This is a genomic window from Paenarthrobacter sp. NEAU-H11, assembly GCF_050573415.1.
Classification (GTDB): Bacteria; Actinomycetota; Actinomycetes; order Actinomycetales; family Micrococcaceae; genus Arthrobacter.
In genome coordinates, this window is the sequence record NZ_JBNZGA010000014.1 from 1 (window position 1) to 57,671 (window position 57,671).

General features: G+C 67.2%; 44 protein-coding genes (1 of these 44 running past the window's edge). 24 read left to right on the forward strand and 20 right to left on the reverse strand.

Features of this window, described 5'->3' with window-relative positions; all coding sequences use genetic code 11:
* Positions 1-137: 137 nt before the first annotated feature.
* Together ACQ3DC_RS16180 and ACQ3DC_RS16185 are read left to right on the forward strand one after the other, a co-directional pair.
* Positions 138-1,451, forward strand: a complete 1,314-nt coding sequence (locus tag ACQ3DC_RS16180) for a DUF222 domain-containing protein (protein WP_430752759.1) — start codon at positions 138-140, stop codon at positions 1,449-1,451.
* Between the two features lie 233 nt (positions 1,452-1,684).
* Complete coding sequence (locus ACQ3DC_RS16185) at positions 1,685-2,107, forward strand: universal stress protein (protein ID WP_104999110.1); 423 nt, start codon at positions 1,685-1,687, stop codon at positions 2,105-2,107.
* 606 nt (positions 2,108-2,713) lie between these two features.
* Here the strand turns inward: ACQ3DC_RS16185 and purU are convergent.
* From purU to lipB, 5 genes are read right to left on the reverse strand one after another with little or no spacing between them, the layout of a single operon-like run.
* Positions 2,714-3,658: a formyltetrahydrofolate deformylase gene (purU, locus tag ACQ3DC_RS16190; RefSeq protein WP_430752760.1), complete on the reverse strand. Its 945-nt coding sequence runs from the start codon at positions 3,656-3,658 to the stop codon at positions 2,714-2,716.
* Positions 3,655-5,121 (reverse strand): D-serine/D-alanine/glycine transporter, encoded by a 1,467-nt coding sequence (gene cycA, locus ACQ3DC_RS16195; protein ID WP_430752761.1) that lies wholly within the window; start codon positions 5,119-5,121, stop codon positions 3,655-3,657. The genes purU and cycA overlap by 4 nt, the downstream gene beginning before the upstream one ends.
* Positions 5,111-5,962 (reverse strand): methylenetetrahydrofolate reductase, encoded by an 852-nt coding sequence (locus ACQ3DC_RS16200; protein WP_157240936.1) that lies wholly within the window; start codon positions 5,960-5,962, stop codon positions 5,111-5,113. The genes cycA and ACQ3DC_RS16200 overlap by 11 nt, the downstream gene beginning before the upstream one ends.
* Before the next feature lie 54 nt (positions 5,963-6,016).
* Positions 6,017-7,036 (reverse strand): lipoyl synthase, encoded by a 1,020-nt coding sequence (lipA, locus tag ACQ3DC_RS16205; RefSeq protein ID WP_157240933.1) that lies wholly within the window; start codon positions 7,034-7,036, stop codon positions 6,017-6,019.
* Complete coding sequence (lipB, locus tag ACQ3DC_RS16210) at positions 7,033-7,701, reverse strand: lipoyl(octanoyl) transferase LipB (protein WP_321215940.1); 669 nt, start codon at positions 7,699-7,701, stop codon at positions 7,033-7,035. The genes lipA and lipB overlap by 4 nt, the downstream gene beginning before the upstream one ends.
* Before the next feature lie 164 nt (positions 7,702-7,865).
* Between lipB and ACQ3DC_RS16215 the strand changes: the two genes are divergently transcribed.
* Entirely contained in the window at positions 7,866-9,536 is a 1,671-nt protein-coding gene (locus tag ACQ3DC_RS16215) for a serine/threonine-protein kinase (RefSeq protein WP_430752762.1), read from the forward strand.
* A gap of 40 nt (positions 9,537-9,576) precedes the next feature.
* On the opposite strand, the gene ACQ3DC_RS16220 is transcribed toward ACQ3DC_RS16215, so the two are convergent.
* Positions 9,577-10,503, reverse strand: coding sequence for a TIGR01777 family oxidoreductase (locus ACQ3DC_RS16220; protein WP_430752763.1), 927 nt, complete (start codon positions 10,501-10,503; stop codon positions 9,577-9,579).
* 73 nt (positions 10,504-10,576) lie between these two features.
* On the opposite strand from ACQ3DC_RS16220, the gene ACQ3DC_RS16225 reads away from it, so the two are divergent.
* Positions 10,577-14,074 (forward strand): S41 family peptidase, encoded by a 3,498-nt coding sequence (locus ACQ3DC_RS16225; protein ID WP_430752764.1) that lies wholly within the window; start codon positions 10,577-10,579, stop codon positions 14,072-14,074.
* A gap of 83 nt (positions 14,075-14,157) precedes the next feature.
* Here the strand turns inward: ACQ3DC_RS16225 and ACQ3DC_RS16230 are convergent, their stop codons facing one another.
* The 5 genes from ACQ3DC_RS16230 to ACQ3DC_RS16250 form a co-directional block, all read right to left on the reverse strand.
* Complete coding sequence (locus tag ACQ3DC_RS16230; RefSeq protein ID WP_157238487.1) at positions 14,158-14,586, reverse strand: OsmC family peroxiredoxin; 429 nt, start codon at positions 14,584-14,586, stop codon at positions 14,158-14,160.
* Between the two features lie 146 nt (positions 14,587-14,732).
* On the reverse strand, positions 14,733-15,083 hold the full coding sequence (locus ACQ3DC_RS16235; RefSeq protein ID WP_157238486.1) for a hypothetical protein: 351 nt from the start codon (positions 15,081-15,083) through the stop codon (positions 14,733-14,735).
* Positions 15,084-15,213: 130 nt separating this feature from the next.
* Positions 15,214-16,968, reverse strand: a complete 1,755-nt coding sequence (sucB, locus tag ACQ3DC_RS16240; RefSeq protein ID WP_430752765.1) for a 2-oxoglutarate dehydrogenase, E2 component, dihydrolipoamide succinyltransferase — start codon at positions 16,966-16,968, stop codon at positions 15,214-15,216.
* A gap of 114 nt (positions 16,969-17,082) precedes the next feature.
* On the reverse strand, positions 17,083-18,465 hold the full coding sequence (lpdA, locus tag ACQ3DC_RS16245) for a dihydrolipoyl dehydrogenase (RefSeq protein ID WP_321215945.1): 1,383 nt from the start codon (positions 18,463-18,465) through the stop codon (positions 17,083-17,085).
* A gap of 257 nt (positions 18,466-18,722) precedes the next feature.
* On the reverse strand, positions 18,723-20,249 hold the full coding sequence (locus ACQ3DC_RS16250; RefSeq protein ID WP_323057377.1) for a leucyl aminopeptidase: 1,527 nt from the start codon (positions 20,247-20,249) through the stop codon (positions 18,723-18,725).
* Between the two features lie 260 nt (positions 20,250-20,509).
* Here ACQ3DC_RS16250 and ACQ3DC_RS16255 point away from each other — a divergent pair, with 260 nt between their 5' ends.
* The 4 genes from ACQ3DC_RS16255 (at position 20,510) to ACQ3DC_RS16270 (ending at position 25,769) form a co-directional block, all read left to right on the forward strand.
* Positions 20,510-21,448 carry a proteasome assembly chaperone family protein gene (locus ACQ3DC_RS16255; RefSeq protein WP_321215947.1) on the forward strand — a complete coding sequence of 313 codons (939 nt, stop codon included), beginning with the start codon at positions 20,510-20,512 and terminating at the stop codon, positions 21,446-21,448.
* A gap of 35 nt (positions 21,449-21,483) precedes the next feature.
* Positions 21,484-22,836, forward strand: coding sequence for an MFS transporter (locus ACQ3DC_RS16260; RefSeq protein ID WP_430752766.1), 1,353 nt, complete (start codon positions 21,484-21,486; stop codon positions 22,834-22,836).
* A gap of 77 nt (positions 22,837-22,913) precedes the next feature.
* Positions 22,914-24,155 carry a DUF4192 domain-containing protein gene (locus ACQ3DC_RS16265; protein WP_430752767.1) on the forward strand — a complete coding sequence of 414 codons (1,242 nt, stop codon included), beginning with the start codon at positions 22,914-22,916 and terminating at the stop codon, positions 24,153-24,155.
* A 303-nt stretch (positions 24,156-24,458) separates the two neighbouring features.
* Complete coding sequence (locus ACQ3DC_RS16270; RefSeq protein WP_321215950.1) at positions 24,459-25,769, forward strand: RNA polymerase sigma factor; 1,311 nt, start codon at positions 24,459-24,461, stop codon at positions 25,767-25,769.
* A gap of 180 nt (positions 25,770-25,949) precedes the next feature.
* Here ACQ3DC_RS16270 and ACQ3DC_RS16275 read toward each other — a convergent pair whose 3' ends face one another.
* Positions 25,950-26,171, reverse strand: a complete 222-nt coding sequence (locus tag ACQ3DC_RS16275) for a DUF7455 domain-containing protein (protein ID WP_139028897.1) — start codon at positions 26,169-26,171, stop codon at positions 25,950-25,952.
* A 257-nt stretch (positions 26,172-26,428) separates the two neighbouring features.
* On the opposite strand from ACQ3DC_RS16275, the gene ACQ3DC_RS16280 reads away from it, so the two are divergent.
* Positions 26,429-28,537 carry a DNA gyrase/topoisomerase IV subunit B gene (locus tag ACQ3DC_RS16280; protein WP_321215951.1) on the forward strand — a complete coding sequence of 703 codons (2,109 nt, stop codon included), beginning with the start codon at positions 26,429-26,431 and terminating at the stop codon, positions 28,535-28,537.
* Positions 28,538-28,574: 37 nt separating this feature from the next.
* Here ACQ3DC_RS16280 and ACQ3DC_RS16285 read toward each other — a convergent pair whose 3' ends face one another.
* Both ACQ3DC_RS16285 and ACQ3DC_RS16290 read right to left on the reverse strand, forming a co-directional pair.
* Positions 28,575-29,567, reverse strand: a complete 993-nt coding sequence (locus tag ACQ3DC_RS16285; RefSeq protein WP_430752768.1) for a M56 family metallopeptidase — start codon at positions 29,565-29,567, stop codon at positions 28,575-28,577.
* A 6-nt stretch (positions 29,568-29,573) separates the two neighbouring features.
* Positions 29,574-29,960: a BlaI/MecI/CopY family transcriptional regulator gene (locus tag ACQ3DC_RS16290; RefSeq protein WP_157238481.1), complete on the reverse strand. Its 387-nt coding sequence runs from the start codon at positions 29,958-29,960 to the stop codon at positions 29,574-29,576.
* 271 nt (positions 29,961-30,231) lie between these two features.
* Between ACQ3DC_RS16290 and ACQ3DC_RS16295 the strand changes: the two genes are divergently transcribed.
* Genes ACQ3DC_RS16295 through cydD form a run of 3 tightly spaced genes read left to right on the forward strand, consistent with a single transcriptional unit; the run spans position 30,232 to position 36,412 of the window.
* Positions 30,232-31,836, forward strand: coding sequence for a cytochrome ubiquinol oxidase subunit I (locus ACQ3DC_RS16295; RefSeq protein ID WP_430752783.1), 1,605 nt, complete (start codon positions 30,232-30,234; stop codon positions 31,834-31,836).
* A 27-nt stretch (positions 31,837-31,863) separates the two neighbouring features.
* Complete coding sequence (gene cydB / locus ACQ3DC_RS16300) at positions 31,864-32,913, forward strand: cytochrome d ubiquinol oxidase subunit II (protein ID WP_157238480.1); 1,050 nt, start codon at positions 31,864-31,866, stop codon at positions 32,911-32,913.
* A gap of 1 nt (position 32,914) precedes the next feature.
* Entirely contained in the window at positions 32,915-36,412 is a 3,498-nt protein-coding gene (gene cydD, locus ACQ3DC_RS16305) for a thiol reductant ABC exporter subunit CydD (RefSeq protein ID WP_430752769.1), read from the forward strand.
* Here the strand turns inward: cydD and ACQ3DC_RS16310 are convergent.
* Together ACQ3DC_RS16310 and ACQ3DC_RS16315 are read right to left on the reverse strand one after the other, a co-directional pair.
* Positions 36,394-36,912: a DinB family protein gene (locus tag ACQ3DC_RS16310; RefSeq protein ID WP_321215954.1), complete on the reverse strand. Its 519-nt coding sequence runs from the start codon at positions 36,910-36,912 to the stop codon at positions 36,394-36,396. The two genes, cydD and ACQ3DC_RS16310, sit on opposite strands and share 19 nt — an antisense overlap.
* Before the next feature lie 19 nt (positions 36,913-36,931).
* Positions 36,932-39,451 (reverse strand): DNA gyrase/topoisomerase IV subunit A, encoded by a 2,520-nt coding sequence (locus ACQ3DC_RS16315; protein ID WP_321215955.1) that lies wholly within the window; start codon positions 39,449-39,451, stop codon positions 36,932-36,934.
* A gap of 88 nt (positions 39,452-39,539) precedes the next feature.
* On the opposite strand from ACQ3DC_RS16315, the gene ACQ3DC_RS16320 reads away from it, so the two are divergent.
* From ACQ3DC_RS16320 to ACQ3DC_RS16335, 4 genes are read left to right on the forward strand one after another with little or no spacing between them, the layout of a single operon-like run.
* Positions 39,540-42,224 carry a GNAT family N-acetyltransferase gene (locus tag ACQ3DC_RS16320; RefSeq protein ID WP_321215956.1) on the forward strand — a complete coding sequence of 895 codons (2,685 nt, stop codon included), beginning with the start codon at positions 39,540-39,542 and terminating at the stop codon, positions 42,222-42,224.
* Between the two features lie 42 nt (positions 42,225-42,266).
* Positions 42,267-43,007, forward strand: coding sequence for a DUF5998 family protein (locus ACQ3DC_RS16325; protein ID WP_157238476.1), 741 nt, complete (start codon positions 42,267-42,269; stop codon positions 43,005-43,007).
* 1 nt (position 43,008) lies between these two features.
* Complete coding sequence (locus ACQ3DC_RS16330) at positions 43,009-44,277, forward strand: alkaline phosphatase family protein (RefSeq protein WP_231754785.1); 1,269 nt, start codon at positions 43,009-43,011, stop codon at positions 44,275-44,277.
* Positions 44,270-44,995, forward strand: a complete 726-nt coding sequence (locus ACQ3DC_RS16335) for a thymidine kinase (RefSeq protein ID WP_321215958.1) — start codon at positions 44,270-44,272, stop codon at positions 44,993-44,995. The genes ACQ3DC_RS16330 and ACQ3DC_RS16335 overlap by 8 nt, the downstream gene beginning before the upstream one ends.
* A 42-nt stretch (positions 44,996-45,037) precedes the next feature.
* On the opposite strand, the gene sepH is transcribed toward ACQ3DC_RS16335, so the two are convergent.
* Positions 45,038-46,375 (reverse strand): septation protein SepH, encoded by a 1,338-nt coding sequence (gene sepH / locus ACQ3DC_RS16340; protein WP_157238475.1) that lies wholly within the window; start codon positions 46,373-46,375, stop codon positions 45,038-45,040.
* A gap of 212 nt (positions 46,376-46,587) precedes the next feature.
* On the opposite strand from sepH, the gene ACQ3DC_RS16345 reads away from it, so the two are divergent.
* Entirely contained in the window at positions 46,588-46,887 is a 300-nt protein-coding gene (locus tag ACQ3DC_RS16345; RefSeq protein ID WP_157238474.1) for a DUF4193 domain-containing protein, read from the forward strand.
* Here ACQ3DC_RS16345 and ACQ3DC_RS16350 read toward each other — a convergent pair.
* A complete protein-coding gene (locus tag ACQ3DC_RS16350; protein ID WP_157238473.1) occupies positions 46,863-47,363 on the reverse strand; it encodes a DUF3093 domain-containing protein in 501 nt (166 codons plus the stop codon). The two genes, ACQ3DC_RS16345 and ACQ3DC_RS16350, sit on opposite strands and share 25 nt — an antisense overlap.
* Positions 47,364-47,511: 148 nt before the next feature.
* On the opposite strand from ACQ3DC_RS16350, the gene dut reads away from it, so the two are divergent.
* From dut to ACQ3DC_RS16370, 4 genes are all read left to right on the forward strand, one after another.
* On the forward strand, positions 47,512-48,039 hold the full coding sequence (gene dut / locus ACQ3DC_RS16355; protein ID WP_370460321.1) for a dUTP diphosphatase: 528 nt from the start codon (positions 47,512-47,514) through the stop codon (positions 48,037-48,039).
* A 104-nt stretch (positions 48,040-48,143) separates the two neighbouring features.
* Positions 48,144-48,857, forward strand: a complete 714-nt coding sequence (locus ACQ3DC_RS16360) for a DUF3710 domain-containing protein (RefSeq protein ID WP_157238472.1) — start codon at positions 48,144-48,146, stop codon at positions 48,855-48,857.
* Positions 48,850-49,233 (forward strand): hypothetical protein, encoded by a 384-nt coding sequence (locus tag ACQ3DC_RS16365; RefSeq protein WP_231754784.1) that lies wholly within the window; start codon positions 48,850-48,852, stop codon positions 49,231-49,233. The genes ACQ3DC_RS16360 and ACQ3DC_RS16365 overlap by 8 nt, the downstream gene beginning before the upstream one ends.
* On the forward strand, positions 49,230-50,018 hold the full coding sequence (locus ACQ3DC_RS16370; protein WP_323057364.1) for a DUF3159 domain-containing protein: 789 nt from the start codon (positions 49,230-49,232) through the stop codon (positions 50,016-50,018). The genes ACQ3DC_RS16365 and ACQ3DC_RS16370 overlap by 4 nt, the downstream gene beginning before the upstream one ends.
* A 21-nt stretch (positions 50,019-50,039) precedes the next feature.
* Here the strand turns inward: ACQ3DC_RS16370 and ACQ3DC_RS16375 are convergent, their stop codons facing one another.
* Both ACQ3DC_RS16375 and ACQ3DC_RS16380 read right to left on the reverse strand, forming a co-directional pair.
* Positions 50,040-50,789, reverse strand: coding sequence for a potassium channel family protein (locus tag ACQ3DC_RS16375; protein WP_421093433.1), 750 nt, complete (start codon positions 50,787-50,789; stop codon positions 50,040-50,042).
* Positions 50,786-51,460 (reverse strand): potassium channel family protein, encoded by a 675-nt coding sequence (locus ACQ3DC_RS16380; protein WP_104997563.1) that lies wholly within the window; start codon positions 51,458-51,460, stop codon positions 50,786-50,788. Before ACQ3DC_RS16380 ends, ACQ3DC_RS16375 begins: the two co-directional genes overlap by 4 nt.
* Positions 51,461-51,578: 118 nt before the next feature.
* Here ACQ3DC_RS16380 and ACQ3DC_RS16385 point away from each other — a divergent pair, with 118 nt between their 5' ends.
* The 3 genes from ACQ3DC_RS16385 to ACQ3DC_RS16395 form a co-directional block, all read left to right on the forward strand.
* Entirely contained in the window at positions 51,579-53,555 is a 1,977-nt protein-coding gene (locus ACQ3DC_RS16385) for an APC family permease (RefSeq protein WP_321215962.1), read from the forward strand.
* Positions 53,555-54,925, forward strand: a complete 1,371-nt coding sequence (locus ACQ3DC_RS16390; protein ID WP_421093434.1) for a class I SAM-dependent RNA methyltransferase — start codon at positions 53,555-53,557, stop codon at positions 54,923-54,925. Before ACQ3DC_RS16385 ends, ACQ3DC_RS16390 begins: the two co-directional genes overlap by 1 nt.
* Before the next feature lie 165 nt (positions 54,926-55,090).
* Positions 55,091-57,671: the 5' portion of an aconitate hydratase gene (locus tag ACQ3DC_RS16395; RefSeq protein WP_157238469.1), read on the forward strand. 245 nt of this gene lie beyond the right edge of the window; only the first 2,581 of its 2,826 coding nucleotides appear in the window; the start codon lies at positions 55,091-55,093; its stop codon lies beyond the right edge, outside the window.

The window sequence follows — 57,671 nt, forward strand, 5'->3', positions numbered from 1 at the left end:
GGCACCCAAGGCTGGCACCAGGCACTGAACGCTTTCGCCGTTCAATTCCCCAACCGGCTTCCGATCTGACCACCCGGCAGACCGGATAACCGACCGGTCCCTTACACAGAAAACTTGACCCCCCCCTCCAGCACGCCATGATCCCGCCGAACGCCTCCCTGCAGGACAGGTCCTACCAGGAGATGTCCATTATCGAGGAAATCGCCGGCGTCCTGACCGTGAGCTCCCCGGCTGCCGGGGCGCTCATCAGCCAGGCCCGGCAGCTGCGCTCCCTCCCGATGGCCCTGGACGCCCTGTCCGCCGGGACCATCTCCTGGCAGCACGCCAAAATCCTCGCCGACGAAACCCATGGCCTCGGCCCCGCGGGCGCCGCCGCCATGGCCGCCCATTTCCTGGACGCGGACGCGCCCCACCCGGCCCGCGGAGCCGCACCCGGTGACCTCGTGCCCTCCCGGTTCCGGGCAAAGGTGCGGGCCTGGCGCGAACGCCACCACCCCGAATCCCTCGAAAAGCGCCACGCAAAGGCAGCAACGGACCGGCGGATGGAATATTCCCCGGACCGCGACGGCATGGCCTGGCTCTCGCTGTACCTCCCCGGTGACACCGCATCCGCCATCTGGAACCGCACCACCGCCCTCGCCCGCGGACTCCAGGGCCCCAACGAATCCCGCACCCTCACCCAACTCCGCCCCGACACCGCCGCAGCCCTGCTGCTCAGCACACCGGACACGCGCAGCGCCAACACCAGCACCAGGGACACAGCAGACGAGGACGCTGCGCCTGCAAACGCGGCCCCGGCAGAAGGGGACGCTGCGCGCCTGGGCAAGGTCCCGGCGCCCAAGGCGGACGTCCTGGTCACCGTCCCGGTGTTCTCACTCCTCGGCCTCACCGATGAACCCGCAATGCTGGACGGGTACGGGCCCATCCCCGCCTCCACGGCCCGCAAACTCGTCGCCGACGGCGCCACCTCGTTCCACCGCGTCTTGGTGGACCCGCGCGACGGTGCGCCCCTGGAAATCGGCCGTACCAGCTACCGCCTCACCAAAGCCATGAAACAAGCACTCCGCCTCCGCGACGGAAAATGCACCTTCCCCGGCTGCAACAACCGGACTTCGGACAACGAGGCAGACCACCTCCAGGCCTGGCACCACGGCGGAACCACCGGAATCAGCAACCTGGCCCAACTCTGCCCCAAACACCACCGCCTCAAACACAACAGCCGCTGGAAACCCACCCCCGGCACCAAAACCCAGCCACCCGGCTGGACCTCACCCACCGGCCGCCACTACAAGCCCGAACACCACGACTGGGAACCACCACAGTGGCCAGGGAACCCGGAACAACTGCAGACAGTTCCCGGTCGCCCACCTTGTTGCCCTCCGGACCTTGCTTACATCGGGCAGTCCCCAGCGGAAGATGCAATAGACAAGTTTTTGCATGCCCGTCCCTGACCTGCCGCCGGGCGGAGAGCTGCCCTGGAGCGGCCTGCGTCCAAGGCGGAAGCCCAAGCGGCCGCGGACGGGCCGGGGGCGTTCTTTGGCAAAGTGTTCGCCTGTGCCGGGCCCTAGCGTCCCCTGAACCAACAGGTCGCGCGTGCCCTCCGCAAATTGGCATGGGGGCGTCAGCCCGAACTTCCCTAGACTGGGCAGTGAACGCTGAAAGTACACGAGCAAAGGAGCCATGAATGAGTGGAGTAGTGGTAGTTGGGGTGGACGGCAGCCCCTCGGCATTGAAGGCCGCGGAAAAAGCGCTGGACCTGGCCAAAGCGCTGGGAGCTTCGCTTCACGTGGTGACCGCATTCGACGTCGACCGTTCCGAGACCTTCGGCGTCGGCTCGGACGAGGTGAGGGTCTGGAACTCCGATGCCTCCGAAAACGTCGCGAAGTCACTGGCCGACACGCGGCCGGGGGTGGAGGTCACCCACTTCGCCGCCCGCGGAAAACCCGCCGATTCCCTCATCAAGGAAGCCATGCGCCTGGACGCCCGGCTGATCGTGGTGGGCAACCGGAGGATGCGCGGCATCGGCCGTCTCCTGGGCAGCGTGGCCAACAGTGTGGCGCACAACGCCCCCTGCGATGTCTACATCGCCAACACGTACGAAGACTAGGCAACACCGCCGGGACCAGCCAAGGTACCGGGACCAGCGGCCAGCAAACGGGCGACGACGGGACCTCCCGCCCGTCGCCCGTTTGCTTTAAGGGAGCTTTCCTCAAGATTTGCGAAGTTTATCTTGTCGCTAGATAAACCCCCTTCCCCTGGTATGGCTGCCTGCCTAGGGTTGCTTCACAGGCACACCAAAGGGAAACCATGAAAAGCTCAAATGACACTCCAGGGGACAACGCGTTTGAGGACCCCCGGCAGCCGCTGATTCCAGACCCGCCCGATGACCGTCAGCGCAGTGTGGCCGAATGGACGGGCGACCTCCTGCTCGGAATCAGGCAGCCCCTACAGTTCCGCCTTGCCGACTGGCCCTAGCAACCTCCGGCGGGACCCGGGCCCCACAGCTCGAAAAGTGCGGGCCACCTGAATCACCGGTATGACTTCGAAAGCCATGCGCCCAACACGGCCAGCGCACTAATCCAGGTTGTTGTCCGCCGTTTCCGGCCCGCACCGAAGTCCGCCATACCCATCGTTGCGGACGACGGCGGGACCTCCCGCCGTCGTCCGCTTCCGTCAGCCTTCCGCCTTGGCCTGTTTCGGCGGAGGAACTCCCCTACCGCAGGACGACGGTCCGGTTGCCCAGCAGCAGGATCCGGCCCTCGCAGTGCCAGCGGACGGCGTTCCGCAGCGCCACGCACTCGGCGTCCCGGCCCACGGCCACCAGGTCATCGGCAGTGTACGTGTGGTCCACCTCGATGACCTGCTGCGAGATGATCGGGCCCTCGTCCAGTTCTGCATTGACGTAGTGGGCGGTGGCGCCCACGGTCTTGACGCCGCGCTCATACGCCTGGTGGTAGGGCTTCGCGCCTTTGAAGCTGGGCAGGAACGAGTGGTGAATGTTGATGGTTTTCCCCGCCAGCTTGGCTGAAAGGTCGTCGCTCAGGACCTGCATGTAGCGGGCCAGGACCACCAGTTCCACGTCGAACGCGTCCACGAGCTCCAGGAGCCGGGCCTCGGCGTCGGCCTTGGTGTCCTTGGTGACCGGCACGTGGAAGAACGGGATGCCGTGCCACTGGACCAGGCCCTCCTGGTCGCGGTGGTTGGAGACGACGGCCACGATCTCCACCGGGATATCGCCCGTCCGCGCCCGGAACAGCAGGTCGTTGAGGCAGTGCCCCATCTTGGACACCATCACCAGCACCCGGCGTTTCCGGCCGTGCGGTTCGAGCTGCCAGTTCATCTGCCACTTCTCCGCAACCTGGGCGAAGCCGCTGCGAAGCTCTTCAGTGCCGGCGGGCTGCCCGGCGGCCGGAGACCCGGAGGAGAAGTGCACGCGCATGAAGAAGTGCCCCTGTGCCTTGTCACCGTACTGCTTGATGTCGATGATGTCGCACCCCTGCTCCAGCAGGAATGCGGAGATCGCGTGGACAATCCCGGGTGATTCCACGCAGTCAACCGTCAGGACATGTTCGACGGCGGCGGCCGGGTCCGGCGCCGCGGCATCGTGTGCAGGGGCGGCTGCGGGAGTGTTGGGGGTGAGCGTGGTGGCCGTGCTCATTTCTGCACCTTCTCAAGTTCCCGGGCCTTGGACGTTTCCGCTTCCCGGGCAAGATCTGCCTGGAACTCCGCGTACCTGGCCAGGTGGGCCGGGCGGCGGCGGATGGCCAGCCAGGCAACGCCGAGGATGACGAACCACAGCGGTGTGGCCAGCAGCGCCAGGAGCGTGTCCGGCTGCGTGGTCAGGGCCCACAGGACAAAGGCGAAGAACGCGAAGACCACCCAGACCATCGGCACGCCGCCGGGCATCCGGTACTTCGATGCCTCATGCAGGTGCGGGCGGCGGCGGCGGAACGCCAGGTAGCTGGCCAGGATGATGGACCAGACGAACACGAAGCAGACGGCGGACACGGTGGTCACCATGTCGAAGGCCTTGCCGATGTCCTGGCCTGCGTACATCAGCACCACCCCGGAGAGCAGCAGGACGCAGGAGAGGAACAGCGCGTTCTGCGGGACCTTGCGGCGTGACAGGGCACCGAACGCCGAGGGCGCGTCGCCCTCCTGGGCCAGCCCGTACACCATGCGGGAGGTGGAGTAGATGCCGGAGTTGGCCGAGGACATGGCGGAGCTGAGCACCACCAGGTTCACCACGGTGGCTGCAGCGCCGAGGCCGGCCAGGGAGAACATGGCGATGAACGGGCTGTGGCCTGCCTGGAACTGGGTCCACGGGGTGACGGACATCAGGACGATGAGGGCGCCAACGTAGAAGAGCAGCACGCGGATGGGGATGGAGTTGATGGCCTTGGGCAGGTTCTTCTCCGGGTCCTTGGCCTCGGCTGCCGTGGTGCCCACCAGTTCAATGCCCACAAACGCGAACACCGCAATCTGGAAGCCGGCCACGAAACCCATGAACTCGTTCGGGAACATGCCGCCGTGGCTCCACAGGTTCGTGAAGGTGGCAGGGCCGGCGTCGGACTGGAAGCCCGTGAAGATCATGAACATGCCCACGATGATCAGCGCCGCGATGGCGATGATCTTGATCAGGGCAAACCAGAACTCGGTCTCGCCGAACGCCTTCACGGTGACGAGGTTCAGGAGCAGCAGGATGGCCACGGTGGCCAGGCCCGGGATCCAGAGCGGCAGCCCCGGCCAGAGCTCCTTGGAGTAGCCGGCGATCGCGATGACGTCCGCGATTCCGGTGATCACCCAGCAGAACCAGTAGGTCCAGCCGGTGAAAAAACCCGCCCAGGGGCCGAGGAGGTCCGCGGCGAAGTCGCTGAAGGATTTGTAGTTCAGGTTGCTCAGCAGCAGTTCGCCCATGGCCCGCATGACGAAGAACAGCATGAAGCCGATGATCATGTAGACAAAAATGACGGACGGCCCGGCCGCGGAGATGGTCTTGCCGGAGCCCATGAACAGGCCCGTGCCGATGGCGCCGCCAATGGCGATCAGCTGGATGTGCCTGTTGGTGAGTTGCCGCTCGAGATGCGGCTCCTGGTGGGAAGTAGTGGATTTAGTGGTCACGTGCTGCTCCTCGAATCAATGCTGGGTGGAGTGCTGCGGAAGGGGATGCCTGTTCCGGCGCTGGGTGGACGCCATAGTCCGGCGCCGAAGCAAGGCTGTTGAAGCTGTAAAGGTGGATGCCGGCAATGTTGCCCGGCTGTGTTGCCAGCCCGGTGATCAGGCTGTCCGGCGAGTAGCGGTCCCCGCTCAGGAGTTTGCGGGCCAGCGGGCCCTTGCGGCTGAGGAATTTCAGGGAACTTCCGACGCCGATCTGCGTGGCGAGTGCCACCAGTTTCGTCCGCGGGACGGACCCCGCCACGCCCGCCCAGACGGGCAGGCGTACGCCTTCGCGGCGCAAAAGTGCCGCGTAGTCATGGATTCTTCCCGGGTCGAAGCACATTTGGGTGACCACGTGCGAGGCCAGGTGCTGCTTGGCCAGCAAGCCGTCCAGCAGGTCCAGGGGGCTGGCTACCGGATGGCCCTCGGGATAGCCGGCAACTCCGGCCCGCATGGTCCCGCCGGTGTACTGGGCGATGTCTTCCAGTACCGGAAGGGCGGAGTCGTACGTGCCTGCCGGCTGTTTCCGGTCGCCGCCGATGACGAACACCTCGCCGATGCCGGCGGCGTTGCAGCCCCGGATGATCTCGGTGAGCTCGGCGCGGCTGCGGATGCTCCGCGCAGCCAGGTGCGGGACCACGGTATAACCGAGGTCTGCCGCCTCCACCGCGGTGCGCATGGTCCGTTCGATGCCGTGGTGCGGCAGGCAGGTGACGCTGAGCGTGGTGCTCCGGGGCACCAGGGCCTGGACCTGCTCAACGATTCCTTCGGAAGGGATGATTTCGATTCTGATGGGGAACATCATTGGTCCTGTCTGGTCATCAGGTACGGAAAGCTTCAGCCTTGGGCAGGTCCCGCATCAGGCCGTGGCGGCGAGCAGTGAGCTGGCCTCCTGGCGGGTGGTGCCGGAGTCCTGGATGCCGTCGGCGATGTGGGCGAGTTCGGCGGGGATGTCGCGGCCCTTCTTCCGCATCGCGGTGGCCCAGAGCCGGCCGGCGCGGTAGGAGGAACGGACCAGCGGCCCGGACATGACGCCCAGGAAGCCGATCTCGTTGGCCTCGTCCTGGAGGTCCACGAATTCCTGCGGCTTGACCCAGCGGTCCACCGGCAGGTGCCGCTCGGACGGGCGCAGGTACTGGGTGATGGTGATCAGGTCGCAGCCGGCCTCGTGCAGGTCCCGCAGCGCCTCGGAGATCTCTTCCCGGGTTTCGCCCATGCCCAGGATCAGGTTGGACTTGGTCACCATGCCCAGGTTCCGGCCCTGCGTGATCACGTCCAGGGACCGCTCATAGCGGAACGCGGGCCGGATCCGCTTGAAAATCCTCGGCACCGTCTCCACGTTGTGCGCGAAGACCTCGGGCCTGGAGTCGCAGATCGCTTCGATGTGTTCGGGTTTGCCGGAGAAGTCCGGGATCAGCAGCTCCACCCCGGTGCCGGGGTTCAGTTCGTGGATCTTGCGGACCGTCTCGGCGTACAGCCACACGCCCTCGTCCTCGAGGTCGTCACGGGCCACCCCGGTGACGGTGGCGTAGCGCAGCTGCATGGCCTGGACGGAGCGGGCCACCTTGGTGGGCTCGAACCTGTCCACCGGGGAGGGCTTGCCGGTATCGATCTGGCAGAAGTCACACCGCCGGGTGCACTCGGACCCGCCGATCAGGAACGTGGCTTCCTTGTCCTCCCAGCACTCGAAGATGTTGGGGCAGCCGGCCTCCTCGCACACCGTGTGCAGGCCTTCCTTCTTGACCAGGTTCTTGAGCTGGACGAACTCCGGGCCCATCTGGACCTTGGCCTTGATCCAGTCCGGCTTCCGCTCCACCGGGACAGCCGAGTTGCGCTGTTCAACGCGCAAAAGCTTCCGGCCTTCAGGTGCCAATGTCACAGTAGAGCTCCTTCGGGGGTAGCGACCAGGGCGTCTTCATTCTTGCGCAGTTCTTCGGTGATCCGGGAAACAAGGTCAGCGGGGGCAACGTCATGGCCGGTTTCCCGGGCAATGGTTGTCACGCCGGCATCCGTGATTCCGCAGGCGATGATCTGCGAGTACGGTGCAAGATCGTTGTTGCAGTTGATGGCGAAGCCGTGCATGGTCACGCCCTCGTGCACCCGGATGCCGATGGCGGCGATCTTCCGGTCCGGACCCTTGCTGTCCGCGGTGATCCACACCCCGGCCCTGCCCTTGATGCGCACGGCGTTGATCCCGTAGTCAGCGAGGACCGCGATGATCACGGATTCCAGGCGTTCGACGTAATCGCGGATGCCTGCCCGGTTCTTCAGTTTGATAATGGGGTATCCCACCAGCTGGCCCGGACCGTGCCAGGTCAGTTTCCCGCCGCGGTCCACCGGGACCACCGGGGTGCCGTCGAACGGCCGTTCGTGGTCCTCGGTCCGTTTTCCGGCGGTATACACCGGTGCGTGTTCCAGGAGGAGGACAGTGCTGGGTGCCATCCCCGCGACCACTTTGTCATGGAGTTCGCTCTGGATTTCCCAACCACGTGTGTAATCGACAAAATCCGGAGCAAGACCCAGCTGTGAAAACTCAAGAGTCATGGCATCCAGCTTAGACCCCGCGGCGTCCCGCGCCCGGTTTAGTGCTTAAGCTCACCCACCTGCAGGGGGCACGTCACAGGGGCTCCGGCACAAGCGCGGAGCCCCTGATGGCATGCCTGTGGATAACTTCTGCAGGCCCTGCCGGATTCGGCTAGACATGAGCTATGGAAGATTTGCAGGCACCCGAGGTGCCGGGCTTCGCCGTCGAACGCCTGCTAGGGCAGGGCGGGAGCGCGGTTGTGTGGCTGGCCAGGGAGCAGAAGACGGGGCGGAACTTCGCGGTGAAATGCTTCCGCTCAGGCCCGGCCCGGTCAATCCGCCCGGAGACGGTGACGGAAGACGCCGTGCGGCGTGAGATCCGGATCCTGTCCGTCCTGGACCACCAGCACCTGGTCAAAGCGCGTGACGCCGTCCGGCTGGGAGGACAGCCGGACGGCGGGACGGCGCTGGTCATGGACTACGCTTCCGGCGGGTCCCTGGCCGCCCTGGTATCCAGCCGCGGCCGGCTCACTGTTGGCGAAACAGTGACGGTACTGACGCCCCTGGCCCAGGTCCTGGGCTACCTGCACAGCAAGGGATTCACCCACTCGGACGTCTCCCCGGGAAACGTCCTGTTCACCGGACAGGGCAAACCGCTCCTGTCCGATCTCGGCATAGCGCGGATGCTGGGTGACCCGGGCAGTACCCCGCTTTCCGGGACGCCCGGCTTCGTGGACCCGGCCCCGGTGGACGCAGTGCGGGGCCTCCAACCGGAACGGGACGTCTATGCGACGGCGGCACTCGGCTGGTTTTGCCTGACCGGCCAGGCTCCGCCCCGTACCGTTGACCGGCCGCCGCTTTCCCTCCTGGTTCCGGATGTTCCACGGGAGTTGGCGGCCGCCCTGGAGGCCGGGCTCAATGAAGACCGGAGGCGCCGGCCCACGGCGGCTGCCCTGGCCACGGCCGTCTACCGCAGTGCCTCGCCCCGGCCGCTGGACCTCGCGGCCTCGGTCCATCCCACGGTGATCCCGGAATTGATGACCCGCCGGCACATCCCGGCGCCGTCCCGGCGCGGAGCAGTCAAGGACAGGGCCGCGGCCGCCGGCAGGCGGTTCGCCGCTGCGAAGTGGGGGGCGCTGGCGCTTTCCAGGCAACGCATGCCCTTCCCGAATGCCACGGGTGAGGTTCGTCCTTCCCAAGGAAGGCACGCTCTCGCAGCGCCGGGCAGGGGGCGGCGCCGTTCTCCGGTGTTGCGGCGAGTGCTGCCGGCGGCTGCGGCGGTGGCTGCCGCAGGCGTGTGGTGGCTCGCTGGAACCGGTGGTACGGCCGCCGAAACTGCCCCCGCCGCCCGGGGATCAGCTGCCGCCGCTGCGCCGCCGCCCGTGGCTGCCGGTACGGCAGCCGCTGGAACAGGGCGCGGCACTGAGGGCGGGGCAGGCCCTGCCGATGCCGCCAGGCAGCAGGCCGGGGACTCCGATCCCGTCCAGGCGGTGGAGGGACTCGCCCTCCTGCGGGACCTGGCTTTCAGCAGGGGCTATTGGGAACTGCTGGCAGAAGTCAATGCAAAGGATTCGCCGGCAGCGGCCTCGGACCAGCAGGCAGTGGAGCGCCTGCGCAGCTCCGGCCACATCCTCGACGGGTTCTCCAGCAACCTTGCGGAGCTTCGCACCGAGGACGGCGCAACAGCCGAGCGCGCCGTGGTGCGTGTCCTGTCCAGTTCCTCCGCCTATGAGGAGAAGGACGCCCAGGGCGTGGTCGTTGGGGCCGGGCCGGCCGCCGGAGCGCGCCAGCTCAGGCTGGTCCTCGTAGCCGGCGACGGCAGGTGGCGGATCAGCGAGATCCTGCCGGGCTCCTGATCTTGCCGGGCTCCTGATCCTGCCGCAGCGGCCGGCTGCCTTAGCCCAGGCCGGCCCCTTCTTTGCCAGCAACCTTGTCCTGGCCCGCAACCCACTGCGCGGCCTGTGCCAGCGTGGGATGCTGCCACTGGAATCCGGCAGCCCGAAGCACGGCAGGCTCCATGCGCTGGCTGGACAGCAGGAGTTCGTCCGCCAGCGCACGCATCACCAGCCGGAGGACCGGGGCAGGTACCCGCAGGGCCGCGGGGCGGTGCACGGCGCGGGCAAGGGCCGACACCAGGGCATTGACGTCGGCGTCCTCGGGAGCACAGAGGTTGACCGGCCCGCTAATGCGGGACTCCAGCAAAAAGAGGAACGCCGCGGAAACATCCGGAAGGGTAATCCAGGGCCAGTACTGGCGGCCGTTTCCCAGCGGGCCGCCCACGCCCAGCCGGATCAGCGGCATCAGCCTGCCCAGGGCGCCTCCCTTCCGGCTGAGTACCACGCCCGTCCGGGTCACCACCACCCGCACACCCGGGGGAGCGGTGGCAGCGGCGTCCTCCCACTCCCCGCAGATCGCGGCCAGCGTTCCGGAACCCCGCGGCGCATCTTCACGGAGCACAGTATTTCCCGCGTTGCCGTAGTAGTTGGAGCCGGACTGGCTCAGCAGGACATGCGGCGGGGAATCCATCTGCTGCATCGCCCGGGTGAGGGTGCGCGTTGAATCCACCCGCGAGCGGAAGAGCTCCTCAACGCGCCTGCGGGTCCATGGCCGGTCACCGATGCCGGCGCCGGAGAGATTGACGACGGCGTCAGCCCCGGCCAGGGCCTGCGGGTCCAGTTCCCCCGCGGCAGGGTTCCACCGGACTTCCGCCGCCGTGCCGGGCTTCCGCCTGACCAAGGACACGACGTCGTGTCCGGCGTTCCGGAAGGTTGCTGACATGGATTTGCCGATCAGCCCGGAGGCCCCGGCCATGACGATACGCATGGTCCATCTCACCACGCCACGTGCGCGGCGGCACCTCCCGACAGGCCGCAGGGGGGTTGACTATGATCGAACGATGACCTTTTCGAGCTACTTCCGTTTCCCGCATCTGCATGGTGATCTGGTCACTTTCGTGGCCGAGGATGACGTGTGGATTGCGCCCCTGGGCGGCGGCCGCGCCTGGCGCGTCTCGGCACTCCAGCTGCCCGCCCGCAATCCCCGCTTCACTCCCGACGGGAAGCGGCTGGTGTGGACAGTGGTCCAGGGAACGGCGCCTGAGGTGGTATCGGCAGAGGTCGACGGCGGGGGATACCGCCAGCTGACGTACTTCGGCCACAGCACCACGAGGGTAAAGGGCTTCACCGCCGGCGGTGCGGTAGTGGTCACGAGTGCCTTCCGCCAGGCCGAAAGCAGGCACACGCACGCGTACAGTGTCCCGCTGGAGGGCGGCTGGGCCGAGGAACTCCCGTACGGGCCGGTTGAGTCCGTGGCCTTTGGCCCGGAGGTGGGTGACGAGCGGCCAGTGGTGGTTGGCAGCGTGCTGTCCCGCGAACCCGCCTGGTGGAAGCGCTACCGCGGCGGCACGGCAGGGAAGCTGTGGATCGACACCGACGGCAACGGGGAGTTCGAGCGCCTCCTTCCGGAGCTTGAGGGCAACCTCGCTGATCCAATGTGGGTGGATGGCCGCATCGCGTTCCTTTCCGACCACGAGGGTTACGGCAACCTGTATTCGGTCCTGCCCGGCGGAACGGACCTGCGCCGGCATACGGACCACGAGGACTTCTATGTCCGGCACGCCTCCACAGACGGCAAACGCGTGATCTTCGAGTCCGCCGGTGAGCTCTGGGTGCTGCACGACCTCGGTTCCGACGCCGTCCGGCTGGACATCAGCCTGGGCTCCGCATCGCAGTCCAGGCGCCCTGCACTGCTGAAGGCGGCCAAACACCTCGGCGCGGTGGTACCGGACACCAGCGGCACTGCAAGTGCGGTCGAGGCCCACGGCACCATCCACTGGCTCCGCCACAAGGATGGTCCGTCCCGCATCATTGAGGCAACGCCGGGTGTCCGCGCCCGCCTGCCCCGGCCCCTTGGCGACGGCCGGCTTGCCTACCTGGCGGACCACGATGGCGTGGAGGCGCTGTACATCAAGGACATCGCGGCCCCTGTGCCGCACCCTGCCGCTGCAGCCGGCACAGCTGCAGCGGGCACAAAGGGGACCAGCGCGGCATTGGACAACGGCGCGCCGCCGGAGGACGCCGTGGTGCTGCCGCAGCCCGTCCCTGCTGCCGGCGCTGCCGTGCTCGCCGGGAACACGCCGGCCGCCCATGCCTCGGACGAGCAGGCCGACGTCGCGCCTGAATCCGGCGCCCCGGCTGCGGAGGCACCGGCAGGGCCGGCCGCAACCCGCATCGCCTTCCCCAAGCCGTCGCGTGCCAGTGCCCTCGAGGCGAGCCCGGACGGTCGCCGGATAGCCCTGGGCACATCCTTCGGTGAGGTCTACGTGGCAGACACGCGCACGGGCGAGCTGACACTGGTGTCCAGCATCGGCGAGGGCACGGTTGCGGACCTCGCATGGTCCGGGGACTCGCAATGGCTCGTATGGTCGGAGCCGGTCACGTCCTTTGGTTCGCGCAGCCGGCTGCGGCTGGCCAACGTGGCAAAGCCCGGCGCCGCCCCGGTGGAAGTCACCGACGGGCGCTTCTGTGACCAGTCGCCGGCCTTCACCCCCGACGGCAGGTTCCTGGCCTTCCTCTCCAACCGCAGCTTCGATCCGGTGTACGACGGACACTCCTTCGACCTCTCCTTCCCCAGCCCCATCAAGCCGTACCTTGTAGCACTCGCCTCGGATACGCCGTCGCCCTTCGGCCCCGCCGTGGACTCCGACGGTGCAGGCACGCCGTCCGCCGAGGCAGCCGGGCAGCAGGACGGCACGGGCCCGGAGCAGCCGGAGGTCCGGGTGGATCCCGAGGGCCTGGCGCACCGGGTCATCACCGTGCCCGTGCCGCAGGGCAACTACACGTCCCTGAAGGCCGCCGAGGGGGCACTGCTGTGGCTCGACTGGGCCCTGGCCGGCGTGACCGGTGATGGAAAAGCCAGCCAGGAGGACAAGGATTCCCGGCCCAGCCTGGTCCGGTACGACCTTGGCCGGCGCAAGCAGGCCACCCTCGTGGACGCGCTGGACAGCTACCGGCTGTCAGGGGACCGCAGCAAGGTGGTGCTGATCTCGGACAAGCAGGTGACAGTGGTCCCGGCCGACGCCAAGGTGGACGAGGAGTCCGGGAAGCTGGTCAAGGTTGACCTCGGCCGGATCAGGGTGATGATGGACCCGCTCAGTGTCTGGGGGCAGGCTTTTGACGAGGCCTGGCGGCTGCAGCGCGATTTCTTCTGGACCGAGGACATGGCGGGGCAGGACTGGGATTCCATCCACCGGCGTTACCGTCCCCTGGTGGAGCGCCTCGGCTCGCACGATGATTTGGTGGACCTCCTGTGGGAGCTGCACGGCGAGCTGGGGACGTCGCATGCCTACGTCCGGCCGGCGCCCGTCACCGAAAACGGCAGCCACGGCCAGGGCAGGCTCGGCGCGGACCTGGCGTACGTCTCCGGCGGGTGGGAGATCACCCGGATCCTTGCCGGCGAGTCCTCCGATCCGCTGGCCACTTCACCCCTGACCAGGCCGGGAGTCGGCGCAAAGGCCGGCGACTTCCTGCTGGCTGTCGACGGCGTGCCGCTGTCCGAAGGCATCACCCCGGCCATGCAGCTGGTGGGAGCAGCCGGGCGGGCTGTGGAGCTCACCCTCCTGAATGGTCCGGCACACGGGGCCGCAGCAGGCACCCAGCGCCGCGTCGCCGTCGTTCCCGTCAAGGATGAGGAGCGCCTGCGGTACCAGGAATGGGTGGCCTCAAACCGGCGCACTGTCCGCGAAGCCTCCGGGGGCAAGTTTGGCTACCTGCACATTCCGGACATGATGGCCAACGGCTGGGCACAGCTGCACCGTGACCTTGACACGGAAACTGCGCTTGACGGCCTCATTGTCGATGTCCGCCGCAACCGTGGCGGGCACACCTCGCAACTGGTCGCAGAACTGATCGGCCGCAAGGTGACCGGTTGGAGCATGCCACGCGGGGAAAAGCCGCGAACCTACCCGCACCACGCACCGCGCGGACCCGTGATCATTCTGGCCGACGAATTCGCTGGCTCGGACGGCGACATCATCACCCAGGTGTCCAAGCTCAGGGGGATCGGACCGGTCATCGGCACCCGCACCTGGGGCGGCGTGGTGGGCATCGACAACCGCTTCTCCCTTGCCGACGGCACCGGCGTGACGCAGCCGCGGTACGCCACCTGGTTCGGCGGCGGCGTGGGCTGGGGCGTGGAGAACTACGGCGTGGACCCGGACATCGAGGTCACCTACCCGCCGCACGCCTATGCGGCGGGCCGGGACCCACAGCTGGAGTACGGCATTGGGGCGCTGAAGGAAATGGTCCAGGAGCTGCCCACGGACCGTCCGCCGGCCCGGGAAGGGTACCGCCGGCTGCGTCCGGCTCCGCTCCCGGCGCGCCGACAAGGCAACTGACCGGGGCCGCGCGGAAAGCAGAAAAAGGCCCCGCCTGTCCGGAACATTCCGGACAGGCGGGGCCTTTTGCCATCAGCGCCGGATCAGGACTCCAGCGTTGCATCCAGGGTGATGTCGATGCTGGCCAGGGCGCCCGAAACGGGGCAGCCCACCTTGGCCTCGCCCGCGATCTTCTGGAACTCCTCCTCGGAGATGCCGGGGACCCGTGCCGACATGGTCAGGTGGCTGCCTGTGATTCCGGTACCGGGGACAAACGTCACGTCAGCCTTGGTGCGGACTTCCTCAGGCGCGTGGCCCGCCTTATCGAGTTCGTTGCTGAACGCCATCGAGAAGCACGCGGCATGGGCTGCGGCGATGAGTTCCTCCGGGCTGGTCTTGCCGTTGGCCGCTTCGGTACGGGCCTTCCAGGTGACATCGAACGTGCCCAGGCCTGAGGTGGCCAGGCTGGTGGTACCGGCGCCTTCCGTCAGGTTGCCGTTCCATACTGCGTTTGCTGAACGCGTTGCTGCCATGTTCACTCCTCAGATTGATCGAATCCGGGGCAGGCCGCTGCCTGGACCCCGCCGTGTCCCATCCTAGGGACTTCAGCGGCTGCTTGCACCGGGTGTCCGCTGTCAGTGGATTATGACCCGGCGGCGGGCTGCCGCCGGCGGGACCATCACTTCCAGATGGTGGCGATGGCGATGTTCAGCAGCGCGAGTCCGCCCACGGCGTGCGCCAGGCCGGTGCTGATTGGCTCGTTGTTCTTGTACTTGCGGCGGCCGATGAACGCCAGTACGCCGACGGCGAGGGCGATGACGAACTTGATGCCCAGCTTGGCGTAGTTGGCGTCCATGTCCAGGGCCGGGATCAGTCCCATCAGCGCGACCCCGGTCAGCAGCTGGAGCATGGCGCCGTCGAACTGGCGGGGGTGGACGGTGGGCTTCTTCATCTGGCCGATCCAGATGCCGACGATCATGGCGGCGCCGACGATGTGCAGGAAAACCACGATGTTATAGACGATGTTCATGGGACCAGTGTAGCCAAGGGTTCTACGGCTTGTAGTAGTCAGGTTCCGTAGCAGTTAAATGACGACGGCGGTGCAGGCCGCCCAGTGGATCCCCACCGGTGCCTGCACCGTCGTCGTGCGTTCCGGCCTGTTACAGCCCCAGGTCAGCCTCGAAGGCGCCTTCTTCAAGGCGTGCCTTCAGGGTCTGGAGGAACCGGCCGGCGTCCGCGCCGTCCACCAGGCGGTGGTCGTACGTCAGGGACAGGTACATCATGGAGCGGATGGCGATCGAGTCGTCGCCGTTCTCGTCGGCAACAACGACGGCGCGCTTGACGATGGCGCCGGTGCCGAGGATGCCCACCTGCGGCTGGTTGATGATCGGGGTATCAAACAGCGCACCGACCGAGCCGATGTTGGTGATGCTGAAGGTGCCGCCGGACAGTTCGTCCGGACCGATCTTGCCGTCGCGGGTGCGGCCGGCAACATCGGCGATCTTGCCCGCCAGTCCGGCGAGGTTCAGGCTGCCGGCGTCGGAGATAACAGGGACCAGCAGGCCCTTGTCGGTGTCGACGGCGATCGCCAGGTGCTCGGCGTTGTGGTAGGTGATTTCCTGCTTGTCCTCGTCGTACGCAGCGTTGAGCTTGGGGTGCTGCTTGAGGGCCTCGGCCACCGCCTTGGCGATGAACGGCAGGAAGGTCAGCTTGACGCCGTTCTGCGCCTGGAAGGAGTTCTTGGCGCGGGCACGGAGCTTGGCAACCTTGGTCATGTCCACTTCGTGGACCTGCGTGAGCTGCGTGGAGACCTCAAGGGATTCGCGCATGCGGCGGGCAATGACCTGGCGGATGCGCGGCGCTTTCTGCGTGGTTCCGCGCAGTGAGGAGACTGCGCCGTTGGATGCTGCAGCGGCGGATGCTGCCGGCGCGGACGCGGCCGGAGCTGCTGCCGGTGCAGCCTTTGCCTCGGCTGCGGCAATGACATCCTGCTTGCGGATGCGGCCGCCGACGCCGGTGCCGGAGAGGGAGGTGATGTCCACGCCGTGCTGGTTTGCCAGCTTTCGGACCAGCGGAGTGACGTAGCCGGACTCGCCGCCGGCGGCGGGTGCCTCGGCTGCGGCCGGAGCGGCCTGCGGTGCCGGTGCCGGAGCTGCCGCGGGGGCCGGAGCTGCTGCCGGTGCAGGTGCTGCTGCGGGGGCTTCCTGCTTCGGCTCTTCCTGCTTGGGGGCTTCCTGGGCGGGGGCGGCCTGCGGTGCTGCGGGTGCGGGCGCTGCTGCCGCGCCTGAGCCGATGACGGCCAGGACGGAGCCCACCTCTGCGGTTTCGTCCTCGTTGACGCGGATCTCCTGGAGGGTGCCGGCCACGGGGGAGGGGATTTCGGTGTCTACCTTGTCCGTGGACACCTCCAGCAGGGGCTCGTCCACCTCGACGGCGTCGCCGACGGCTTTCAGCCAGCGGGTGACCGTGCCCTCGGTGACGCTCTCGCCGAGGGCCGGGAGGGTGACCTCGTGGCTCTCGCCGCCGCCGGCGGCCGGAGCCTCAGGCGCGGAAGCTTCCTGGGCGGGGGCCTCCTGTGCAGGGGCTTCGTCCGGTGCGGGGGCTTCAGTGGACGGGGCCTCGGCCGGTGCGGCCTGCTCAGCGGCAGGGGCCTCTTCGGCGGGGGCGCCGCCGCCGGAGCCGTCGCCGATGCGGACCAAGGGAGCGCCGACCTCGGCGGTCTCGTCCTCGGCAACCAGGATTTCCTCAATCACGCCAGCTACAGGAGAGGGGATTTCAGTGTCTACTTTGTCGGTGGAGACTTCGAGCAGCGGCTCGTCCACCTCTACCCGGTCACCTACCTGCTTGAGCCAGCGGGTGACGGTTCCTTCGGTGACGCTCTCACCGAGGGCGGGCAAGTTAACGGATTCAGACATGTCGTCCCCGTTCTCCTTATTGATCTTTAGTGCGGATGGTTGCTGCCTGTTGGCCAGCCTAGTGCACCCGGCATTCCGTGCCGGGTGCACCAGGCCCTTTGGTGCTGAGGGAAACTAGCCGTGAAGCGGCTTGCCCGCGAGTGCCAGGTGGGCTTCGCCCAGGGACTCGTTCTGCGTGGGGTGGGCGTGCACCAGCTGGGCCACATCCTCCGGGTAGGCTTCCCAGTTGACGATCAGCTGGGCTTCGCCGACCTGCTCGCCCATGCGGGCGCCGATCATGTGGACGCCCACCACGGGGCCGTCCTTCTGGCGGACCAGTTTGACCAGGCCGGACGTGCCCAGGATGGAGCTCTTGCCGTTGCCGGCGAGGTTGTATTCCTGGGTCTGCACCTGGTCCTCACCGAACTTTTCCTTGGCAGCCTTTTCGGTGTAGCCGACGGTGGCGATTTCGGGGTCGGAGTAGGTGACCTTCGGGATGTTGATGTCCTCGACGACCACCGGCTTCAGGCCGGCGATTTCCTCGGCCACGAAAATGCCCTGCTGGTAGCCGCGGTGGGCCAGCTGCACGCCCGGCACGATGTCGCCGACGGCGTAGATGTTGCCGACGCCGGTGTGCAGGCGTTCGTTGGTGATGACGAAGCCGCGGTCGATTGTGACGCCCGCTTCCTCGTAGCCAAGGTTGGCGGTGACGGGGCCGCGGCCTACGGCAACGAGGAGGAGGTCGGCTTCGAAGGTCTTGCCGTCCACCAGGGTGACCTTGACGCCGTCGTCATTCTGCTCGACGCCCTGGAAGAACACGCCGGTGGAGAACTTGATGCCGCGCTTCTTGAAGGCCCGTTCGAAGTTCTTCACGATGGTGGCGTCCTCGTTGGGAACCAGCGAGGGCAGGCCCTCGACGATCGTGACGTCCACGCCGAAGGACTTCCAGACGGAGGCGAATTCGACGCCGATCACGCCGCCGCCCAGGATGATGGCGCTCTTGGGAATGGAATCCATGGTGAGGGCCTGGTCCGAGGTGATGACCTTGCCGCCGATTTCCAGGCCCGGGAGGGTGCGGGAGTAGGAGCCGGTGGCCAGGACGATGTTCTTGCCCTTGTAGGCCGTGCCGTTAACCACCACCGTGTCGGTGCCCTGGAGCTTGCCTTCACCCTCGATGACGGTGATGCCCTTGGACTTGATGAGGCCCTGGAGGCCCTTGTACTTGCCGGCGATGATGCCGTCCTTGTACGCGTTGACGGCGTTGATGTCGATGCCGTCGAGGGTGACGTTCACGCCGTACTTTGCGGAGTCCCGGGCGTGGTCGGCCAGCTCCGCGGAGTGCAGGAGGGCCTTGGTGGGGATGCAGCCGTTGTGGAGGCAGGTGCCGCCCAGCTTGGCTTTCTCCACGAGGCCGACGGTGAGGCCAAGCTGTACTGCCCGGAGCGCGGCGGCGTATCCGCCGCTGCCGCCACCGAGTACCAGGATGTCGAATTCTTGCGCAGTTGCCTGATCGGCCACTTAGACGCTCCCTCGCGTGAACGATGACGCGGTCCTGCGCATCATCTGGTCTTGGAACCTGCACTGCTGTGATTATTCCAGCAGGCGAATTCTCTTGCATTTGTGACTACCGTGGTTCACCTTAGCGAACCACTTATCCATGCTCCACCCTGGCACCGCGATTGTGGAGCGCTTGTGTCGAGTGTCACGCGGCTTTGTGGCATAGGGATCACCGGTCCCGCAAAGCCGCGTGCCAGCCCGCTGCGGGCCGCCGGATGTCAGGCGGCAGCAGCCAGGACGTCCTCCACATAGGCCACCAGGGTCCGGACCGTGCAGCCCGTTCCCTGCTTGTGGGTGTAGCCATAGGGGCTCCCGTTGTTGAAGGACGGCCCGGCGATGTCGATATGGGCCCAGGGGATCTGTTCCCCGTCCTTGCCCTTACCCACGAATTCACGGAGGAAAACAGCAGCGGTCATCATGCCGCCATGGCGTTCGCCGATGTTCGCGAGGTCGGCGACCTGTGAGTCAAGGCTGGGACGCAGTTCCTCGGGAAGCGGCATTGGCCACACGAGCTCTCCGGCCCGGTCCGCTGCGGCCTTGAGCGGGCCGGTCACGCTGTCCGATCCCATGACACCCGCTGTCCGGTTTCCCAGGGCGATCAGCTGTGCCCCGGTGAGGGTTGCGACGTCGATGATGGCGTCCGGGTACTCGGCGCTGGCAGCGACGATGCCGTCGGCCATCACCAGCCTGCCCTCGGCATCGGTGTTGAGGACCTCAACGGTCTTTCCGCCGAACATCGTCAGGACATCGGCCGGACGTGAAGCGGCGCCGGAGGGCATGTTCTCGGCGATGCAGAGCCAGGCGGTTGCCTTCACCGGCAGGCCAAGTCCCGCCAGGGCCAGGACAGTGTTAAGGACGACGGCGGCGCCCGCCATGTCGCTCTTCATGTCACCCATGCCGAGGGCCGGCTTGATGGAGATTCCGCCAGTGTCAAAGGTGATGCCCTTGCCGACGAGCGCGATCTTTGACGTTGCCTTGGCGGGAGAGTATTCCACCTTGACCAGGCGCGGCTGGCGGGCGGAGCCCTTGCCCACGCCCATGATGCCGCCGAAGCCTTCCTTCTCGAGGCGCTTCTCGTCCCACACGGTGACCTTCACGGGCAGGCCCTTGGCCAGCTCCTTCGCAGCCTCGGCGAAGGACTCGGGGTAGAGGTGGCTGGGCGGCTGGTTCACCAGCGAACGGGTGGCATTGACCGCCCTGCCGATCAGTGCAGCCCTTTTAAGGACAGGGGCAAGTTCCTTCTGGTCGGTCAGGTCAGTGAAAATGACCGCATTGCGGACAGGATCCTTCAGGCCTTCCCTGGAGGTGCGGAACTCGGTGAAGGAATAGGCCCCCAGGGCGGCACCTTCGGCCACGGCTGCGACGTCGGCGGCGGTCGCCGTCGGGAACGCCAAGGCAACCGTGGCGAAACCGGCGAGTTGGCGGATGGCGGAACCGGCCGCCCTGCGCAGTGCTTCCCCGGCCAGGGGCTGCGCAGCCGATACCTTGCCCACGCCGGCCAAAACCAGGACACCCGCGCCGGTCTCGGGGAGGCCCGGCAGGCGCACCAGCTGATCCGCCGCGCCCGTGACGCCGAGCGCCTTAAGGGAATCGGCCAGCGCCTCGGCGGACCTTGCCGTCAGCGGGTTCTCCAGGAGGACGGGACCGTCTGCACCCTGCCCCACGCCTATGACCACGGCGTCGCTGGGGCTCTTCTTCAGGTCCCGCGAGAGGGTACTAAGGTTGATTTCAGTATTCTTGACCACGGGGTCAGTCCTCGATTCTCGAAAGATGTTCGGGCAGGGGAGCATGTTCGGCGCTCTGCCATGGTTCCCCGGGTACGGCCGTTCGGAACGCAGCCCGGGAGTTGCAGGCCCGTCTGGCAGGCCAGTTCCGATCGTAGCCCGTGGCCGCAGCGCGCGGGGTATTTCGTGAGAGGTGCGCCACACCGGGCGCCGGAATGCGAGGCCGTCCCGGGGCGTTGTAAGAAAAGAATGTCCACCCGCACCTATGAAAGGAACATGCCGTGCTTGAACGGATTTCCGGCTCCCTGCTGGACCCCGGTGCGCTCTATGCGAGCAACATTGAGCTGTTCCACAGCCCCGGGCTTCGCGGGCTGAACCTGGTGATGGGCTTCACCGGATTCGCCGATGCCGGCCACGTGGTGAAGCAGATCAATGCGGAGCTGCTGGATTCCCTTGACGCCGAGCCGGTGGCGGTGTTCGACGCCGACCAGCTGATCGACTACCGCTCACGCAGGCCGCACCTGACCTTCGTGGAGGACCACCTCCAGGACTACCAGGAACCGAAGCTGGCCCTGTACCGCCTGGTGGACGGGCTCGGAAAGCCTTTCCTCCTGCTGGCAGGCTTCGAACCGGACCTGCAGTGGGAACGCTTTGCCCGCGCCGTGGTGGGCATCGTGGAGCAACTGGACGTCAACCTGGTTACCTGGATCCACTCCATTCCAATGCCGGTTCCGCACACCCGCCCGGTGGGCGTCACGGTGCACGGCAACCGGCCGGAGCTGATCGAGGGCATCTCGGTGTGGAAGCCCACCGTGGAGGTTCCCGCAGCTGTGGGCCACATCCTGGAACTCCGCCTGGTGGAGGCAGGACGCAATGTTGCCGGTTATGTCATCCACGTGCCCCACTACCTGGCCGAGGCCGAATACCCCACGGCAGCCGTCGCCGGCCTTGAATACCTGGGGGCGGCCACCTCGCTGATGCTGCCCTCGGACAGGCTCCGCGAAGCCGGCCGCGAGGTCAGCCGCCAGATTGCCGAACAGATTGACGCCTCCGAGGAAGTCCAGCAGGTGGTGTCGCGGCTGGAGACCCGCTACGACGAGAAGGCCGAGGGCACGGTCCGCCGATCGCTCCTCGCCGACGAGAATGACGAGCTGCCCAACGCCGACGTCCTGGGCGCCGCGGTGGAAGCGTACCTGGCGCGGGAGAACCCGGGGCAATAAAGCTCTGCAGCGTTGTCCCCGGGCATAATGAAGTGGTGACTGCACCCCGCGCCTGGCTTATCTGGACCATCGGAATCTTTGGGTACCTGGTAGCCGTGGCGCAGCGCACGTCCTTTGGCGTGGTGGGGCTGGAAGCCACTGAGCGGTTCCATGCCAGCGCGTCGGCGATCTCGTTCTTCACTGTCCTCCAGCTCCTTGTCTACGCCGGACTCCAGATCCCGGTTGGCCTGCTGGTGGACAGGTTCGGCTCGCGCGCCATGATCGCCGGCGGCGCCGCCCTGATGGGCCTGGGCCAGCTCCAACTCGCTTTTGCCGACACAATTCCCGGGGGAGTGGCCGGCCGCGTGCTGGTGGGCGCCGGGGACGCCATGACCTTCATCTCCGTGATCCGGCTGATTCCCCTGTGGTTCGCTCCAGCCCGGGTGCCCCTGGTGACCCAGCTGACGGGCATGTCCGGCCAGCTGGGCCAGCTGTTCAGCGTCATCCCGTTCGCCTTCGTCCTCCATCTCTCAGGCTGGACCACCGCGTTCCTGATGCTGGCAGGCCTGTCCGCGCTCGCCGTCGTCCTGGTCCTGCTGCTCCTGCAGGACGCCCCGCCGGGCACGGAACGGCCGCACGCGAAACAGGGCCTGCGGGCAACCGGCGCCTCCCTGGCCCGGGCCTGGCGCCAGCCGGGGACACGGCTGGGGTTGTGGAGCCACTTCACCATCCAGTTCAGCGGCACGGTGTTTGCCATGACCTGGGGCTACCCCTTCCTCATTTCCGGCCAAGGGCTGGATGCCGGAACAGTTGCCGCCCTCATGGCGCTGTACGTCGCCGCCGCAATGGCGGTAGGGCCGTTCATCGGACGCTTCGTTTCAAGGCATCCGCTGCGGCGTTCCACCATGGTCCTGCTGATTGCCGGCGCTACAGCGGGGGCATGGGCTGCCGTCCTGCTGACTCCCGGACGGGCCCCCCTCTGGCTGCTGGCCGGCCTTGTCGTGGTGCTCGCCGTCGGCGGCCCCGGCTCGATGATCGGCTTCGACTTCGCACGGACGTTCAATCCGGCGCACCGGATCGGAACGGCGACGGGCATCGTCAACGTAGGCGGGTTCATCGCAGCCCTTGTCGCAATCTTCCTGATCGGGCTGATGCTGGACGTCCTGTATGCCAGCGGTTTCTCCAACGGCGTCCTGTACGGGCTGGATCCGTTCCGTATTGCCCTGAGCGTCCAGTTCCTGCTGATCGGATCCGGTGCGGCTGCGATGCTGGTATGCCGGCGCAAGGTGCGGCGCCAAATGGCCGCGCAGGGCGTCATTGTTCCACCCCTGCGCAGCGCCCTTGCCCGCCAGCGGCGGGAAAGCCTCGCCCGGCGCCGGCAGCCGACGCCTACGGACGGCGCCGACTAGTCCTGCACAGCGCAGGGTTCCCCACATAGCCGGACCAGGTCCTTACCCGGTGCAGGCGGTCCATGAAGGCTGGAGGCATGACACCTCCAGAGCACCTGACAATCCGCAGCCCGGAAGACGTCCTGGGCTTCATTCCCCACTCGCTGGGCTACTGGCCGTCCGCAAGCCTGGTTGCCATGACACTGCAGGGCAAACGGCTGGGCGCCACGCTCCGTCTGGATCTGCCCGGCCCGGACGTCCTGGCGCAGCCCGCCGCCTTTGCCCGGACGGTCTGCACCTACCTTGAAGCGGACCGTAATGCCGACGGGTCGCTGCTGGCACTCTTCACCAACAATGGCTGGCTGGCAGGGCCGGACCGCTATGGCAGCCTGCTCGCGGGGCTGCAATGGGCGCTGGCCGGAGCAGGAATGCCGGTCCGGGATGCCTGGTATGTCGGCAGCGAGTATTGGCGGGACGCGTTGTGTGCTGATCCTGCGTGCTGCCCTTTTCCCGGACGTCCGGTGCAGGAGATCCGGGACAGCACCCTGAACGCAGAAATGGTGTACCGCGGAAGCAGCGTGGGCCCGGCGCCGCAGGAACAGGCGGCCGCGGTCCTGCCTGGTTCCAGCCTCCATTTTGCTGCTGTCCGGGAGGCCGAAGAGGCGTGGTTGGCACAACTGGACCTGCGCCGCGGAAGCAGGCCGCAGTTTGACGCTGTCCTGGAGGTCTGGGCGGCCCTGCTTAACCGTCCGCGGGGTGAACCGTGGCTGCCCGAGGCTGAACGCGACGGCTTCCTTCGGGCAACCCTGCTGGTACCGCGATGGCGGGATGCCGTCCTGATGATGGCTGCCGCCGGACGGGCGGCAGCGGAAGCCGGGGCCGGGCAGTTCGCCATATTTCGCGACGAATGCCGCCTTGAACCTGTGGCTCCGCCGGCAGAAGCCTTTGGCGCCGGCCCTGGCCGTGAAGCGGCCCCGCCCGGTGGAACTCCGAACAGCCGGGCGACGGAAACGGGTGTTCCCCGCTATGGCGATGTCCTGATGGGGATCCAGCCTGCCGCCCCGGACTGGGAGAGGCTCGACGCCTTGGATCTCATTTTCCAGCAACTCGCACCGTCCGGAGGAAAGGCTGCGGCAGCATCGCTCACGGGAAGGGGCTGGATCGCGTGGTGCCGGGGCCGCGGCTCCTTCTCCGCGGCCTACCTCGCCCAGGCCCTGGATCTGGAACCCGGGTACCGGCTCGCGGAACTGCTGCTGGAACTGGTCCACAGGGGAACCGTCTGCGGCTGGGCGGCACGGAAGGAGGCAGCCTGGCAGAAATTCGGCCCCGACGCGGCGTGAGTGGCGGGCGAAGGGGTGGCGTGAGCGTGCAGCGGGCACGGGCCGGCGGGCTTGCCGGACGATGAGAACAGCGGAGAGGCCGTTAACCGGGAAAACATGAGACAATGGTTGCCGAGACCCGGTTGGGTCCGTGTATCGAGCGCCCAGGATTGTGCCCTTCGGGGAACATTACAGCGGCTCCGGCAGTTGTCTTAATAGACTCTGCCGGCCGTGGTAGCGCTTGGTTTTCACCACGGACTTGACAGGGTCATAGTGGTGTTGCCCGTATGGTGATTCCACAGACCACCGCTAGAAAGGTTTTCTGTGACCCCGTCTTCCACGAAGAAGGACCCCGCCGCCCAGGACGAACTGTCCGCCGAGGAGAAGCAGGCTGCGACCAACGCCAAGCGGGCAGCTACGCGGGCAGCCAACAAAGCATCTGCCGGTGAGGCCGCGGACGGCAAGCGCGAGCCCAAGAAGCGCGGGCCCAAGCCAGGCGCAAAGGCAGCTGCCGAGGCCGCCGGTAAGTCTGCGGCCGGTGGCGCGGACGATGTAGAAGAAGTCGACGAAGATCTCGACGACATCATCCTCGAAGGACCCGAGGTCATCGAGGACGACGCCGAGGCAGATCCCGCCAAGGGTGCCGCCGGCTCCGGCAAGGGCTTCGTCTACTCGGACGCCGATGACGACGACGCACCCGTGCAGCAGGTCATGTCCGCCGGAGCTACCGCCGACCCCGTCAAGGACTACCTGAAGCAGATTGGTAAGGTCGCGCTGCTCAACGCCGAGCAGGAAGTTGACCTGGCGCTCCGGATCGAAGCCGGACTGTTTGCCGAGGAAAAGATCAACGCTGACGACGGCTCCATGGATCCGAAGTACAAGCGGGAGCTTGAATTCATCATCCATGACGGCAAGCGCGCCAAGAACCACCTCCTGGAAGCGAACCTCCGTCTGGTGGTCTCGCTGGCCAAGCGCTACACCGGCCGCGGCATGCTGTTCCTGGACCTCATCCAGGAAGGCAACCTGGGCCTCATCCGTGCGGTGGAGAAGTTCGACTACACCAAGGGCTTCAAGTTCTCCACCTACGCCACCTGGTGGATCCGCCAGGCAATCACCCGCGCCATGGCCGACCAGGCACGCACCATCCGTATTCCGGTGCACATGGTCGAGGTCATCAACAAGCTGGCCCGCGTGCAGCGCCAGATGCTGCAGGACCTGGGCCGTGAACCCACGCCCGAAGAGCTGGCCCTCGAACTGGACATGACGCCCGAGAAGGTCGTTGAAGTCCAGAAGTACGGCCGCGAGCCCATTTCGCTGCACACGCCCCTGGGCGAGGACGGCGACTCCGAGTTCGGCGACCTGATCGAGGACTCCGAAGCCGTGGTTCCTGCGGACGCCGTGAGCTTCACGCTCCTGCAGGAGCAGCTGCACTCCGTCCTGGACACGCTGTCCGAACGCGAGGCCGGCGTTGTGGCCATGCGCTTCGGCCTGACTGATGGACAGCCGAAGACTTTAGACGAAATCGGAAAGGTCTACGGAGTCACGCGTGAGCGCATCCGCCAGATCGAATCGAAGACCATGTCCAAGCTCCGCCACCCGTCGCGGTCGCAGGTGCTCCGGGACTACCTGGACTAGGTCAGGACCGGTCAACAACGCGGCCCGCCGGCCGCCGCGCCCCAGGTGCGGCAGCCGGCGGGCCGCGTTGTTTCCGCCAGGTCGTGCACGACCGCTGCGCCGCGGGCAGTGCCTTGAATCTTTACTGCTTAAAAGGATTGGGACCCCACCATGCGGCGGGGTCCCAACAGCTTCTGGAACCTAGTCGATTTCTACGACTGCCTTTTCGTGAAGCTTGCCCGTCTCGTCGTGCCAGTCGGAGCTCAACGGCTTGAGGGTCGCCTCCACTGCACGGGCGTGGTGGCCGCAGAACAGCAGTTCACCGCCGGAGGACTCCAATACAACCCGGACGTAAGCCTGAGCCCCGCAACGATCGCACCGGTCCAGTGCGTTGAGTGTGCGGTCTGCCACTGCTGTTGTCATGTCGGCCTCCTTAGTAGATCAGTACGTCTATATAACCAGCATTCGTAACAAAACCATCGCAAGGATGGGGCAAGTTCGCTGTGCGCGTATCCGCAAAGTTGGCTCAAGTTCGCCGCAGGGGCTGGCCGGCACAATCCCGCGTGGCGCGGTCCACACCCCCGGCCAGGTGTGGCAGCCGGTCTGCCGGTACCCGGCCGACTACCCTAGAGGAAGCGATCCACGCCTGCTGTTCCCGTCCCTGAAGGAGTTCATCACCAGTGGCACCAAGTTCTGATTACACTGCCCGGCACCTGTCTGTACTGGAGGGCCTCGAGGCTGTCCGCAAGCGCCCGGGCATGTACATCGGTTCCACCGACTCCCGCGGACTCATGCACTGCCTCTGGGAGATCATCGACAACTCCGTGGATGAGGCCCTGGCCGGCTTCGGCCACGACATCAAGATCATCCTCCACGCCGACAACTCCGTGGAGATCCACGATGACGGCCGCGGCATCCCCATCGACAAGGAACCCAAGACCGGCCTGACGGGCGTCGAAGTGGTTTTCACGAAACTGCACGCCGGCGGCAAGTTCGGCGGCGGCTCCTACACCGCCTCCGGCGGCCTGCACGGCGTCGGCGCGTCCGTGGTCAACGCACTGTCCTCCCGCCTCGACGTTGAGGTGGACCGCGGCGGCAAGACCTACAAGATGTCCTTCCGGCGCGGCGAGCCCGGGCGCTTCAAGGACGTCGGCTCCAAGGTCGATCCGGCCGCACCCTTCACCCCGTTCGTGGACGATTCCGTCCTGGACGTGGTGGGCAAAGCGAAGCGCGGGGTCACGGGCACCCGGATCCGGTACTGGGCCGACCGGCAGATCTTCACCCCGGACGCAAAGTTCTCCTATGACGAACTGGCCGCCCGCGCGCGCCAGACCTCCTTCCTGGTGCCCGGCCTCAAACTGACCGTGCGCGATGAGCGGAGGTTCCCGGGAACGCCCGGCGAGGCAGGAGTGCACGAAGAGGTCTTCCACCACGACGGCGGGATCTCCGAATTCGCGGAGTTCCTCGCCGCCGATCCCGCCGTCACTGACGTCTGGCGGCTGCACGGCTCCGGAAAGTTCAAGGAGACGGTTCCCGTCCTGGACGAGCGCGGGCACAGCCAGCTGGCCGAGGTGGAGCGGGACTGTGAGGTGGATGTCGCGCTGCGCTGGGGCATTGGCTACGACAGCACCGTCCGGAGCTTCGTCAACATCATCTCCACCCCCAAGGGCGGAACCCACCAGTCAGGCTTTGAGCAGGCCCTGGTCAAGACCTTCCGCAAAGCGGTGGAAACCAACGCCCGTAAGCTCAAGGCGGGCAACGACAAGATCGAAAAGGATGACATCTTCGCGGGCCTGACCGCCGTCCTGACCGTGAGGCTGGCGGAGCCGCAGTTCGAAGGCCAGACCAAGGAGATCCTGGGCACCTCGGCGGTGCGCGCCATCGTGTCAAAGGTGGTGGAGCGCGAGATCAGTGCCAAGCTCGGCTCCGCGAACCGGAACGACAAGGCCCAGTCAGCCCTGCTGCTGGAAAAAATCGTCAACGAAATGAAGTCGCGGATCTCGGCACGCGTCCACAAGGAAACCCAGCGGCGCAAGAACGCCCTGGAAACTTCCTCGATGCCCACCAAGCTTGCCGACTGCCGTACGGACGACGTCGACCGCTCCGAACTTTTCATCGTGGAAGGCGATTCAGCGCTGGGAACCGCCAAACTGGCACGGTCCTCGGACTTCCAGGCCCTGCTGCCCATCCGCGGCAAGATCCTCAACGTCCAGAAGGCCTCGGTGGGGGACATGCTCTCCAACGCCGAATGCGCGGCCCTCATCCAGGTGGTGGGTGCGGGCTCCGGGCGCAGCTTCGATATCAGCGCCGCCCGCTACGGCAAAGTAATCCTGATGACGGACGCCGATGTTGACGGTGCCCACATCCGCACGCTGCTCCTGACGCTCTTCTTCCGCTACATGCGCCCCATGATCGAAGATGGCCGCGTTTTCGCCGCGGTGCCGCCGCTGCACCGGGTGGAGGTCATCAACGCTGGCCAGAAGGCGAACGAAATGATCTACACGTACTCGGAGGCGGAACTCCATGTCCTCCTGGCCCGCCTTGCCAAGGAAGGCAAGCGGTACAAGGAGCCCATCCAGCGCTACAAGGGCCTGGGCGAGATGGATGCCGAGCAGCTGGCCGAGACCACCATGGACCCGCGGCACCGCACGCTGCGCAAGGTGGGCATCGAGAACGCCAAGCAGGCAGAGGAGATCTTTGACCTGCTGATGGGCTCGGACGTGTCGCCGCGCAAGGACTTTATTATCGCCGGCGCCGCAAGCCTGGACCGGGAGCGCATCGACGCCTGACGGGGCGGTGGAGCCGCCGGAGGTACGACGCCGCGGCTCAGCCCGGCAGCCCCGGTACCACCAGCAGGGCGGTGGGCAGCGCCAGCAGCAGTACGGATCCGGCCATCACCATGTTCCGGACCGGAGCCGGCAGCTCAGGCTGGGGTGAGAGCAGCCTGCTGACCCTGGTGGCCGTGGTGCGGGCCGGGTCCGGGCCGGGCGTGCCGGCGGCCGCCTCGAGCCCGGACAGCGCCAGGCTGGAAGCTGAGGGGCGGAGTTCCGCTCCTCCGGTGCTCCCGGCCGATCCGCTGGCCACGATGGCGATTGCCTTGATCAGCGTGGCCTTGCTCTCGGTTTTGAGCGCGACGTCGTCGGCCAGCATTTCGATCAGCGAATTCACCGACTCCTGGGCCAGGCGGGTGGTGGGCAGCCACGGCAGTGCTTGCCGCCACGCGGCAAAAGCCCACAGCAGCAGGTGGTGCCGTTGGTTCAGGTGGGCGTTCTCATGGATCAGTACCGCCCGGAGTTCTGCCGGTTCAAGGGCCGCCATCAGGCCATCCGAGAGGACCGTCACCGAGCGGGCGCCGCCGGGAAGGCAGTAGGCCACGGGGGAGTCATGGCTGATAACGAGCGTTCCCGTTCCTTCACCGGACGGTGAGGCCAGGAGGGCCAGCAGTTCGCGGTGCCGCCGGCGCTGGCGCTCGATCTTGTAGTAGGTCAGCAACAGTGTGAACACGAGGTGGGCGGTGAGCAGGGCGGCAGCGGACAGGGCAAAGATGTGCCAGAACCCCAAAGCCGTGGTGGGGGCATTGAAGAGCACCATTCCGGCCAGCGCCCGAAGCCCCGCAATCAGGTTGTCGCCGATCGGCTCCAGGCCGTAGACCAGCATGGCGCCGATCATCGACAGCCCGCCGGCCAGGGCGATCGCCTGCCACAGGATCATGGCAGTGAACGGCGAGCGGGCAGGCCACTTCGCCCGCGAGAGGAGGATAGGCACCGGCCACGCCAGGACTATCGCAAGGACCGCCAGCAGGTATGAGGCCCAGAACATGGTGCGTTACAGGTGGCCAAGCAGTTTGCGCAGCGTCTCGGCCTCGCCCTCGGAAACGGACCCAATGAAGCGTGCCAGCACGGCCTCGCGGTCCGGCGCCGACCCCAGCACTTCATGCATCAGCTCAGCGGTGTGGTCCGCACGGCTGGACACTGCCTGGTACCGGTGCGGGCGGGTGCCGCGTTCGCGCTCCACCAGGCCCTTCTTTTCCAGCCGGGACAGCACGGTAAGAACGGTGGTCACGGCAAGTTCCTTGCCTTCATGGGCTGCCGTGCCGTCCTGTCCGGCCGACGTCTGCGCCAGCCGGTCCCGCAGGGTATTAGCGGTGGCTGCTCCCTGGCCCGCCCAGAGCAGATCCATCACTGCCCGTTCCAGTTCACCAAGACTAGCCATTGCACTTTTCCTTTGTTCCCCGCGCCACCGCGTCGAAGCGGCGGTGGCTGCATGCTTTGCTTCAACTACAAGTTCTAATTTACCCGGTTTTCACGAGACTTTCTACGTTGGGTAGAACAGTTCGCCTGCCGCCTCCCTTGCCTGCGGCTCCAGGGGAGTGGAAGCTGGTTTTTACACCGCTGCCGACGTTGTTCTACACTCGGTAGAAGTTCAGTTCTACAAAACGTAGAAGATCTGCATTTCGCTGACACGAGGGACCGCCTTGGACGCTATGGACGCGCTGGAAATCGCACGCTGGCAATTCGGCATCACCACCGTTTACCACTTCATGATGGTTCCGCTGACCATCGGCCTTGGCCTGGTCGTGGCCGTCATCCAGACCGCCTGGCACCGCACGGGCAACTCCGAATACCTACGGATGACCAAGTTCTGGGGCAAGCTGTTCCTCATCAACTTCATCATGGGCGTGGCCACCGGCATCGTCCAGGAGTTCCAGTTCGGCATGGCCTGGAGCGAGTACAGCCGGTTCGTGGGCGATGTTTTCGGCGCGCCGCTGGCGCTGGAGGCGCTCCTCGCCTTCTTCGTGGAATCCACGTTCCTGGGCTTGTGGATCTTCGGCTGGAAACAGCTCAAGCCGGGCATCCACCTGGCCTGCCTGTGGATTGCCGTCATCGGTTCCGTCTTCTCCGCTTACTTCATCATCGTGGCCAACAGCTGGATGCAGCACCCGGTGGGTGTGGAGATGATCGACGGCCGGCCTGTCATGACTGACGCCTGGGCCGTCTTCACCAACAACACCGCCCTCGTTGCCGTGCCCCACACGCTGTTCGGCGCACTGGCGGTGGCGGGCGGCTTCCTCCTCGGCATCGCCTGGTACCACCTGTGGCGGAGGCGGCGCGACGGCGTCGACACCGTGGGCGCCGACGGCAAGGTGGTCCCCGGCGAAGCAGCGGACATCCCCGGCCGTGACCTGAACGACCACAAGGTCTGGCTCCGGTCCCTGCGCATCGGCGCCGTGGTTGCCATGATTTCCTTCGCCGGCACAGCCCTCACCGGCGACCTCCAGGGCAAGCTGATGTTCGAGCAGCAGCCCATGAAGATGGCCGCGGCGGAAGCTGCCTGCCACGACGGCACCGGCTTCTCGGTCCTCAGCATCGGCAACATCGGCTCGCAGAACTGTGACGACATCGTGGCGCTGATCGAGGTTCCGGGCATCCTCTCCTACCTGGCCAAGGGGGACTTCACCACCGAAGTCCAGGGGGTCAACACCCTGCTGCCCGAATACCAGGAGAAGTACGGCACGAACCTGCCGGACAACCCGATCTACGGTGAACGCGCCGGGCAGGAGATCGACTACCTGCCGGTCATGGAGGTGACCTACTGGGGCTTCCGCATGATGATCGGCTTCGGCGGGCTTGCCGCCCTGGCAGCGCTGGTGGCGCTGTGGATCACCCGGAAGGGAACCGTTCCAGAGTCCCCGTGGCTCATGCGGCTGGCGGTCTTCGGCATCCTGGCCCCGTTCGGTGCCAATGCTGCCGGCTGGATCTTCACGGAAATGGGACGCCAGCCTTTTGTGGTGGCCCCCAATCCCGACCCCAGCGGCATCGACCAGGTGTTCATGTTCACCGCCGCCGCGGTTTCGCCGGGGGTGTCGGCGGGAGAGTTGCTGGCATCACTGGTAACGCTGACGGCGGTGTACGCGGTCCTGCTGGTGGTTGAGGTCAAGCTGCTGGTCAAGTACATCCGGGGCGGAGTAGTTTCCGCCATGCCGGAACTGGCGCACGCACCCGTGGACGAGAACGAGGACGCCACCCCGGGACCGGGCGGCCCAGGCGGCGGGAAACCCGCCGACGACGTCCTGGCCTTCGCCTACTAGCCCGATACCAAGCAGAGGAAACACAGAATGGAACTGCTCCCGACCATCTGGTTCATCGCCATCGCCGTGCTGTGGACCGGGTACCTCTTCCTTGAGGGCTTCGATCTCGGCGTCGGAATGCTCATGAAGCTTTTCGCCCGCAACAACACCGAACGCCGGGTCCTGCTCAACACCATCGGCCCGGTCTGGGACGGCAACGAGGTCTGGCTCCTGACCGCGGGCGGCGCCACCTTCGCTGCCTTCCCGCTCTGGTATGCCTCCCTGTTTTCGGCCCTTTACCTGCCGCTCCTGGTGGTGCTCGTTGCCCTGATCTTCCGCGCGGTGGCCTTCGAATACCGCGGCAAGGTGGACACCGAAGAGTGGCGTGCCCGCTGGGACTGGGCCATCGCCCTCGGTTCCTTCTTCGCCGCTTTCGGAGTGGGCGCCGCGCTGGCCCTCACCACCACCGGGCTTCCCCTGAATGCGAACGGCGACCGTGAGGGCGGTCCGCTGGCCTGGTTCAGCGGCTACGCCGTGCTGGGCGGGCTCGCCGTAGCGGGTTTCTCACTGCTGCATGCCCTGGCCTTCCTGGCCCTGAAGACCGACGGCGACGTCCGGCACCGGGCCCGCCAGTGGTTCGTGCGGCTGCTGCCGGTGCTGTTGCTGCCCATCGCCGCGTGGGCCCTCAGCATCCAGTTCCTCGACGGCAAGCCGTGGACCTGGGCCCTGGTCATCCTCGCCGTTGCCGCGGCAGCCGCAGCCTGGTTCCTGGCCCGCAAGGCAGCCGAAGGCAAGGCCTTCCTGGCCCTGGGCGCCTTCCTGGTACTCGGAACCGCGTCCATCTTCGCCGCAGTATTCCCCGTGGTGCTGCCCTCCACCCTGGACAGCGCCTTCGACCTGACCATTTCAAATGCTTCCTCCTCGGATTACACTCTTGGCCTTATGAGTGTCGTGGCCGCCTTCGGCCTCCCCCTGGTCATCGCCTACCAGGCCTGGACCTACTGGGTCTTCCGGCGGCGTGTCAGCGCGGCGCACATCCCGGAGGCGCACAGCTTCCTGCCGGCCATCGCCGCCAGGGCCTTCACCACGAAGGGCTGACATGCGGCCAAGTTTCCCGCCCGGTCCCGCCACCCGCTCCGCCCTCTACCTCCTGGGACTGCTGGCTGCGCTCAAGGCGTTGTCCCTGGTGCTCATGGGCCAGGCGGTGGCATCAGCCCTCGCCGGAATGGTGGCGGGGGACCCGGGCTGGGCCGGCGAGATTCCCCTGGGACTGGCCGGCGCGGTCCTGCGGTCCCTGACGGTCTGGGGACAAGCCGTTGCATCCCGCCGGGCCGCCCTTGGCATCAAGGAGGAGCTCCGCGCCGGGCTCCTTGAACGGGCTCTGCGCAACGGCGTACGGGAGACCGGACCGGCCGACGGCGGGCTCGCCGTTTTGGCAACCCGCGGCCTGGACGCCCTGGACAACTACTACACCCAGTTCCTGCCCGCGCTGGTGAACTGCGCCACGATTCCGCTGCTGCTGGGAGCGCGGATCCTTTTCGCCGACTGGCTCAGCGCAGTGGTGATTGTCCTGACGGTGCCGCTCGTGCCGTTGTTCATGGTGCTGATCGGCCGGTATACCGAGGACAGCGTCCGCGAGGCGCAGGCCTCCCTCGCAAGGCTCTCCGCCCACATGCTGGAGCTCGCCAAAGGACTGCCCGTCCTGGTGGGACTCGGCCGGGCCACGGCGCAGCGCAAGGCGCTGGAGGAGATCTCGGAGGAATACCGCGCCCGCACCATGGGAACCCTGCGCACGGCCTTCCTGTCGGCCCTGGCGCTGGAACTGATCGCAACCATCTCCGTCGCTGTGGTGGCGGTGTTCATCGGTGTCCGCCTGGTGCACGGCGACATGCCGCTCGAAGCAGGCCTGCTTGCCCTGATCCTGGCGCCGGACTGCTATCTTCCGCTGCGGGAACTGGGCACCGCCCACCACGCCAGCGACGACGGCCGGGTTGCCCTCGCCGCAGCCGCCGCTGTCACGGATGCTCCCGAGCCCCGCCCGCTTCCTGCAGCCAAGGCAGGAAGGCCCGGGGCGCCGGTCACCGTCACGGACCTTGCCGTGAGCTACGGCGGAAGGTCAGGGCCCGCCGTCGGCCCGCTCACCTTCTCGGCACCCCAAGGCAGGATCACCGCCCTGGACGGCGCCAGCGGCGCAGGAAAGAGCACGGTCCTCGGCGTCCTGGCCGGGACCATTGGCGACGGCGGCGGCACCACGGTAACCGGCACGGTCCAGGGCCTGGACCGGACCGCCCTGGCCTGGGTGCCGCAACACCCCGCGATGCTCGCGGAAACCGTCCTGGATGAGGTGGTGCTCTACGTTTCCGGGGACATCCCTGGCGCCCGCGGCCATGCAGGCGCGGAAGCCGCCGCACGCGCCTGCCTGGACCGCGCTGCCGCCGGCCACCTGGCCCAGCAGCACCCGGCGGAACTGAGCCCGGGCGAGCTGCGGAGGGTCGCCCTGGCCCGGGGGCTGGCGAAGATCGAGGCCGGAGCCACCGTCCTGCTGCTCGACGAGCCCACCGCGCACCTGGACGACGCCTCGGCGATGGCCGTCGAGGAGGCCATCAGGAAGCTCCGGGGCCGGGTGACGGTGATCCTGGTGGCACACAATGAACGCACCCGCAGCCTCGCGGACCACGTGGTGGCCGTGGGAGGGCCGGGCCGGACAGTCCCCGCCGCGGCGCACCCGGCGGATGCATTCCAGGCACAACCTGCTACCGCGGCCGGCTCCGCCGCCGGCGAAACGGCCGACGACTCAGCCGGCACGGCTGCCGGCGCCACAATCCCCGCCGCGCCCGAACCAGCAGACAGCCGCGCCACCGCCCGGCTGCTCGCAGTGCTCCTTGCGCCGGTGCGCGGCAAGTTCGCGGCCGCCGCGGTGTTGGGCACGCTGGCCGCAGTCTTCGCCGTGGCGCTGTCCGGCCTGTCCGGCTGGCTGATCATCCGGGCCAGCGGGCAGCCGCCCATCCTGTACCTGCTGACCGCCATCGTGGGGGTGCGGTTCTTCGGAATCGGGCGGGCGGTGCTCCGTTACTGGGAACGGCTCCTCCTGCATGATGCGGTGTTTGCCGCCCTCACCCGGCTCCGCGGACAGCTGTGGGAGTCGCTGAGCCGCAGGGCGCTCGCACTCCGCCGCCTGCTCCAGGGCGGCAACGTCCTGGGATCGGTGATTGACGACGTCGATACCGTCCGCGACCTCCTGCCCCGCGTTGTGCTGCCGCCCGTTACCGCCCTTGCCGTCTCCGCGCTGGCACTGGCCACTACCGGCCTGCTGGTGCCGGCCGCGCTGCCGGCCGTCCTGGCCGCCGCCGCGGCCAGCCTGTTCATGGCGCCGGCCCTGGCACTGTGGGCTGACCGGAAATCTGCCAGCGCCGAACAGGTTCTGAGGTCCGGAGTGCTGCGGCGCATTTCCGCAGCCCTTGATGCCAGGGCCGAGCTGCACGCCAACGGCGTTGCCTTCGCTGTCCTTGCAGGACTGCGGGCGCAGGACCGCGATGCCACCCGGGCGTCCCGGCGCTCGGCCTGGGCGGACGGACTGGGCCACGCCATCACCACCGCTTCGTGCTGCGCCGCGGCTTTCGCTGCCGCCTTGCTGGCGGCTCCCGCGGTGTTCGAGGGCCGCCTCGAGCCCGCCACTGCGGCGGTGGTGGTGCTGCTGCTCCTCGCGCTCGTGGAACCTTACGCGGCGATGACGACGGCGGTACGCCAGTTCCCGGCGCTCCGGACGGTCATGCGGCGCGTCGCCGCCTCGGGCGCGCTGGACCGCGCCGCCCCCGATTCCGTGGGCAGCGCTGCGGACGGCCTGCAGGAGGTGCCGCCCCGGCACAACTGTGCTCCCGGCGTCGAACTCGAAAACCTTGCCGCGGCCTGGCCGGGCGGTGCGCCGGTGTTTGCCGGGCTGGACGCGGTTGCGGAACCGGGGCGTTGGCTGGCAGTCACCGGGCCCTCGGGCTCCGGAAAGTCCACCCTGCTCTCGGTCCTGCTGGGCTTCCTTCCGGCCGCCGCGGGGACTGCCCGGGTGACCGGCCGGGCCGCGTGGTGCCCGCAGGAGGCCCACCTCTTTGACTCGACCATCCGCGGCAACCTGCTGCTGGGCAAGCGTTCCTCCGGGGACCGGGCTGCCGGCGGCGACGCCGAACTTCGGGATGTGCTTGCGTCCGTTGGGCTGTCCGGCCTGGTGGAGGGGCTGCCGGCGGGCCTGGACACCCGGATCGGTCCCGGCGGTGCGTTCCTGAGCGGAGGGGAGCGCCAGCGCCTGGCGGTGGCCCGCACGCTGATGACGGGCGCGGAGGTGATCCTGTTGGACGAGCCGACGGCCCACCTGGATGCGGAATCGGCACAGGACATGCTGGCGGACCTGCGCGCGGGGCTGCGGAACCGCACTGTGGTGCTGGTGACCCACAACCCCGCTGACATCGCCCCCGGCGACGCCCGCCTGGTGCTGGCCGCCGGGTCAGGGAACACAGGACGCGCACCCGCGCCTGCGTATGCCCGGACCCGTGCCTCGACGGCGTATGCGCTTACCGCGGCAGAGGGGGATCAGCCGTCCACGTCGTGAAGGTGATGGACGACGTCGTGCAGGAAGTACTGGGCGAGGGTCAGGACGGTGAATTCAGAACCGTTGCTGCGCAGCCCTTTCCGTGCCCACTCCGCTTCGCGGACGCCGGCAAAGGACTCCGCCACCTGCTTACCCTCTGCGGCCAGTTCAGCGCTCACCACGGCGGGATCGGCGTTGGCGTAGTCCTTGTCCAGCGCTGTCCGGTCCTGGTCCCAGTTCTCGAACCGGGCGTCGTCCGAATCCAGCATGAGGTTCAGCCTCTGGTCAAAGAGGCTGAAGACGTCCCGGACGTGGCAGGCGTACTCCAGCGCCGACCAGGTGTGCTCGTTCGGGCGCTCGGCGGCGTCCGGCCTGCGCAGGACGGCCCGCCAGCGGGGGAGCATGTTTTCGATGGTCCCGGGGACCGTTGACGGCGTGACCGTGGAAGCGTCAAAAGAGCATTCCGGGCAGGGACGGGTCAGGACCCAGGTCCAGTCCTTCTCATCAGGAACGATAGGCATGGAAGCAGTCTAGGCTGGATCAGGCAGTCTGGGCGGGATCAGGCCAGGCCATGGCGGGACCCACCACATCCACCGGCTGGGAGAGCGGGACTCCGGATCCGTCACGCCGGCCATGCTCCTGCGGCAGGGACCTGGCGACCCCGGCTGCCGAGGACGCCTTGGCCGGGCCGTGGCCTGCCCAGGCGAGCAGCAGCGTGTCCTCGCCCTTCAGGAAGCGGTGGGCCCGCACTCCGGCCGTCGCACGCCCCTTCACCGGATACTCGGAGAACGCGGTCACCTTGGCTGTGCCGGGGGCGGTGCCGGGAAGCGCGCCGGTGGTTCCCGCGATGGTCACCACAACGGCGGCCTCGTCCTTGGGCTGGATGGCGCCGAAGTACAGTACACGGTCCCCGGACGCCAGCTTGATGCCTGCCATGCCGCCGGCCGTACGGCCCTGCGGCCGCACGCTTGCGGCACCAAACTTCAGCAGCTGCGCCTGGCTGGTCAGGAACACCAGCTCGGCATCATCGGCTCCCGCAGGCACCACGTTGACCACAAAGTCCTTGTCCTTCAGGGAAATGACGTCCCAGTCTTCCCGGTTCAGCGGATAGTCCGGCTGCACCCGCTTCACCACTCCCTGGGCAGTGCCAATGGCCAGCACTTCGTCCAGCGGGACGAACGCCACCAGGGTCTCCCCCTTCAGGAGGGTCAGGAAATCCTTGGCGGGAACCCCGCCGGCGAGGTTCGGCAGGCCCGAGACCGGGGGCAGGACCGGCATGTCCATCACCTGGAGGCGCAGCATGCGCCCCTGCGAGGTAACCGCAGCGATTTCGCCCCGCGCCGAGGTCTTGACCACGGACGTGTATACATCGTGCTTGGCCCGGGGGCCGGCCTCCGCCAGCGGCTCCTGGTTGCTGGTGCGGGCCACCTGCCCGGACGCGGTCAGGATTGCCCAGCAGGGGTCGTCGGCGATTTCCAGGGCCAGCGGCGCGGCCTTGCCCTTCTTTCCCGCGGCCAGGGCGAGGTCGGCGGCAACGGTGGGGGCCACAGCCTCTGATTCCAGCAGGACCGTCCGCCGCGGCGTGCCGTGCTCTTCGGCGATGGCGCCCAGTTCGTCGGACACCAGCGTGCGCAGCCGTTCCTCTGAGCCCAGGATGGCCTCCAGCTCCGCGATCTCGCGGCGGAGCTCGTCCTGTTCCTTCTCGAGCTCGATCCGGGAGTACTTGGTCAGCTGGCGGAGGCGCAGTTCCAGGATGTAGTTCGCCTGGATTTCCGTGAGGTCGTAGATGGACATCAGCCGGGCCCGGGCGGCGGCGGCCTCATCCGAGGACCGGATGATCTGGATGACTTCGTCGATGTCCACAATGGCGATGAGGAGGCCCTCCACCAGGTGGAGGCGGTCCTTCTTCTTTCCCAGCCGGAAGACGGTCCGGCGGCGCACCACGTCGATCCGGTGGTTCACGTAGACGGTGAGCAGCTGCACCAGGCCCAGGGTCTGCGGCTGCCCGTCCACCAGGGTGACATTGTTGATGCCGAAGGAGTCCTCCATCGGCGAGTAGCGGTAGAGCTGCTGGAGGACGGCGTTGGGGTTGAAGCCGTTCTTCAGTTCGATGACCAGCCGCAGGCCGTGCTTCCGGTCCGTCAGGTCGACGATGTCGCTGATGCCGGTCAGCTTCTTGGCATTGACGGCGTCCTTGATCTTCTCGATGACCTTCTCCGGGCCCACCATGTAGGGGAGCTCGGTGACCACCAGGCCAGTCCGGCGCGCGGAAAGCTGCTCGATTTCCACCTTGGCCCGGGTCTTGAAGGACCCTCGCCCGGTGGCGTAGGCGTCGCGGATGCCGTCCAGGCCCACGATGCGCCCGCCGCTGGGCAGGTCCGGGCCGGGCACGAAGCGCATGATGTCATCCAGCGTCGCGTCCGGGTTGGCAATCAGGTGCCGCGCGGCCGCGATGACTTCCACGAGGTTGTGCGGGGCCATGTTGGTGGCCATGCCGACGGCGATGCCGGTGGCACCGTTGACCAGCAGGTTGGGGAACGCTGCCGGCAGGACGTCCGGCTGGGTCAGCTGGTTGTCGTAGTTGGGGACAAAGTCCACCACGTCTTCATCGAGGTGGTCGGTGAGGGTGAGGGCGGCGGCGGCCAGCCGTGCTTCCGTATACCGCGGAGCCGCAGGGCCGTCGTCGAGCGAGCCGAAGTTGCCGTGCCCGTCAATGAGGGGCAGCCGCAGCGAGAAGTCCTGCGCCATGCGCACCATGGCGTCGTAGATGGCGGTATCGCCGTGCGGGTGCAGCTTTCCCATGACCTCGCCCACCACGCGGGCGCTCTTCACGTGGCCGCGGTCGGGGCGCAGGCCCATATCGCTCATCATGTAGAGGATGCGGCGCTGCACCGGCTTGAGCCCGTCGCGGGCGTCGGGAAGGGCCCGCGAGTAAATCACCGAATACGCGTACTCCAGGAAGGACCCCTCCATTTCGGAGGTGACATCGATGTCCACGATGTTCTCCGTGTAGGGGGTGCTGTCTTCCACGGTGGGGGCTGGGCTTTGGCGGCGGGCCATGGGTGGGTAAATCCTTCTGGAGTGCTGTGCAAACGGTTTATTGTGCGCGAGCGGCGGTGCTGCGGGAGTTTTTGGCTAGGCTAAGCCTATGGTGGATCAGCCCGTGGACGGCGAATATCCGGAACATTGGGAAGCCGATGTCGTCCTGCGCGACGGCGGAACCGCGCATCTGCGGCCAATCCATCCCTCGGACTCGGACGCCGTCCAGGCATTCCACATGGGACAGTCGCAGAATTCAATCTACATGCGCTTCTTCGCGTTCAAGGCCAGGCTCTCCAGCAAGGAGCTCAAGCGGTTCACCGAGGTGGATTACCGGGACCGGGTGGCGTTCGTCATCACCATCGGCGGTGAAATCGTCGGCATCGGCCGGTATGACCGGCTCGACGACCCCGCCGAGGCGGAAGTGGCGTTCAACATCGCGGACGCCCACCAGGGGAGGGGCATTGGTTCCATCCTGCTGGAACACCTTGCCGCCGCCGCCCACGAAAACGGCATCCGCCGCTTCAGCGCCGAAGTGCTGCCGGAGAACCGCAAGATGCTGATGGTCTTTTCCGATGCCGGGTATGACGTCAAACGGCATTTTGACGACGGCGTCGTGAGCCTGGAGTTCAACATCGACCCCACCGAGAGGTCCCGGGCGGTGATGGAATCCCGTGAGCACCGCGCAGAGGCGAGGAGCGTCCGCGACCTGCTGACGCCGTCGTCCGTTGCCGTCATCGGTGCCAGCCGAAAATGGGGGACCGTGGGGTACCAGCTGCTGGAGCACATCATCGAGGGCGGCTTCCGCGGCAGCGTGTACGCCATCAACCCCGAGGCGCTGGAACTGGCGGGCATGATGTCCTTCGGCAGGCTCTCCGAAGTCCCCGAGCCCGTCCAGCTTGCGGTGGTGGCCGTCCCCTACGAGGAAGTCGCCGCCGTCGTGGCCGACTGCGCCGCGGCCGGGGTGAAGGGACTGGTGGTTGCTTCGGCAGGCTTCGCGGACGACGGCGAACGCGGCCTCGCGAGGCAGCGGGACCTCGTGCGGCAGGCCCGGGCCAACGGCATGCGGGTGATAGGACCGGCGTCCCTGGGAATTGTGAACACCCACCCCGACGTGTCGTTGAACGCTTCCATGGCGCCCGCGATGCCGCTGCGGGGCAGCCTGGGGCTGTTCTCCCAGTCGGCCGCCATCGGCGTCTCGCTCTATGCCGCCTCCAGCAGGCGCCGGCTGGGCCTGTCCACCTTCCTCTCCGCCGGCAACCGCGCCGATGTTTCCGGCAACGACATGATGCAGTACTGGGAGGACGACGCCGACACCTCGGCAGTCGGCCTGTACCTGGAATCCATCGGCAACCCGCGCAAGTTCTCCCGGCTGGCCCGCCGGCTGGCGCGCATCAAGCCGGTGATCGTGGCCAAGTCCGACGCCATGGGGCTGCGCCTGCCGCCCGGGCACGCCGTCCGCACCACCCAGGCGCCGGCGGGCGCCCTGGACGCCATGCTGCGCCAGTCCGGCGTCATCCGGGTGGAAACCATAGAGCAGCTGGTGGATGTTGCCCAGGTCGTCTCCGGCCAGCCGCTCCCGGCCGGGCCCGGCCTTGCCATCTTCAGCAACTCCCAGGCGCTGGGCAAGGTGGTGGCAGACAGTGCCGCCTCGCACGGCCTGGGCATTGGCCAGGTAGTGGCCGGGGTGGACCTCGACGCCGGCCAGTCGGTGGCCCTTCCCGCCCTGCGTTCGGCCCTGCTCGCGGCGCTGGAGTCGGACGCCGTCCACGCAGCCGTCGCTGCCCTGCTTCCGGCCCGCGGGCTCACCGTGGACAGCATCGCCGAGGTGCTGGCCGAATGCTCCGTGAAGTCCGGAAAGCCCGTGGTGGCCGCGTTCACGGGGATCCTGGATCCCTCTGTCTACGTTGAGGGGATGGTGGGGGCCGGGGAGCGCGCCGTGCCCTGCTTTTCCAACCCCGGCGCCGCCGTGGCAGCGCTCGCGGCCGTGGTGCGGTATGCCGAGTGGGTCTCCCGCGACCATGGACACTTCGTTGAACCCGAAGGCTGCGATCCCCAGGCCGCCCGGGCAGAACTCGAGGCCCACCTCCGGGACGTAAAAGGCGAGCAGCTCAAACAGCTGGACCCGGCGGCCACGCGTTCCCTCCTGGGCCACTACGGCATCACCGTACTGCCCTCTGCCGGTTTTGACAGCCCCGACGAGGCGGTGGAGGCCGCGGAGGCCCTCGGCTGGCCGGTAGCGCTGAAAACCACCGACCCCTCGCTGCGCCACCGGCTGGACCTCGGGGGAGTGCGGCTGGACATCCAGGACGCCGAGTCCCTGCGCCTGAACGTGCTGCAGATGCGCCGCATCCTGTCCCGTTACGGCGACCCCGCCCTGGAGGTGCAGACCATGGCGCCCGTTGGCCAGGCCTGCACGTTCCGGGCCATCGAAGACCCGCTCCTGGGGCCGGTCATCTCCTTCGGCCTGGCGGGCGACGCCGTCAACCTGCTGGACGACTGGGCCCACCGGGTGCCGCCCCTGTCCGCGGCGGACGTGCACGATTTCATCCGCGGACCGCGGGCGGCCCGGAAGCTGTTCGGCTACCAGGGCCTGCCCGCAGTGGACGTCGCCGCACTCGAGGACCTTGCCGGCAGGCTCGCGTGGCTGAAGGACAGCCACCCCGAGATCGCGCTGCTGGAATTCAATCCGGTGCTTTGCGGCGCCTCCGGGGCGGTTATCCTGGCGGCGGACGTCCGGATCGGCAACGCGGCCCAGCGCACGGACAGCGCCCGCCGGGCCATGCTCGGCTGACGCGGTTAGCAATGTGACCGGCCCATCTGTGAAAATGGGGGAATGAGCTCACAGCCTCCCGCGTCGGCGCCCGAAACGCCCGGCAATGAAAACCAGGCAGTCCGCCACAGCTCACATAACCACGGTGCCCAGGGCCAAAGCCTGGACGGCGCACTGCAGAAGGCCGGTTTCTACCCGCGCCTTGTTGCCGACGTGGTGGACGACGCCCTGGACGGCCGCGACTGTGTTGCCCACCTGGTGCACCTGGAAACCCACTTTGACCGGGCCGAGGTCCGGCGCCACATCACCGTTCTGGTGCTGACCGCGGACATGCTGGTGATTACCCACGTGGACGACCAGCAGCTGGACGAGGCCGGTGAACAGATCGTGGCCCAGATCTCCACGGAATCCGTCCCCGTGGCGCAGATCCGCTCCGTGGTGCTCAGCTACATGTACGCCCAGCCGCAGAACTATAAGCCATCGGATCCCGTGCGCGAGGTGACGCTGTCCATCGCCTGGTCCGGCGGCCAGCGGCTGGACATGGGCCCTGCCAGCTGCGGGGATCCCCAGTGCGAAGCCGACCACGGCTATAGCGGCACCATTGCGCAGGAAGACATCGTCCTCCGGATCAGCGCTGAGGCTGACGGGCTGCAGGCAGTCCAGGACGCCAAGTTGTTTGCCCGCGCGCTGCGCGCGGTCAACACGGGCTCCGCCGCCCCGGTGCCGCACATCCAGTCCCTCCCTCCGCGTCCGCGTCCGGGCGTGTTCGGCAACCGGCTGAGCCGCGGGCACCAGCAGCGCTGAGATGCCGGAAGAACGCCGCCTGACCATCCCCGCCGCAGTTACCCCGTCGCATGCCGCTCCAGTCCAGGCCGGCCGGACGGCCGACCTTCCGCCCGCCCCCGCCTACGGCCGGCGCTCCGTCGCGGATGTGCTGACCAGTGCCGCGGCCAGCCTGGGCCTCGATGGCTTTACCAATACGCTTGGCCTTCCTGCCGCGTCGCGTGTCTGCGTCGTGGTGGCCGACGGCCTGGGCCGGAACCTCCTGAAGCAGAAGTCCGCGCACACACCCTTCCTCAGGTCGGTCATCCAGGCCGGTCAGGGGGAAGTTCCCGTGTGGCTGGATTCGGCATTCCCCTCAACGACGGCCGCCGCTCTGGCATGTTTCGGTACCGGGCTGCCCCCCGGCCAGCACGGCATGGTGGGCTACGACGTGCTTGACCCGGAGCAGGACAAAGTGGTCAACATGCTCGGCAACTGGGACGCCGGGGTGGACCCCCTCGCCTGGCAGCCGTTCCCCACCGTGCTGGAACGGGCTGCAGGCCAGGCCGCCGTCACCACGGTCAGCCTTCCCCAGTTCGGCGATTCGCCCATGACCAGGGCTGCCCTGCGCGGCGGGACCTTCGTGGCCGGCACCACTTCCCACGCCCGGACTGAGGCCGCCGCCGAAGCCCTCGCCGTCCCCGGCCCGGCCCTGTTGTACTTCTACCTCAACGAGCTGGACAAGGCCGGGCACCGCTACGGCTGCCAGTCCGAATCCTGGGAGCACCAGCTTGAGGAGCTGGATGCCACCATGAAGCGGTTGAATGCCTCCCTGCCTGCCGGCACCACCATCCTGCTGACCGCGGACCACGGCATGCTGGATGTGCCGGAACAACAGCGCATCGACTTTTCAGCCGACCCGGCGCTGGTGGAAGGCGTCCGGCACACCGCCGGCGAACCGCGCATGGTGCACCTCTACCTGGAAACCGGAGCGGACGGCACAGGGCCCGACGCCGGCGCACGCGAAAGGCTTCTCGCAGCCTGGCGCACCCGCTTCGGTACCCGCATCTGGGCCTTCACCAGGGAGGACGCCATTGCGGCGGGGCTCTTCGGCCCGGTTCGGCCCGCCGTCGAGGGCAGGATCGGCGACGTGATGATTGCAGCCCGCGATGAGCTGGCACTGTATGACACAAGGCGCGTCCGCCCCACGGCGATGGAAGTCGTGGGCCAGCACGGATCCCTGACCAAGGCTGAGCGGGAGGTCCCGCTGCTGTGCTTCACGGCAGGCGGCAGGAGCGTCCGCCGTGGCTGAACTCGTCTTCTTTTCGGGCACCATGGACTGCGGCAAATCCACCCTCGCGCTGCAGATGGATCACAACCACCGTGCCCGGGGCCGGGGCGGTGTGCGCTTCAGCCGCAACGACCGTGCCGGTGCATCCCGCATCTCCAGCCGGCTCGGCCTCGAAACCGACGCAGTGGAGGTGGCGGACGGCACGGACTTCTGGGAGGAAGTCATGCTGCGGCGCACCCAGGGCCAGCGCGTGGACTACCTGATTTGCGATGAGGCGCAGTTCTATACGCCGGAGCAGGTGGAACAGCTGGCGAAGGTCGTGGACGAGATCGACGTCGACGTTTTTGCCTTCGGTATTACCGCCGACTTCCGCACCAGGCTCTTCCCCGGCTCGCAGCGGCTGATCGAACTGGCGGACCGGGTGCAGGTTTTACAGGTGGAGGCCCTGTGCTGGTGCGGCCGCCGGGCTACGCACAATGCAAGGACGGTGGACGGCGTCATGGTCACCGAAGGCGCCCAGGTAGTGGTGGGTGACGTCGACATGGCCGTTGACGGATCAGCGGCTCCGGCCGCAGGCCGCATTCCCGTGGTGGGCTACGAAACCCTCTGCCGGCGCCACTTCATGCGGCGGGTCACGGCCCATGGTGCCAACCTCATGGCTGAGCAGGACCAGCTGCTGCCGTTCGAGGTGGATGCGTGCCTGTGGCGCGGCACCGGCGGAACCGGGGCAGGCGCCTAAGCGTCCGGTGTCCGGTGTCCGGCCGGCGCGCAGGCCGTGTACCTAGTCTCCGCGGGTCCCGAAGACTATCTCGTCCCAGGACGGAACGCTGGAGCGCTTGGGCCTCGAGGGCTGCCTTTCCGGTGCGCCCGTTTCCGGGAGCTGGCCGGTGGCAGGGGAGTTATCGTCAGTGCGCGGTGCCGGCCGGCGCGGGTTGCCGCCCAGCAGTTCGTCCAGTCCTGCTCCGCTGCCTGACGCGCCGGTGCCGCGTGCCGCGTCAGGATCCGCTGAACCGGAGGGGCGCTGGGGGGAGGCCACGATTGTTATCTCCCGGGTGTCTGTACTGACACCGTTGTGCAGCCGGAGGTTGTCTTCCACCGGGTCCGCGTGCGGGGGGATGAGGCTCAGCCGGGAAAGCATCGACGGGCGGGCATCCCGGCGCCGGATGAAGGAATCACCCTGGGCAGCGGGGGCACTGCCGGCATCTTCCTCCGGCTCTGCCTCCTGTTCGTCTGCTTCCGGCGTGACCTCGGAGGGCCGGGGATGGGCAGCCGGCACGCCGTGCGTGAGGAGCAGGGCCAGGGCGTCGTCGGAATCCTCATCCACGCCAAGCCGCTGGCCCCGGCGCGAGCGCAGCATGTCCAGGAGGCCGTCGGATTCCTTTTCCTTGCCCGGCGCGTGGCCGGCATTGCCTGCCTGGCTTCCGGGAACGGCGTCGGCATCGGTCTCAAAGTCAAAGGGCCGGTCGGAAACGGCCGACAGCCGGCGGGCAGGAACGGGCCCGTCCAGGGGCTCCAGTTCGCTCAGTTGCTGGGCCCAGCGGTTGGCGTTCTGCAGCGACTTCCGTGCCGGGCTGAAGGTCCACAGTGCCGGGGGCTCCTCGCCTATGCCCGGAGTGGTGCCGTTCTTGGCTTCGAAAGTGGCCGAGACAGTCCAGGTCCCATCCTGGCGACGCCAGGAATCCCACTCCACCGTGGCCGGGTCGATGCCATGGGCGGCGAGCCGGTGCCCCACCATGTCATTCAGCGTGGCAGGGTTGTCGCCGAACGCCGACCGGTAGACGTCATGGCCGGGGGAAGGCGAGGCCACTTCCACTTTGCGGGCCTGCTGGGCCACGTACTCCCGTTCAGCAAGGACCGGCCCCTCGTACCGTTCAACCTTGGCCAGCGGAAGCCCGGAAAGCTCGGCGACGTCGGCCGCAGTGGCACCGGCGCGTATCCGAGCCTGGATGTCCCGCGGGGACATCGGAACAGCTGGCCGCTCGGCCCGCGGCTTAACCGCAGGCCGGCTGGCCGTCCTCAGCGCTTCGTCGATCGGCAGCTGGAACATCTCGCCGCCGGCCCCGCTCAACAGGAGGTGAGTCCCGTCGTCGTGTACGCCTACAAGCCGTAGATCCTGCATACAAATCCTCCACCCTGGCATTACTATCACTCGAAACTTTGCCACCCGGGGGACGGGTTTTCCGTCAAGGGGCAGGGCGCGCCGCGATTTTCCGGGACAACGCTCGCAAATCCTCCGCCAGGCCCGGCCTTGGCCGGGCACCAACCCGGCGCATCCCGCGTTATGAAGGGTGTTGTCCCAGACAATCGCACAGGAAGAAGGCCAGGGCCACGATGTCCACCGATTACGATGCGCCGCGCAAGTCCGAGGAGGACGCCACCGCGGACTCGCTGGAAGAGCTGAAGACGCGCCGGTCTGACAAACCGGTTGCGGTGGTGGATGAGGACGAAAGCGAGCTTGCCGCCGGCTTTGAACTGCCGGGCGCGGACCTCTCCGGCGAGGAGCTGGTGGTCCAGGTGGTTCCGGCCCAGGCTGACGAATTCACCTGCTCCTCGTGCTTCCTGGTACGGCACCGCTCCCAGATCGCCAGGGAGAAGGACGGCCGGTTCTACTGCAGGGACTGTGAGGGCTGAAGGGCTGCCGCCAGTTTGTCCGGGCGGCGGGTGGACGCCAGCCAGTACGGCGTCGGATCCGAGGGATCGGTGATGCCGATCTTGACGACGGGATCGATCCAGCCCCGGATGCAAAGGTAGGCCAGGCCGTTCAGCCGGGTGCCGCGTTCCGCCGTCGCTTCTTCACCGCGGAAGGGCTGGGCGGCACCCACGAAGCGGCGTTCAATGGTGGCCCGCCCCACGGTCAGGGTGTTTTCCGTGACCAGGATGGTGGGGGTGGAAAGGATCAGGAGGATGGCGATAATCGTGAAGAGAACTACCGCAGCCGTGTAGCCCGCAGCCGCGCTGATAGGTGCAAACACCAGGATTCCTGCACCTGAGATGCCCGCTGCGATGATCCAGATCCAGGCATTGGGCCAAAGCTTTTCCCGGTAGACCACTGCGGCTTCGGATGATGGTGTGCCGGGAACGGGCGCGGCGGAACTGGATTCGGGCATGACGCAAGCTTTCCATCTTTCCCTGGCTATTTCATCCCGGCCGCTTCTGTCCCGGCGCCGGCGGCACCTTCCCCGCAGCACGGTGCCTGCCCCCGGCAAGTGCCTGCGCCTAGGTGCGCGCGGCGGGCGCGGGTTAGAGTGAGTGACTGTGACTGATCATTCCGCAGCCGTAGACACCTTCACCGCAGAACCTGCCGGCCTGGCGCCGTCGGCCACAGCCCCAACACTGCAGGTCCAGCTGAAGATGCTGGATCCAGGCCTCGAGGCGCCCTCCTACGCGCACCCGGGCGACGCCGGCGCTGACCTTCGTGCCAGGGAGGACGTTGTCCTGCAGCCGGGGGAGCGCAAGCTGGTTCCCACGGGAGTGGCAATTGCCCTCCCTGACGGCTTCGTCGCCCTGATCCATCCGCGGTCGGGGCTTGCCACCAAACACGGGCTGACCATTGTCAACGCCCCCGGAACGGTGGATGCCGGATACCGGGGGGAAATAGCCGTCACCCTGCTGAACACCGACGCGAGCCAGTCCATTGAGCTGCACCGCGGCGATAGAATTGCGCAAATGGTTATCCAGCGTGTGGAGCACGCGCAGTTCATCCCCGTTAATGAATTGAGCGGGTCCGTGCGCGGTACGGGAGGCTTCGGATCCACCGGCGGTTTCAATCCGCCGGGGGCCTAAAGAACGATTTCCGTTCCCGCAGTATTGCTGCCGGGCGCGTACAGCAGGACGGCGGGACCCCAACGGGCCGGACCGGCACATTTCACAACTAAGGAGACACCCCCATGGTCTTTGGGCTCGGCAGGAAAGCCAAGAAGGAACAGACAGCCGAACCGGACGACTCCCTGACCGCCGCGGAGGCTTCGGCCGACGCGGCGACCGCCACGGGCATCCGGGCAAACGGCCCGCTTGATGAATCCGAAATCACCAGCCGCGACGGCTACGTGGATCTGGGCGCGCTGCTGATCACGCCCAGCGAGGGTCTCCAGCTGCGCCTCGAGGTCGAGGAAGCCACCCAGCGCGTCGTGGCGGTCACGCTGGACCTCAATGGCTCCAGCCTGCAGCTGCAGGCTTTCGCCGCTCCCAAGACCGAGGGCCTGTGGGACGAGATCCGCGAGCAGATCGGCCAGTCCGTGGGTGCGCAGGGTGGCCAGGTGGAAGAGATCGACGGCAGCTTTGGAACCGAACTCGTGGCCAAGTTGCCTGCGGGGCTGCCTGACGGCAGCCAGGGTTACCGCGTGGCCCGCTTTGTGGGCGTTGATGGTCCGCGCTGGTTCCTTCGCGGAGTCCTGGGCGGACCGGCGGCCCTTGAACGTGAAGCGGCCGAGCCGCTGGAGGCGCTGTTCCGGCAGGTTGTGGTGATCCGCGGGGGCAGCCCCATGCCGCCCCGTGACCTGCTGCAGCTGCGCCTGCCCAAGGACACGGCCACCACGCCTCCTCCGCCTGCCCCCGCTCTTGGGGAACCGGAACGTGGTCCGGAAACCACACAGATTGGCTGACGCGGCCCCCGGGGACGGGCTCCAGCCCCGCCCTGACGTTCTCTCCCTGGACGAGCTTCCGGACAAGGGCCGCGTCGTCTGCCAGGGACGCATTGAATCGGTGACGTACCTCCCGGCGGACCAGGCACCTGCGTTCACCGCCATTGTTTCCGACGCCGAGCCGGGCCGGGCCGAACCAGGCAGGAGAGTCTCCGGCCAGGCCGGCCAGTCCAAGGCACATGGCAGGCTCCGGGTTGTATGGCTGGGGCGCCGCCGCGTGCCGGGCATCGAAGCCGGCGCCCGGCTCCGGCTTGAAGGAATGCTTTCCCGCAGCCAAGGCCTGCCCACCATGTTCAACCCACGCTACGAAATACTGTCCCGCCAGGAGAACGAATGACCGAGCCCCAGCCCGACCCGTCCTCCGGGCCCCCAAACCACGGCACCCCTGAGCGTGATGGAAGGCAGGGACCGGCCCGGGAGCCGTCACCGGTGGCCGGCCTTGCGGCGGAGTACGCGGCCAAGGCCGGGCTGCACCGGACACACGACGGCCGGGTGGACGTCCTGCGCAGCGCCGGCGGTGTCCAGGGCATTGCCGAAAGCATCGTGCCCGGGCTTATGTTCCTGGTGGCCTTCACCGCCACCAGGGAGCTGACGCTGTCCCTGGTGGCGGCACTGGCTTCCGCCGCGGTGTTCACCGTGGTCCGGCTGGTCCAGCGGCGCCCGCTCACCCAGGCGCTGGCCGGTGTGGTGGGCGTAGGCATCTCGGCCTGGCTCGCAAACAGCACCGGCAAGGCGGAGGACTTCTACCTCCCCGGTTTCTTCACCAACGCCGGCTACATCCTGGCGATGGTGCTGTCCATCTTCCTCAAATGGCCGGTGGCCGGCCTGCTCTTCGGATTCATCCGGAACGAGGGCCTTGACTGGCGCAAGGACGCGGTCCGGGTCAGGGCCTACCAGCTTGGCACCTGGATCATCGTTGCGGTCCTGGCGCTTCGGCTCGTGGTGCAGGTTCCGCTCTACCTCATGGGTCCGGACGGGCTTGCCGCGCTGGCCACCACCCGGCTGATCATGGGCGCGCCCCTGTACATCCTGGGTGTCTGGATTGCCTGGCTGGTGACCCGGCCGGCCGCCGTCGACGCCGGCACGGACTCCAACGGGGAGGACGCGGGCCTGAAAGCCTGACGCATTGACGGCCGGATCGTCCTAGCCGTCGAAGCCGTCGTCCTCGGGCGCCTGCTGGGCGGCCCTGGCGCCGGCCGGCAGCGGAGCGTCCGCCTCGCCGGCCGTATCAAGGGCGTCAGGCGCCAACAGGGCGCGCAGGTGGTCCTCAGCTGCAATGGTGGTGACGAAGAACAACTCGTCTCCGCCGTCGATCACGTCGTCCCGGCTCGGCGTGATGGGTGCATGATCACGCAGGATGGCCACGAGGGTTGAATCCTCCGGCCACCGGATGTCGCCGACCGTCTGGCCGATCACGTGCGAGTCGTGCGGCACGGTGAACTCCACGAGGGAAGAAACGCCGGTCTGAAGGGTGAGCAGCCGGACCAGGTCGCCGATCTCCACGGCTTCCTCGACGAGGGCGGTCATGAGCTGCGGAGTGTTGACGGCGACGTCAACGCCCCAGGAATCGTTGAACATCCAGTCGTTCTTGGGGTTGTTCACCCGCCCCACGGTGCGGCCCACCCCGAATTCGGTCTTGGCCAGCAGGGAAACCACCAGGTTGACCTTGTCATCGCCGGTGGCTGACACCACCACGTCTGCGTCTTCCACTTTGGCTCCCTGCAGCGTGCTCAGCTCACAGGCGTCGCCCACCAGCCAGTGTGCGCCGCGGAGGCCGCTGCGTCCAATGACCTCCGGCTTGAGGTCGATCAGGAGGATCTCATGCTTGTGCGCCAGCAGTTCCCTGGCGATGGACGAGCCGACGCTGCCGGCACCCACAATCACGACTTTCACTGGTACTCCTTGGCGGGTGCTTTGGCGAGGATATGGGCTACCTGGGCGCTGCGGTCAACCTGCAGCATCGCGTGCACGGTATCGCCGTCCTGGTAGGCGGTGGCAGCGTCCGGCAGGAGTCCCTCTCCAAAACGGGTCAGGTACGCCACCCGGATGGCGGCGGCTTTCTCAATGGTGCTCACCCGTTGTCCGATCCAGCTGGCGTCGAGATCGAGTTCGGCGAGCACCAGCCGTCCGGACGGCTCGCGGAAATCGCCTGCGAGGTGCTGTTCGGGCAGGATACGCCGCAGTACCTGGTCCGCGCTCCAGCGCACGGCCGCAACGGTGGGAATCCCAAGGCGCTGGTAGATCTCGGCACGGCCGGGATCATAGATGCGGGCCACAACGTGGGGGACGTGGAACGTTTCCCTGGCCACCCGGGTGGCCAGGATGTTGGAGTTGTCGCCGCTGGAAACGGCGGCGAACGCGTACGCTTCAGCCACGCCGGCCTGTTTCAGGGTGTCCCGGTCGAAGCCGACGCCCGTGACTTTGCGTCCGGTGAATCCTTGCCGGAGCCTGCGGAAGGCGCGGTCGTCCTGGTCGATGATGGCCACGGAATGCCCGGCGTCCTCCAGCGTGTGCGCCAGCGTTGCCCCTACCCGGCCACATCCCATGATCACGAAATGCGCCACGGTCTCTCCTCTGTATTCCTGTCAAGGTCCTGCTGCTAGAACTCTACCGCCAGCGTGCCGGCTCCCGTTGTCCCCGGTCCGTCATGACATCGTCCGGGAATCAGACTAGCTTTGTGGGGTGTTGACAATATTGAACGCCGTCAAGCGTGTGCTGGTGGGCCGGCCATTTCGAAATGACCGGCTGGCCCATACGCTGCTTCCCAAGCGGATCGCACTTCCGGTCTTCGCCTCCGACGCACTTTCCTCCGTAGCCTATGCCCCGGACGAGATCCTGCTGACGCTGGCGCTGGCGGGCGTCAGTGCGGTGGCGTTCTCGCCGTGGGTGGGCGTGGCGGTGATGGTGGTCCTGCTGACGGTGGTGGCCTCCTACCGGCAGAACGTGCACGCCTATCCTTCCGGCGGCGGCGACTACGAGATCGCCGGTGAGAACCTGGGCAGGTACGCAGGCCTCACCGTGGCCTCTGCGCTGCTGGTTGACTACGTCCTGACCGTCGCGGTGTCCATCTCCTCCGCCGCCACGTACCTCACCACCGCCGTCCCGTCGCTGCACGGCAACCAGGCCGCAATAGCCACTGTCGGCGTCGTCATCCTTGCCCTGGTGAACCTGCGCGGAATCAAAGAGGCCGGCACCCTCTTCGCCATCCCCACCTACATTTTTATGGCATCCATCCTGGGCATGACGGCGGTGGGACTGTTCCAGGCGGCAACCGGGCAGCTGGGCCAGGCGCCCTCCGCTGCCTTCACGATCGTCCCGGCCCCCGGTTTCGACGAGGGCCTTGTGGGCCTCGCCGGCGCCTTCCTGCTGCTGCGGGCCTTTTCCTCGGGCGCCGCGGCGCTCACCGGCGTCGAAGCCATCAGCAACGGAGTGCCCAACTTCCGCCCGCCGAAGAGCAAGAACGCCGCCACCACCCTGCTGCTGCTGGGCGTCATCGGCGCCACCATGCTGGCGGGCATCATCTACCTGGCCAACGCCACCAAGGTGCACATCGTCCTGGACCCGGCCACCGAGTTCCTGCTCAACGGCAACCCCCTGCCGGAGGGGTACATCCAGAACCCTGCCATCAGCCAGATCGCCCAGACCATCTTCGGCCCGGGATCCATACCGTTCTACATCGTGGTGGCCGCCACCGGCGTGATCCTGGTGTTTGCCGCCAACACCGCCTTCAACGGCTTTCCGGTGCTGGGCTCCATCCTCGCCCAGGACGGCTACCTGCCGCGGCAGCTGCGCACCAGGGGTGACAGGCTGGCCTTCAGCAATGGCGTCCTGGCCCTCGCCGCCGGCGCCCTGGTGCTGATCATCGCCTTCAACGCGGACGTCACCAAGCTCATACAGCTCTACATCGTGGGTGTCTTCATCTCATTCACCGCCAGCCAGCTGGGGATGATCCGGCACTGGGGGCGGCAGCTCAAGCTGGCCAAGGACAAGGCAGTCCGGCGCCGGATGGCCAAGTCCCGCGTCATCAACAGCATCGGCTTCGGCATGACGGCCACGGTCCTGGTCATCGTGCTGGTCACCAAATTCGAGCAGGGCGCCTGGATTGCCCTGCTCGCCATGGTCATCCTGTTCCTCATCATGTGGAGCATCAGGGCGCACTACGACAATGTGGCCAGGGAACTGGCAGTGGACGAGGACTCTTCGCCGCGTGCCCTTCCCACCAGGGTGCACGCCGTCCTGCTGGTGTCCCATGTGCGCAAGCCCGTGCTGCGGGCGCTGGCGTATGCCAGGGCCTCCCGGCCGTCCCGGCTTGATGCGGTGACAGTGGACATCGATGCCGAAGAAACCGCGCAGACCGTGGCTGACTGGGAAAAGCTCGAGATTCCGGTGCCGCTGACCGTGCTGGCCAGTCCGTACCGGGAGACGGTCACGCCCATCATGGAGTACGTCAAACACATGCGGAAGGATTCTCCCCGCGACCTGATCGTGGTCTACATCCCCGAATACGTTGTGGGCAAGTGGTGGGAGCAGCTGGTCCACAACCAGACGGCCCTGCGCATCAAGACCCGGCTGCACTTTGAACCCGGCGTCATGGTGGCGAGCGTCCCCTGGCAGTTGAAATCATCCGAAGAAGCGAAAAACCTGCAGGACGTCCAATAATGGCAAACACCGAAACACAGCCGCCCCTGACCGGAGAAGCAGGCAGGGAAGTAGTGCTCGACGTCGGCCCGGTGGCCCACGGCGGCCACTGCGTTGCCAGGCACGAGGGCCGGGTGATTTTCGTCAGGCACGGCATTCCGGGGGAAAAGGTGCGGGTGCGGCTGACGGATGCGGAGGAAAAGGCCAAATTCTGGCGGGCGGACGTCGTCGAGGTCCTTGAAGCCTCTCCGGACCGCGCGGACCACTTCTGGCACCTGGCCGACTCAGCGCGGGCCTGGAGCCACGGACACCCCCCGGTGGGCGGAGCCGAGTTCGGCCACATCACCCTTGCCCGCCAGCGCAGCCTCAAAGCGGAAGTGCTTGCCGAACAGCTCAGGCGGCTCGCCGGCGTCGACCAGCTGCCCGCGGGCGCCGGGAGCGTGGAAGCCGTAGGCGGAACGGCCGACGGCGGGGACGGCCTTGGGTGGCGCACGCGCGCGGGCTTTTCGGTCACCCCCGGCGGCAAGCTGGGCATGCACGCACACCGTTCCACGCACATCGTTCCGGTCCGGGAGATGCCGCTCGCTTCGGAGGCAATCAACAACCTGCGCCTCTGGGACATCGATTTGCAGGGCATCGAGCGCGTGGAAGTGGCAGCCCCGGCCAACGGTTCCCGTCCGCTGGTGCTGCTGGCGCCAGGTCCGGGAACCAAGCCCAAGCGGCTTAGCGCCATCGCAGCCCAGTTGCCCGGCGAGGTGTCCGTAGCCACTTTCGACCCCGCTACCGAGGCCGTGCAGCAGCTTCGCGGCCGCACGTGGGTGCAGGAATCAGCGGCCGGGCACGACTACCGGGTCACCGGCGCAGGGTTCTGGCAGATCCACCGCGACGCGCCCGGGACCCTTGTGGGGGCTGTCACAGAATTCCTCCGCGGCGGGGGCTTCCTCCACCCCGGGGCCGTTGTTGCCGACCTCTACGCGGGGGCCGGGCTCTTCACCGCAGTCCTGGCTGACGCGGTGGGGGAGACAGGGTCCGTCCTGTCCGTGGAAGGTGCCGCCGGAACCAGCCGGGATGCACGGAAGAACCTGCACGGAGCGCCCCAGGTGGAGATCGTCCAGGGCAGGGTGGAGCGCGTGCTCCGCCAGAAACCGCGGAGTTTTGACGCCCTGGTCCTGGACCCGCCACGGGCGGGGGCAGGGAAGGCAGTGGTGAGCCAGCTTGTTGAGGCCAGCCCCCGCGCCATTGCCTACGTGTCCTGTGATCCGGCGTCGTTCGCCCGGGACGTGGGGTACTTCCGCCAGGCGGGATGGGGGCTGTCAGGCCTCCGGGCCTTCGATCTCTACCCCCATACCCACCACCTGGAGACTGTGGCGCTGCTGGCGCCCCTTCCGTGATGCCACTGCCGTTTTCGACTACGATGGCCGTAGTAGTCCCACGTCGCGCTCCGTAATCACGGCCGGCCGTGTGCAATTTTCGGGCCCGAAACTAATTAGGGCTTCCTAACTAGCAGGCGGTCAACCGCGCGACAAAGATGAAACTGTTGCGAGAGGAGTCCTGCGATGAGCACTGTGGACAGCTTCGGTTCAAAAGGCAAACTTAATGTAGCCGGAACCGAATACGAAATTTTCCGGTTGAACTCCGTTGAAGGTGCAGAAAACCTTCCGTTCAGCCTCAAGGTATTGCTTGAAAACCTGTTGAGGACCGAGGACGGCGCGAACATCACTGCCGATCACGTCCGCGCCTTGGCAGGCTGGGATCCCAACGCCCAGCCTGATACAGAAATCCAGTTCACGCCTGCACGCGTGATCATGCAGGACTTCACCGGCGTCCCCTGCGTGGTGGACCTGGCGACAATGCGTGAAGCGGTCAAGGAACTGGGTGGCGACCCCAAGCGGGTGAACCCCCTGGCGCCCGCCGAGATGGTCATTGACCACTCGGTCCAGATCGATGCCTTCGGCAACTCCGGCGCACTGGAGCGCAACATGGAGATCGAATACCAGCGCAACGGGGAGCGTTACCAGTTCCTGCGCTGGGGCCAGACCGCATTCGACGACTTCAAGGTGGTTCCCCCGGGAACCGGCATCGTCCACCAGGTCAACATCGAATACCTGGCACGCACCGTCATGACCCGCGAAGTGGACGGCGCGCTCCGTGCGTACCCGGATACCTGCGTGGGCACCGACTCGCACACCACCATGGTCAACGGCCTGGGCGTGCTCGGCTGGGGCGTCGGCGGCATCGAAGCCGAGGCCGCCATGCTGGGCCAGCCCGTCTCCATGCTGATCCCGCGTGTTGTGGGCTTCAAGCTGAGCGGATCCATCCCGGCGGGCGCCACGGCTACCGACGTGGTGCTGACCATCACCGAGATGCTCCGCAAGCACGGCGTGGTGGGCAAGTTCGTGGAGTTCTACGGCGAAGGCGTGGCCGCTGTGCCGCTGGCCAACCGCGCCACCATCGGCAACATGAGCCCCGAGTTCGGTTCCACCGCGGCCATGTTCCCGATCGACGACGTCACCCTGGACTACCTGCGCCTTACCGGCCGCTCGGAGCAGAACGTTGCCCTCGTGGAGGCTTACGCGAAGGAACAGGGCCTCTGGCACGATCCTTCCCGCGACATCAAGTTCTCCGAGTACCTGGAACTGGACCTGTCCACGGTTGTTCCGTCCATCGCAGGCCCCAAGCGCCCGCAGGACCGCATCGAACTGACCGAGGCCAAGGACGAGTTCCGCCACGACCTCAAGAACTACGTTTCCCACGATGCCAACGCCGGTACCCTGGACGAATCGCTGGAGGAGTCCTTCCCGGCCTCCGATTCGCCCTCCTTCACGGCCGGCGCCACGCACATCTCCGACACCGACCGGGAGCCCCCGAAGTACTCGGCAGGCCACGGGGCAGCGGGCCGCATCTCCCAGCCTGTACCGGTCAAGACGGCTGACGGCCGCGAGTTCGAGCTGGACCACGGTGCAGTCACCATCGCCTCCATCACGTCCTGCACCAACACGTCCAACCCGTCGGTCATGCTGGCCGCCGCGGTACTGGCGCGCAACGCCGTGGACAAGGGCCTGACCTCCAAGCCGTGGGTCAAGACCTCCGTCGCCCCCGGCTCGAAGGTTGTCACCGACTACTACGAGAAGTCCGGCCTGACGCCCTACCTGGAGAAGCTCGGCTTCTACATCGTGGGCTACGGCTGTGCTACCTGCATCGGCAACTCCGGCCCGCTGGAAGCTGAAGTGTCGGAAGCCATCCAGGCCAACGACCTCGCCGTTGCTGCTGTCCTCTCGGGCAACCGCAACTTCGAAGGCCGCATCAACCCGGACGTCAAGATGAACTACCTGGCCTCCCCGCCGCTGGTCATCGCCTACGCCCTGGCCGGTTCCATGGACTTCGACTTCGAAACCGACGCCCTGGGCAAGGACCAGGCCGGCAACGACGTCTTCCTCAGGGACATCTGGCCCAACCCGGTTGAGGTCCAGCAGGTCATCGATTCCTCGATCGACAAGGACATGTTCGCCAGGGGCTACGAAGGCGTCTTCGAAGGCGACCACCGCTGGAAGGCGCTCGACACTCCCGCCGGCGATACCTTCGCCTGGGATCCGAACTCCACTTACGTCCGGAAGCCCCCGTACTTCGAGGGCATGCAGGCGAAGCCGGAGCCGGTCAAGGACATCACGGGCGCCCGCGTGCTCCTGAAGCTGGGCGATTCGGTCACCACCGACCACATCTCCCCGGCCGGATCGTTCAAGTCCGACACCCCTGCCGGCCAGTACCTGCTGGCCAACGGCGTGGAGCGCAAGGACTTCAACTCGTACGGTTCCCGCCGCGGCAACCACGAGGTGATGATCCGCGGAACGTTCGCAAACATCCGCATCAAGAACCAGATCCTGGACGGCGTCGAGGGTGGCTTCACCCGCGACTTCACTCAGGAGGGCGGCCCGCAGGCCTACGTCTATGACGCCGCGCAGAACTACCAGGCGGCCGGCACCCCGCTGGTGGTCCTCGCCGGCAAGGAATACGGTTCCGGTTCCTCCCGCGACTGGGCTGCAAAGGGTACCGCCCTGCTGGGCGTCAAGGCCGTCATCGCCGAGAGCTACGAGCGCATCCACCGCTCCAACCTCATCGGCATGGGCGTCCTGCCGCTGC

What these genes read in the sequence shown, in the direction of transcription:
- ACQ3DC_RS16180 (WP_430752759.1), top strand. Translation starts at nt 138, where the DNA reads ATGATCCCGCCGAACGCCTCCCTGCAGGACAGGTCCTACCAGGAGATG.
- ACQ3DC_RS16185 (WP_104999110.1), top strand. Translation starts at nt 1,685, where the DNA reads ATGAGTGGAGTAGTGGTAGTTGGGGTGGACGGCAGCCCCTCGGCATTG.
- purU (WP_430752760.1), bottom strand. Translation starts at nt 3,658, where the DNA reads ATGAGCACGGCCACCACGCTCACCCCCAACACTCCCGCAGCCGCCCCT.
- ACQ3DC_RS16200 (WP_157240936.1), bottom strand. Translation starts at nt 5,962, where the DNA reads ATGATGTTCCCCATCAGAATCGAAATCATCCCTTCCGAAGGAATCGTT.
- lipB (WP_321215940.1), bottom strand. Translation starts at nt 7,701, where the DNA reads ATGACTCTTGAGTTTTCACAGCTGGGTCTTGCTCCGGATTTTGTCGAT.
- ACQ3DC_RS16215 (WP_430752762.1), top strand. Translation starts at nt 7,866, where the DNA reads ATGGAAGATTTGCAGGCACCCGAGGTGCCGGGCTTCGCCGTCGAACGC.
- ACQ3DC_RS16220 (WP_430752763.1), bottom strand. Translation starts at nt 10,503, where the DNA reads ATGCGTATCGTCATGGCCGGGGCCTCCGGGCTGATCGGCAAATCCATG.
- ACQ3DC_RS16225 (WP_430752764.1), top strand. Translation starts at nt 10,577, where the DNA reads ATGACCTTTTCGAGCTACTTCCGTTTCCCGCATCTGCATGGTGATCTG.
- ACQ3DC_RS16230 (WP_157238487.1), bottom strand. Translation starts at nt 14,586, where the DNA reads ATGGCAGCAACGCGTTCAGCAAACGCAGTATGGAACGGCAACCTGACG.
- ACQ3DC_RS16235 (WP_157238486.1), bottom strand. Translation starts at nt 15,083, where the DNA reads ATGAACATCGTCTATAACATCGTGGTTTTCCTGCACATCGTCGGCGCC.
- sucB (WP_430752765.1), bottom strand. Translation starts at nt 16,968, where the DNA reads ATGTCTGAATCCGTTAACTTGCCCGCCCTCGGTGAGAGCGTCACCGAA.
- ACQ3DC_RS16265 (WP_430752767.1), top strand. Translation starts at nt 22,914, where the DNA reads ATGACACCTCCAGAGCACCTGACAATCCGCAGCCCGGAAGACGTCCTG.
- ACQ3DC_RS16275 (WP_139028897.1), bottom strand. Translation starts at nt 26,171, where the DNA reads ATGACAACAGCAGTGGCAGACCGCACACTCAACGCACTGGACCGGTGC.
- ACQ3DC_RS16285 (WP_430752768.1), bottom strand. Translation starts at nt 29,567, where the DNA reads ATGTTCTGGGCCTCATACCTGCTGGCGGTCCTTGCGATAGTCCTGGCG.
- ACQ3DC_RS16290 (WP_157238481.1), bottom strand. Translation starts at nt 29,960, where the DNA reads ATGGCTAGTCTTGGTGAACTGGAACGGGCAGTGATGGATCTGCTCTGG.
- ACQ3DC_RS16295 (WP_430752783.1), top strand. Translation starts at nt 30,232, where the DNA reads ATGGACGCGCTGGAAATCGCACGCTGGCAATTCGGCATCACCACCGTT.
- cydB (WP_157238480.1), top strand. Translation starts at nt 31,864, where the DNA reads ATGGAACTGCTCCCGACCATCTGGTTCATCGCCATCGCCGTGCTGTGG.
- cydD (WP_430752769.1), top strand. Translation starts at nt 32,915, where the DNA reads ATGCGGCCAAGTTTCCCGCCCGGTCCCGCCACCCGCTCCGCCCTCTAC.
- ACQ3DC_RS16310 (WP_321215954.1), bottom strand. Translation starts at nt 36,912, where the DNA reads ATGCCTATCGTTCCTGATGAGAAGGACTGGACCTGGGTCCTGACCCGT.
- ACQ3DC_RS16315 (WP_321215955.1), bottom strand. Translation starts at nt 39,451, where the DNA reads ATGGCCCGCCGCCAAAGCCCAGCCCCCACCGTGGAAGACAGCACCCCC.
- ACQ3DC_RS16320 (WP_321215956.1), top strand. Translation starts at nt 39,540, where the DNA reads ATGGTGGATCAGCCCGTGGACGGCGAATATCCGGAACATTGGGAAGCC.
- ACQ3DC_RS16325 (WP_157238476.1), top strand. Translation starts at nt 42,267, where the DNA reads ATGAGCTCACAGCCTCCCGCGTCGGCGCCCGAAACGCCCGGCAATGAA.
- ACQ3DC_RS16330 (WP_231754785.1), top strand. Translation starts at nt 43,009, where the DNA reads ATGCCGGAAGAACGCCGCCTGACCATCCCCGCCGCAGTTACCCCGTCG.
- sepH (WP_157238475.1), bottom strand. Translation starts at nt 46,375, where the DNA reads ATGCAGGATCTACGGCTTGTAGGCGTACACGACGACGGGACTCACCTC.
- ACQ3DC_RS16345 (WP_157238474.1), top strand. Translation starts at nt 46,588, where the DNA reads ATGTCCACCGATTACGATGCGCCGCGCAAGTCCGAGGAGGACGCCACC.
- ACQ3DC_RS16350 (WP_157238473.1), bottom strand. Translation starts at nt 47,363, where the DNA reads ATGCCCGAATCCAGTTCCGCCGCGCCCGTTCCCGGCACACCATCATCC.
- ACQ3DC_RS16360 (WP_157238472.1), top strand. Translation starts at nt 48,144, where the DNA reads ATGGTCTTTGGGCTCGGCAGGAAAGCCAAGAAGGAACAGACAGCCGAA.
- ACQ3DC_RS16370 (WP_323057364.1), top strand. Translation starts at nt 49,230, where the DNA reads ATGACCGAGCCCCAGCCCGACCCGTCCTCCGGGCCCCCAAACCACGGC.
- ACQ3DC_RS16390 (WP_421093434.1), top strand. Translation starts at nt 53,555, where the DNA reads ATGGCAAACACCGAAACACAGCCGCCCCTGACCGGAGAAGCAGGCAGG.